Origin of the sequence: Dictyoglomus sp., from assembly GCA_025060475.1 — a bacterium.
In the GTDB taxonomy this organism is placed as follows: domain Bacteria; phylum Dictyoglomota; class Dictyoglomia; order Dictyoglomales; family Dictyoglomaceae; genus NZ13-RE01.
Window position 1 is genome coordinate 57,672 of sequence record JANXBZ010000007.1, and the last position, 57,671, is coordinate 115,342.

Sequence of the window (57,671 nt, forward strand, 5' to 3'; positions counted from 1 at the left end):
AAGAGAAATTGCTACTATATGTAGAAAAGTAGCCAAGGGATACGCAGAAGGAAGTATAAACGAGAAAGTGATCGTTAATGAGGAAAATATTCATAAGTATTTAGGACCCTCAAAATATATCTATGGATTAAAAGGTGAAAAAGATGAAATTGGTGTTGCAACAGGACTTGCATGGACAGAAGCAGGAGGAGATGTACTGTTTGTAGAGGTATTAGTCGTTGAAGGAAAGGGTAATTTGATATTAACAGGTAAATTAGGAGAAGTAATGCAAGAGTCTGCAAAAACAGCACTATCTTATGTTAGATCAAAGTCTAAGGATTTAAACATAAGTTACGATATGTTCGAAAAATCCGATGTTCACATTCATTTACCATCAGGAGCTATTCCCAAAGATGGTCCATCCGCAGGAATAACCATAGCTACTGCTCTTGCATCTGCCTTTACTGGTAGACCCGTTAAAAAGGATATAGGAATGACAGGAGAAATAACTTTAAGAGGAAAAGTGCTTCCTGTAGGAGGAATAAGAGAAAAAGTTTTAGCTGCCCATAGAGCAGGATTAACATCAGTTATTATGCCAAAAGAAAATGAGAAAGACTTAGAAGAGATTCCAGAGCAGGTTAAAAAGGAACTTAAATTCTATTTCGTAGAACATGCTGATGAAGTCCTCCAATTAGCTTTATTGGAGGTGAAAAAAGATGATACTAAAAGAAAACTTGAAGAGGTTAGGGAGTCTTAATTTTTCTCCTTTTCTTATAACTTCCCTATATTTGAATATTTCACCCTTAGAATATCCTAAGGGTGAATATAGATTGATTTGGAAAAACTTCCAAAAAGAAATATTAAATTTTTCTGCAGAAGACAGAGAAATAAAAAAATCTCTTTTGGATGATGCAGAAAAAATCTCCAATTTTCTTGATCAAGAAATTAATACTTCTGTAAATACTCTGGTTATTTTCAGCTGTAGTGCAAAAAACTGGTTCGAAGTTTATCCTCTTTATCCCTCATTAAAATCCAAGTTAGTAATAGATAAAGATCCTTATACAAAACCTATTATTAGATTATTAGCATCCCAAAATCCATATTTGATAATATTATTAGCTAAAGATAAAGCAAGAATTTTCACTTATCATTTGGGAATGTTAAAAGAAGAGGGAGAAGTTGAGAGTGAGGTTCCAAAGAAACATAAACAGGGAGGATGGGAAACATCGGACTGGCAAAGATGGCATGAAATTCATGTTATTTGGCATTTAAGGGATGTAATTGATTTTATAAAAAAAATTAATAATGATAAAAGAATCATAATAGGAGGAAGTTCTCATACTGTATCGGAATTTAAAGAGTTATTACCCAAAAACTTCAAGGAAAGAATAGTTGGAGAACTCAATCTTGAGATTACTTCTCCTATAAAGGAATTATTAGATAAAGTTGAAAAATTCATTAGTGAATATGAAGAAAGGGAAACAAGAGAGTTAGTAGAAAGAATTTTTGTGAATACCAAAAAAGGGAAAGATTCTACTTATGGATTAGAAGAGGTTGCTTTTGTGGTACATGAAGACAGAATCCAAACATTATTAGTTACAGAAAATTTTGAAAAAGAAGGATTTCAATGTCCAAAATGTTCCTATATAAGTCCATATTTAACAGAATGTCCTTTTTGCAATATAAAAATGGCGAAAAGAAATGATATTGTAGATGAAATTATAGAAGAAGCTATTAATAAAAAAGCAAAACTTATATTTATTAAAGATAAAAATTTAGGAGAAAAAATCGAAAATATTGGTGCAATTTTAAGATTTTAAAAATGGGGGGAGATAAATCCCCCCTTAATTTATAGCTTCTCCGCAACTAATCTTGTTATATCTGCTAACCTGCAAGAATATCCCCACTCATTGTCATACCAAGCAAATACTTTTACAAGATTATTTCCAATTACAATAGTTGATGGAAGATCAACAACAGTAGAATAAGTTGTTCCTTTAAAATCTCCTGAAACAAGCTCTTCCTCAGTAACACCAAGAATTCCCTTCATTTTTCCTTCTGCTGCCTTCTTAAAAGCAGAATTTACCTCCTCTACTGTTACATCCTTTTGAACTATACATACGAGATCTGTCACCGATACTGTAGGAACAGGAACTCTTAAAGCAACCCCATGCATTTTACCATCAAGTTCGGGAATAACCCTTCCAATAGCTTTTGCTGCTCCTGTTGATGTGGGGATTATATTCAATGCAGCTGCCCTTGCTCTTCTTAAATCTTTATGGGGAAGATCTAATATTCTCTGATCATTGGTATACGCATGTACAGTAGTCATTAAACCTTTCTCTATTCCAAAATTATCTAAAAGAACCTTTGCCACTGGTGCCAAACTATTTGTGGTACAAGATGCATTAGATATAATGTGATGTTTTTCTGGATCATATTTATCTTCGTTCACTCCAAGAACAATGGTAATATCTTCCCCTTTTGCAGGAGCAGAAATAATCACTTTTTTTGCCCCTCCAGAAGTTATGTGTACCTTTGCCTTATCTGCATCAGTAAAAAGTCCTGTGGACTCTATTACTATTTCAACTCCAAGTTCTTTCCAAGGAAGCTTTGCAGGATCTTTTTCAGAAAATACTCTTATTTCATGTCCATCAATAATAATTGATGTATCAGTATATTTTACTTCCCCCTTATAAATTCCATAATTGGAATCATATTTAAATAAATGGGCAAGAGTTTTTGTGTCTGTAATATCGTTTACCGCAACCACTTCAACTTTATCTTTATGAAATTCAAGTAAAGCTTTTAAGGCTTGTCTCCCCACTCTACCAAACCCGTTAATTCCTACTTTTACTGCCATAACACACCTCCATAATTAAATATTTTTCTAAAGTTAATTATATCATAGTAAAATTCGAATAGCTGTTAAAAATTCTTTAAAGTTAAATACTTAAACTAAGAAGTTTCCCTGGGACAAAAACTACTTTTTTTGGATTTTTATTGCCTAAATATTTTTTGACATTTTCTCTTTGAAGGGCAATCTTTAAGGCCTCTTCTTCGGTAATATCCGCGTTAACATCTACTCTATCTCTTACTTTTCCATTTATTTGAATGACTAAGGTTATAATTTCTTCTTTTATTAATTCAGGATTATAAGATGGCCATTGTTGTAGGTGAATACTATATTCATAACCTAATTCTTTCCAAAGTTCCTCAGTAATATGAGGAACAAAGGGAGCTAAAAGCAAAAGTAAATTTTTAATACATTCTTTAAACAGTTCAGTAGAACCATATTTATTTTTATAATCTGTTAATTCATTTAAAAATTCCATCATTGCAGCAACAGCAGTATTAAATTTGAAAGAAATTATATCCTCTGTCACTTTTTTTATGGTTTTATGAAGAATTCTTTCTAACCTTTTATCATCATTAGGATTCCTCTCTTTAACTTCACTTTCCTCTAAGACTAATCTCCAGAGTCTATTTAAGAATCTATGAGCACCTTCAACTCCTTCATCACTCCACTCCATATCAACTTCTGGAGGAGCAACAAACAATATGAAAAGTCTTGCAGTATCAGCACCATAATTTTCAACCATATAATCTACAGAAACTATATTTCCTAAAGATTTAGACATTATCTGACCGTCTTTATATACCATTCCTTGAGTAAATAATCTTTTAAAAGGCTCTTTCACAGGACTGTATCCTGCATCATATAAGACTTTTGTAATAAATCTCGAATAGAGAAGATGCAAAACTGCATGTTCTATTCCTCCTGTATATTGATCCACAGGAAGCCAATACTCTGCCTTTTCTCTTGAGAATGGCTCTTTTTCATTATGAGGATCAGTATATCGAAAATAATACCAAGAAGAATCTACAAAAGTAGCAAGAGTATCTGTTTCTCTTTTTGCATTACCACCACATTTTGGACATTTTACATTCACGAATTCTGGAACCTTTGCAAGAGGACTCTCTCCTGTTCCTGTTGGTTCAAAATCAGAAATGTCAGGAAGAAGCACTGGAAGATCTTCATAGGGTACAGGAACTATACCACAATTGGAGCAATAAATAATAGGAATAGGAGCTCCCCAATACCTTTGTCTTGATACTAGCCAATCTCTTAATTTATATTGAACCTTTCTTTTCCCAATTCCTAAGCTTTCAAATTTGTTAATAATTTCGTGCCAAAAATCAATACTTTTCATCCCACTATATTCAAAAGAATTTATCATAATCCCTTCTTCTTCATAAGGGAGTTTTGGATCTTCTTCATCATAGGGAGTAATTACAACCTTTATAGGAAGATTATATTTCAAAGCAAATTCATAATCCCTTGAGTCATGAGCAGGTACTGCCATTATTGCTCCTGTTCCATAAGTATAAAGAACATAATCTGCTACATAAATTGGAACTAACTCTTTAGTTAGTGGATGAATAGCATAACTTCCTGTAAACACTCCAGTCTTTTCCTTTTCAAAAGCTATTCTTTCAAGTTCACTCTTATTCTTTGCTTTTGCTATATATTCTCTAACTTCATTTAAATATTCAGGCTTAGTGATTTTTTCTACTAATGGATGTTCTGGGGCAAGAACTACAAAGGTAACTCCAAATATAGTATCAGGTCTTGTAGTGAACACATAAATTCTTTCCTGAGAATCTTTTACCTCAAAATAAAACTCTAAGCCTTCTGACTTTCCTATCCAGTTTTTTTGCATTAATTTAACTTTTTCAGGCCAGTGTTCCAAAGTATCCAAATCTTTAAGAAGATCTTCTGCATATTCTGTTATTTTAAAAAACCATTGTTCAAATTCCTTTTTTTCCACTTCTGTTTTGCATCTCCAACATCCTCCATCAACTACTTCTTCATTTGCAAGAACTGTTTTACAATTTGGACACCAATTTACAGGAGCCTTTTTTCTATAAGCAAGTCCTCTTTCATAAAGTTTTAAAAAGATCCATTGAGTCCATTTATAATAATCTGGAGAGCAGGCAGTAACTTCTCTATCCCAGTCATAAACCACTCCCATTTTAAATAACTGTTCCTTCATTCTTGCAATATTTTTATATGTCCATTCCTTTGGATGAACCTTATGCTTTATTGCAGCATTTTCTGCAGGTTGTCCAAAAGCATCCCAACCCATAGGATTTAAAACATTATATCCTCGCATGGTATAAAATCGAGCAATAAGATCTCCAATGGTATAATTTCTCATATGTCCCATATGAAGATCTCCAGATGGATAAGGAAACATTACTAAGGAATAGAATTTAGGTTTATCATTCCTTTCTTTTACATAATAAATCCTATCTTCTTCCCATTTTTTCTGCCATTTTGGCTCTATCTCTTGAGGATTATATTTTTTCATCTCTCTCCCTCGCTTTTTAGGATTTTTACAATTTATTGTGTATTATATATAAAGGAAGAAAGAAGGTAAAGAGATAAGTCAATCCATTATGATCCTTTCAATAATTTCTTTCCTCCAAATCTCAGCTTCATAGTTAAAACTCTATCTGTAGAGAAAATCTTTGCAGAAATGAAAATTAAAACAACAAATACTGCGAACATATAAATTATCCCATAGGCTACTATGGAATAATTCCCTAAAAGAATATTCTGAGAAGCAAGAAAGGGATGAGTGAATGGTATTGCCAATATAAAGATTTTTAAAGGTAAAGATAAAGAGTTTATATCAGAGAAAAGGGATAAAAAGTAAGGAATCATGATAAGAAATATTAAGGGTAAAGCCATACCTTGAGCACTCTTTAAATCTTCCGCCAAAACACCCAAAATTGTAGCTAATGCTAAGGCACATAGAATAGCAAGAAAGAGAGAGACTCCTAAAAGAAAATATCCAGAAGGAGTAAGTTGCAGTCCTAATTTTTGTATAACTTGAGAAGTAATATCAGAAGTTTTCACATCTCCCATAACTCCTGTCATAAAAGATCTATATCCCAACATGTATATCCCTGCTGAAATTACTCCTACAATTCCTGCTCCCATCATTTTTGCAATAACAATTTGTTTTCTGCTTATAGGTACTGTAAGTAAAGTTTCTAAGGTTTTATCCTGTTTTTCCATAGCAATAGCGGAAAGAACCATTTGAGATGAAAACATTATCACCATCATTAATATAATAGGAATAAAAATGGATTGAGAATAAACCATGTTAATCACTTGAGAAGTTGATCCCTCCGCCATTTTATCTTTCACAATAATAAACTCTTTACTTTTAATAGGATTTTTTAGATCATCGGGATCTATCTCGGGAAATTTAGATTTTAAAAAATTATTTGAAATATATCTATTAACTGAAACAATAACTTGATTTATAAGGTTAGATCCTATAGTGCTTCCTAGAGAGAAGCTTTTTATAAAGGAATATATCTCAATTTCTTTTGACTTAAATTGAGATACTGTCCTTTCAAAATCCCTTGGAATTATCATCAAGAAATTTATATTATTCTCCTTTGCATATTTGATTGCATTCTCTCTATTTTCTTCCTTTATTAATTTATTTATAAGTTTTATCCTAAAATTTCCAAAAGAAAGATTATTTAAAACCTCCATGGAAAGAGCAGATTTATCTAAATCTAAAACATAAAGATCTTTTTTTTCGATACTCTTTTTTATTTCGCTTTTTGTTAAATTACCCATAAAGCTAAAGAGGATAATCACAGCAACTAAAGAAATTATTAGCTGTGCTGTAACAAGCTCTTTAATCTCCTTTTTAAGAAGATTATTAAATTTTTTCATTGTATGACCCTCCTAAAAACTTCTTCTAAGTTTCTTGAAGAGTATTTTTCTTTTAATTCCTCAGAAGTTCCCATTTCAAGAATCTTTCCATTATCTATAAGAGCAACTCTATCGGATAGGAATTCTATTTCCAACATATTATGAGAGGAAAGAAGAACAGAAGTGCCTTCTTTTACATATTCTCTTATAATTTCCCTTACTTCTAAAGCATTTATCACATCAAGTCCTGAAGTTGGTTCATCAAGAATAGCAAGAATAGGCTTTGTCATAAGAGCCCTTGCAATAAGAAGTTTTCTAACCATTCCCTTACTGTAACTTCCTACTTTATCCTTTAATCTTTCTCCTAAGCCTGAAATCTCTATTGCTCTTTTAATAAAAATATCTTTTTCTCTTGCATCCTTAGCATAAAAATTTGCCATAAATTCCAAATAATCAATTCCTTTCATATTCTTATAGACTCCTGCTTCTTCGGGCAAATAACTAATATTCTCCCTTACAAAATCAGGGTTTTCTTTTATATTTTTCCCATTAAAGAATACTTCTCCATCGGAAGGAGAAAGAAGAGTTGCTATAATTCTTAAAGTAGTAGTCTTTCCCGCACCATTGGGACCTATAAGAGCAAAAATTTCTCCTTTTCTTACTTCAAAACTTATTCCCTTTAATGCAGAAATATTTCCATAATTCTTTTTAAGATTCTTAACCTGAAGAATTATTTCCATCAAAATTCCTCCTTCCTATTTAATCGTTTTTTTAAGTATAACATACATAAATAAAAAAAATTAAATTTGGGTTAGACAACTCGAAATAATTGCAAAAATTTTTCACTAAGTATATAATATAAATGAAAAAATTTTTCATTAAGGAGAAACGAGAATGGAGTTAAGAAAAACTTTTAAGGATCTTGGATTAAGAATGAGTAAACAAAGAGTAGCAATTCTAGAATTTTTTGAGGAAAATAAAGAAGGACATTTCTCACTAAATGAAATTCATGAAAAACTATCTCAAAAAAATAAAAATATTTCTTTCACCTCTGTTTACAGAACATGTAAATTACTTGAAAAATTAGGATTAATAAGACAGATTTCCTTTGAAGAAAGACATATACACTACGAAAGTAATCTAACCCCACATCTTCATTATCAATGTCTTATATGTGGAAAAATTGTAGAAGAAAATCCAGAGTGGTTGAAGGAATGGAAAAAAGAATTAGATAGTAGTAATTTCTTAATAACCTCTTACAGGGTTCAAATTTATGGGGTTTGTAAAGATTGCCAGAGTAAATATCCAGAAGATGTAAAAAGAAAGTTAAATATGGGGGTATAACCATGGTAAAAGCCCTTTTGGAAATGAATAAAGGAGAAAAAGGAAAGATCCTATCGATAAAAGGAGGAAAAGGAAGAATATTAAGACTAGCAGAATTAGGAATAATTCCAGGAGAAGAGATAATCCTCATGCAGAAAAGTTTTGGCCCTATAATTGTTAAAGTAAAAGATACAAACTTAGCTTTAGGAAGAGTTATTGCTCAAAATATAATAGTAGAGGTGGAGAATGGAAAAAAAGAAGATTAGAGTCGCTCTTTGTGGAAATCCTAATGTAGGAAAAAGTACCATTTTTAATCTTCTTACTGGGTTAAGACAGCATACTGGCAATTGGCCAGGCAAAACTGTAGAAAAGAAAGAGGGAATACATATAAAGGACAATTACGTTTTAGAAATTATTGATCTTCCTGGTACATATAGCCTTACATCCCGCTCTGTAGAAGAAATTATTGCAAGGGATTTTATAATTAAGGAAAAACCAGATATTATTGTAGTTATTGCAGATGCCTCATCTTTAGAAAGAAACCTTTATCTTCTCTCTCAAATTTTAGAATTATACTCTCAGGTTATTTTAGCTTTGAATATGATCGATCTTCTCTCTGAAAAAAAATATAGAGTAGATTTTAAAAAATTAGAAGAAAAACTAGGAATTCCAGTAATTCCCATGATAGCAAATAAAGGAATAGGGATTGAAGAGTTAGTAGATAAAATTATAAAGATTTTTGAAGGACAACAAAAATATTTACCCCAGAAGGTAGATTATGGTGATCTAGAAGAAATTATTGGAAGAATAGAAGAAAAATTACCAAAAGATCTGCATGGATATAATTCACGATTTATAGCTATAAAATTGTTAGAAGGTGATGAGATTGCAAAAAACTTAGTCAGAGAAAATATAAGTTATGATGAAATTGAAAAATTAATAGGAAAAAGAGAAGACACTGGGATAATTTTAGCCAACGCTCGATATGATTGGATCAAAAGAATTCTATCATATACTCTAGAAAAACCAAAAACTCCAGTTATAACAATAAGTGACCAATTAGATTATTGGTTTACCCATCCCATTTTTGGTCTCCCTATAAGTCTTATAGCTTTAGGACTAGTTTTTTGGTTGACATATACTTTAAATGATTTATTTATTGGGCCATGGGAAAATTTTATAAATCTTATTTACAATCTTCTTGAAAAAATCTTCTTCTTTTTACCATCCTTCTGGAAAGAACTTCTTCTCAATGGAGTTTGGGAAGGAATCTCCATCTTATTAAACTTCATTCCTCTTATAATAATATTCTTTTTCTTCTTCGCAGTATTAGAAGATACAGGATATTTAGCAAGAGTCGCTTTTGTAACTGATAGAATTATGCATATCCTGGGACTTCATGGAAAAGCCTTTTTACCTCTTATAATGAGTTATGGATGTAATGTTCCGGGAATTATGGGGGGAAGAACGATAGAGGAGGAAAAAGATAGAATATTATTAACTCTTTTAAATCCTTTTATTCCATGCGTTCCAAGAATTATTGTTTCTGCTTTTTTTGCCAGTATTTTCTTCCCTAAATATGCAGGTTTTATTCTGCTTTCTTTATATGTTATTAGCCTTATAGCTGTATTTATTAGCGGAAAAATCATAAGAAAATTCCTTTTAAAAACATCCTTTTCCCCACTAATTATGGAGCTTCCTTTATATAAATTTCCTAATCCAAGAACTATAGGTATATATATATGGGAAAAATTAAAAGCATTCTTACAAAGAGCAGGAACCATTATGGTTTTTCTATCTGCAATAGTTTGGATTTTAGGAAATTTTCCATCTAATAATATGGAAAATTCCTTATTAGCATACATAGGGAGAATTTTTCTTCCTTTTCTCAGCCCACTGGGATTTAACTGGCAATTAGTAGTAGGACTCATTGCAGGGTTTGTAGCAAAAGAGGCAAGTTTAACTACTTTATCCACTATTTATCATGCTACAGAAGAAAATTTAAGAACTATTCTTCTTTCTGAAGTTACTCCTTTAACTGCATATTGCTTTATGATTCTTCAACTTCTTTATATTCCCTGTGCTGCTACTATTGCGACAATTTATAAGGAAACAAACTCTAAAAAGTGGACGCTATTTAGTATTATTTATTCTTTAGTCTTTTCCTATATCTTTACCTTTCTAATATATAACCTAGGAAAGATTCTTTTCTTATGATTGAAAAAATTATTCAATATCTTGAAAAAAATAAAGTTATAAGTGAAAAAGAAATAAAGAAAAAATTTAATCTTACTGATGAAGACTGGAAACTCATTTTAGTTCAACTAAGAGATTTAGGTTATATAGAAGAAAAGCTATCCACCTCCCCTTGTACCTCTTGCTCTTTCTCTAAATTCTGCTCTCAAGTATGTCTGATATCTGAGCCCTTATCTCCTGAACTACAGAAGAAGGAGTAGGATGAGCAGTGATTGGTCTTCCAATTACCAAATAATCTGATCCTTTCTCTAGGGCTTCTCTTGGGGTCATTATTCTTTGCTGGTCGTCTTTTATATCTTTTGTTAGTCTTATTCCTGGAGTTACTATGAGTAACCTTTTTTTGAGATTTTTCCTAAGCAATTCTATTTCCTGAGGTGATGCAATAACCCCATCTAGACCTGTTTCTTGAGCCAATTGAGCTAGAAAAAGAACCTGTTCTGGAAGAGAACGGGATACTCCCCAACTTCTTCTAAATCCTTCCTCTGAAAAACTTGTTAAGACCGTAACTCCTAATAAATATGGGGTTTCCTTTTTATTATTAATTTTGTAGTTTTTTGTAATTTCCACTGCCTTTCTTAACATATCTTCCCCACCTAAAACATGTAATGTGATCATCATAGGATCTAATTCTATAAGTTTCTCAAGTGTTCTTCCAACGGTATTAGGTATGTCGAATAGTTTTAAATCAATAAAGACTTCTCCTCCCATATTTTTTATTTTTGATACAATTTGGGGTCCAGCAGAAACAAATAATTCCAAACCTACCTTAAAATTTTTCACTAAAGGTAAAAGACTTTCCACCATTTTCAGGGCCTGATATTCTGTAGGAAAATCTAATGCAACAATTAATGGATCTCTCATGAAAAATCCTCCTTTCTTTTATGAGCTAATCCTATCAAGTCTTGAATTTTTTCTTCTCTAAAGTAATTTTCAAGCTCTAAGACAATTTCTTTTCCAATATTAGGGTTAATAAAATTAGCGGTTCCAATTTCTACTAAAGACGCCCCTGCCAAAATATATTCCATAACATCCCCAAATTCCATTATTCCTCCGCAACCCACAATTGGAAGAAAGCCTTTCTCATAAATTTCCCAAATATATCTTAAAACCAAAGGTTTAATAGACGGTCCTGACAAACCAGCAAATATCCTTTTAAATATAGGTTTTCTAATCCTCCAATCAATAGCTAAGCCTAAAAAGGTGTTAAAAACAACTACCGCTTCTGCTCCTGCATTTTTTAGAAGATTTATTAGAATTAATATTCTTTCTGTCTCAGGAGACAATTTTACCCAAACAGGTTTTTGAGATATTTTTACAACACTTTTTGTTAGTTCGTAAGTAATATCTGTATCTAAGCCAAAATATATTCCTCCTTTATCTACATTAGGACAAGAAATATTAAGCTCTATTCCTGAAATCTTTAAATCCTTCAAATTTTTTGCTAATTCTATATATTCCTTAACACTCTCACCTGCAATAGAGACAAAAATATTTGTATTAATTTTTTCTAAAAAGGGCATTTCCTCCTCAAGAAACTTTTCAAGTCCAGGATTTTCTAGACCTATAGAATTTAACAGACCACAGGGGGTTTCCCAAATTCTTGGGGGTGGATTTCCTCTCTTTGGTTTTAAGGTTATACTTTTAGTTACAAATCCTCCTAAGATTTCTAAGGGATAAAATTTAGATATTTCTTTACCAAAACCTGATGTTCCTGAAGCTAATAGAACAGGATTCTTAAATATAAGACTTCCTACTTTAATTTGTAAATTAGAATTCACTCAAAATTTACCTCCCCTCCTGAAACTACGGGTCCATCTTTACATATATGTAAATTCTTCTCTTTTCCATAAAATACACATCCTAAGCATATTCCAATTCCACAGCCCATTCTTTCTTCTAAAGAAAGATAAAGTTTGCTCTTGTTTTCCACTTTTTTCCATAATTCCTTAAGCATAGAAATAGGCCCACAAGAATAAATTCTATCGAATTTATTTAAATCTTTTACAAACTCTAAAATTTTGCCCTTTTCTCCTAATGTTCCATTTTCTGTTGAAATTATAAAATAACTACTTTTTCTTTCAAATTCCTTCCAAATCTTTTTAGAAATTTTTGTGGAAAAACCAATAAAGGAGTAGATTTTAATATTCTTTTCAGAAATAAAATTCAAAAGAAATGATAAGGGAACAATTCCCATACCTCCACCAACGATCGCTATTTTTTCATTTTCTGAGGGAAGAGGAAAACTTGTCCCTAAAGGAGCTATAATCTTTAATTTATTTCCTTTTATCTTCCTGCTTAATATATACGTTCCTTTACCTTTAATTTGATATAAGAATTCTATTTCTTCTCGCGATACATTGTAGAAACTAAAAGGTCTTAAAAGAAGAGGATCATAAGAATCATTTATCTTTATCATGGCAAATTGTCCAGGTAATGCCCTAAAAGAACCATTATTTTTAAGTTTTAATAGAAATATATCTTTATCTAATCTTTCATTTTCAATTATTTCAAAGTCTTCCATCATTTTAATATTTTCCCTTCTCTAAAAACTATTTTTCCATTGACTATAGTGAGAATAGGCCAACCTTTAAGATTCCATCCTTTAAAGGGTGTATTTTTACCCTTTGAGAAGAATTCTAATGGATTTACTATCTTTTCCTTCTTTAAATCAATGATTGTTAAATTTGCTATATTTCCTTTCTCCAAAGGAATGTATGGAATATTAAGAATTTTTGATGGATTATAACTTATTTTCTTTAGAAGTTTTGGCAGAGATAATTTTCTATGGAAATAGCCGTAAGTTATTACTAAGGGAACTAAAGTTTCTAATCCTGATATTCCAAATTCTGCTAAATCATACTCCTTTAGTTTATCATCTTGATGATGGGGAGCATGATCAGAAACAATAACATCGATAATATCTTCCTCTAAAGCTTTCCATAGAGATTCTTGATCTTCTTTTGTTCTTAAGGGAGGATTAACTTTAGTATTTGCATCATAGTTAGTTTCCTTTACATAATCTTCTGTTAAAATTAAATGATGAGGAGTAACCTCACAGCTTACTTTTATTCCATATTTTTTAGCCCACCTAATCATTTCAATACTCTGCCAACATGAAACATGAGCTATATGTAGTTTACCTTGAGTTAATTGGGCTAAAAATATATCCCTTGCCACAATACTCGCTTCAGCAGTCCATGGCATTCCCTTTAAACCTAAGAGAGTAGCTGTCTTTCCCCAATTTATAGATCCTTCAAGAGTTAGGTTAATATCCTCACAATGTTCTATTATTGGAACATTGAAAATTTTTGAATATTCCAAGGCACATCTTAAAATCTCACTATTCATGACACAGCTTCCATCATCAGAGAAACCCTTTGCTCCTGCCAAATACATATCTCCCATTTCAGATAATTCTTTTCCTTCTCTTCCCTTTGTGATTGTTCCAATAGGATAGATATTAACAAGATTTATTTCTTTTGTTCGCTTATAAATATATTCTATAAAAGATCTTTGATCTAAAGGAGGTGAAGTATTAGGCATACATGCTATAGAAGTAAAACCTCCTGCAACAGCGGACATACTTCCTGATAATAAATCTTCTTTCCATTCAAAACCAGGTTCTCTCAAATGAGTATGCATATCTGTCATACTTGGAACTATTATTTTACCTTCTCCATCAATAACTTCATCAATATTATTAATATGTAAATTATCACCTATTTCCTTTATTATTCCATTCTCAATATATATATCTCTTTTTTCTTGAAACTCTCTTTCAGGATAAATTAAAAGAGCATTACGAATGAGAAGTTTCATCTATTTTACCTCCTCCTAATAATAGATAAAGTAGTGCCATTCTCACAGCAACACCATTAGTTACTTGCTCATTTATAACTGAATGAATACTATCTGCAACCTCTGATGAAATCTCAACCCCTCTGTTCATAGGACCTGGATGCATTACTAAAACATCTGACTTTGCCTTTTTTAATCTTTCAGGAGTAATTCCAAATAATAAATGGTATTCTCTTAAAGAAGGGAAAAGTCCTTTCTTTTGCCTTTCCAATTGAAGTCTTAAAATATAAATAATATCTGCATCTTCGATGGCATCATCTAAATTATAACTTATTTTCACACCTAAATCTTCTATCCCTGGGGGAATTAGAGTACTCGGTCCACATACGTTTATACTATTTCCTAGAATTCTCCATGCATAAATATTAGATCGAGCAACCCTACTGTGCATTATATCCCCTATTATTGCGATCTTCAAATTATCTATTCTTTTCTTTTTTTCAAAAACAGTATATACATCTAAAAGAGCTTGTGTTGGATGTTCATGCATTCCATCTCCTGCATTGATTACAGAACATTTTAAATTATTTGCAAGAAGATAAGGAACTCCTGAAGAACTATGTCTCACAATAAGAGCATCTATTCCCATTGCTTCTAAAGTCTTTACCGTGTCCAACAAACTTTCTCCTTTCTGAACACTACTTACTGATACAGAAATACTCATAGTATCTGCGCTTAAATATTTAGCCGCCAATTCAAAGGAAGATCTAGTTCTTGTGCTAGGTTCATAAAAAAGAGTGCATATGGTTTTCCCTCGAAGAGTAGGAACTTTCTTAATAGTTCTCTTTAGAATTTCTTTCATGGAAATAGCAGTTTCGATAACTAATTCTATTTCTTCTTTTTTTAAACCTTCTATTCCTAATAGATCTTTATGTTTCCATAACATTACTCATCACCTCACTCTTCTTTCCATTCTGCAATAACTACCTCATCTATTCCATCAGTTTCCTCAAGCCTTACTTCAATTAACTCCTTTCTAGAAGTTGGAACATTTTTTCCTACATAATCTGCTCTTATGGGAAGTTCTCTATGGCCTCTGTCAATTAAAACAGCAAGTTGAACTGTTTTTGGTCTTCCTAAATCTACAATAGCATCTAATGCACATCTCACTGTTCTTCCAGTATATAAAACATCATCCACTAATATCACATCCTTTCCTTCTATTGAAAAATTAATTTCTGTTTTTCCAACCTCTGGCTGATCTAATCTAAGATTCAAGTCGTCCCTATAAAGAGTTATATCTAAACTTCCTACAGGAATTTCTTTATCTTCTATCTCTTTTAAGTATTTCTGAAGTCTATGAGCAAGAGGAACTCCTCTTTTTCTAATTCCTATTAGAACAATATTATCTATACCTTTATTTTTCTCCACTATCTCATGGGCAATTCTTTTTAAAGATCTTCTTATCCCTTCCTTATCGAGGATTTTTGCCTTTTCTTGATAAATCACCTAAAATTTCCTCCTTTCTATAAAAATAAAGGCAGGCTCTACCTTTTTAGGGTATGCCTGCCTTTTATCTTCTTTTTTATAAAAATATTTTTTCAAATTTCCTCCCTTTTTAGCCTCACAGGGCTAAATTAAAGGTCCTAAGTATTATAGAAAGAAAGAAAAAAAAAGTCAAACAATTTGTATGAAGATAAGTAGGGTAAAAAATATTTTTTAGGAATATACCCAGAAATTTAGAAAGATTGAGCTATAGATCATAAACTTTATATTTTAAAACAAAAAGAATTATAATAAATATGTCTAATTTATTTATAGGAGGTGTAGAAATGTTAGAAAGGAGAGAGCCTGTAGTCTTAGAAAATATGGGACAGAAAATTTTTGGAGTAATTCATATTCCAGAAAAAACACCAGCACCCTTTGTATTATTATGTCATGGATTTACGGGAACAAAAGTTGAACCCCACAGAATATTTGTAAACACTGCTTCCGCTTTAACAAAAGAAGGAATAGGAGCTTTGAGAATTGATTTTAGAGGTTCTGGGGATAGTGAAGGATCCTTTAAGGATATGACTGTGGAAGGAGAAGTCTCGGATGCTCTAATCGCATTAGAATATTTATCAAAAAATGACTTTGTGGATAAAGAGAAAATTGGAATTCTTGGATTATCTATGGGAGGAGCTGTAGCAAGTTTAACTTCTGGAAGAAGTCCTTTAGTAAAATCTTGTGTTCTTTGGGCTGCAGTATGTCATTTTGATATTTTCTTCAATAGACCTCCAGAAGAAGTTCAAAAGATAAAAGATTACGGAGATTTTATTGACTTAGGAGGAAATCCTGTAGGAAAAAGATTTTTAGCAGAAATTACGAATATAAAACCTTTGGAGGAAATTAAAAAAAGATCTATTCCAGTTCTTATAATTCATGGTAGTGAAGATTTATTAGTACCCCTCCAACATGCTTATGATTATTACAATGGTCTTAAAGAAACTCATAAAGTGGAATTAGTGGTAATTGAAGGAGCAGATCATACTTTCAATTCTATAGAATGGGAAGAAAAAGTAATTGAAAAAACAGTAGATTGGTTTAAAAGAACTTTATAAAAATAAGGGGAGCTTGTGCTCCCCTTAAAATTAAAAATTTTATTCCTTCAAATATTTCTCAGGATTCTCTTCAAACTTAATCTTACAAGCCTTATTACAAAAATAAAACTTTTTTCCTTTATATTCTGAAAATGCAGGTGGATCTTTTTCATCAACTTCCATTCCACAAACAGGATCTTTTGCCATTAAATCACCTCCTTACCAATCAAGAAGTCTTTTTTCTCCCTCAATCTTTTTAATATCTGTAATATCTTGAGTAACCTCTAAAGTTCCCAAATAATTACCATCTTTATCTCTCACAGCAAAATATCTTATTAATACTAATCTTCCATTAAAATTGATCCAAAAATCAGCATGATCTTTCGTTCCATTTTTGAACTCATTAAGAATTTTCTCTACAATATGAATACTCTTTTGAGGATGACATTGCTGTACCTTTCTCCCAATAACAGCTCTTGTTCTTACAAAAATTCTCTCTTTTGTTTCGTTGAAAAATCTAACCTTATCATTTATGTCCACAAAGGTTATATCAACAGGTAGAGTATTTAAAACAGCCACTAATTCTTTCAAGGAGAAGCTTCCAGAGGGAAGATGTATTACATTTTCTTTTTGAAAAAGCTCTTCTTTAACTTCTTTCTCAATGGGAATAATAACTTCTGAGGGAGTAAAGCAACAATATCCTATCTCATCAAATTGAAATCTAATATCTTTCCACTCATCCTCATTAATTACATGAAGTCCCATAGGAAAAAGAATATTATTTTCTTTGTAGAAGTGAGAAGAAAGAATATTCCCAAGCTCAATAGCTGTTAATTCAATTTTCTCTATAAATTCATTAAAGTTCATACTATCGTAATTATCAATTATCTTATATAACTCCTTTTTAATGGCTCTTATTTTATCATGATCCATCCACATAATAGCAGGAGGTTCCTTAATACCATGTTTCTCTAAATAGGGAAATAATACATTTTCTTCTCTTAAATAGTGTTTTTCCGATTCTTTAAAATGTTTTACAATATCCTTAATTTCTGAGAAGATTTCCTTTCCTAATTCGAAATTTCCAATATTTTTAATCTCATCTATTTTTTTCTTTAAAAGATCAGAAAACTCAATAAGTTTTTTATGTTCCTCCATGAGTATAGATATGGGATGTCCCGCCTGAACCAATGGTTTTTCCTTTTCAAGAGCCTCATGAAACACTGCAAGATGTACTTCACATAATCTCATAACTTCTTCTCGAGGCATTCCTTCTTGAATTAACTCCTGCTCAACCTGGGCAATTTCAGTAGAGGTTACACTCCCAAAAAGTTCCTTAAATTCTCTTTTTAATTTTTCTGGATCCTCCCCTTTATGAATTTTTCTAATTAGTTCCTTTATCATTTCTTTTTTATCTATTCTCTTTTCAAAGAGTTCACTCATAAAATATTCCCTCCAATACTTTATAATTCTAATAATTTTTTAATTCTCTCATATTTTTCCTGAGTTATCTCACCCATTTAAGGAATATCCCAAAAACCTCTATTACCAAAGTAAGGAAATCTCCAACCCCAGAAACACATATCTTTCACCTCCCTTCTAGATGGATGGATTAAACCTTCTAAGTCTCAAGGAATTACTCACTACAAATACAGAGCTAAGTGCCATACTAATTCCAGCTATCATTGGATTTAATAGAATTCTAAAAAAAGGATACAATATTCCAGCAGAAATAGGAATTCCGATTATATTGTAAATAAATGCCCAAAATAAATTCCATTTAATAGTGTTAAAAGTTCTCTTTGATAATTCTAAAGCTCTAATGACACCTCTTAAGTCATTTCTTGTAAGAACTATATCTCCCGCTTCTATCGCAATATCAGTACCTGATCCTACTGCTATACCAATATCCGCTTGAGAAAGAGCTGGAGCATCATTTATTCCATCTCCCACCATAGCAACTTTTTTACCTTTTTTCTGTAACTCTTTGATTTTTTCCAGTTTATCTTCTGGTAGAACTTCTGAAAAATAAAAATCAACAGATAATTCTTCTGCTATAATTTTCGCTGTAGATTTATTATCTCCAGTAATCATGCCTACTTTATATCCCATATCTTTTAGCTTTTTTATTACGGTTTTTGATTCCTCTTTTAATTTATCCTGAAAAGAAAGGATACCTATAGTCTTTTCATCTTCTAAAAGGAAAATTAAGGTTTTTGATTCTTTTAATAGACTATTAGTAATATTTCTTAGATTAGGAGGTATACTTTCTAATTTACCTATAAAAAACTTTTTTTCATTAAAAATTCCTTCTACTCCAAAACCAGGAATTTCTCTAACATTTTCCAGAGATATAGATTCTAAATTTAGTCTTTCTCCTTCCTCCACTATTCTCTTTGCTATAGGATGTTCTGAAAATTTTTCTAATGAATATGCGATTTCTAAAATTTCTTTCTTTTTATAATTATTTAAAGGTATAATATCAGAAAGTTTAAGACTTCCTTCAGTAAGAGTTCCCGTTTTATCAAAAATTACGGTATCTACTTTATCAATTTTTTCCAAAATCTCTGCTCCTTTAATTAAAACTCCAAGCTGAGCGGATCTTCCTATACCCACAACAAGAGCAGTAGGAGTTGCAAGACCAAGGGCACAAGGACAAGCAATTACTAATACAGATACAAAGGTTATAAGAGCATATTTATAAGAAGGCTGAGGGCCAAAAAAATACCATAAAAGAAAAGTTATTAAGGATAAACTCAATACCGTGGGAACAAAAATATTTGCAATTTTATCTACCAATCTTTGAATTGGCGCTTTTGTACTTTGAGCTTTTTCAACTAAATTTATTATTCTTGATAAAACAGTATCACTACCAACTTTTTCAGCTTTTATTTTTAAAACCCCATTTAAATTTATTGTTCCTGCAAAGACTCTATCTCCCCTACCCTTCTCCTTTGGAACACTTTCTCCAGTTAGCATGGATTCATCAATTGAGGAAAAGCCCTCTATAATCTCTCCATCAACAGGAATTCTCATAGATGGTTTTACTAAAATTAGATCCCCCTTAATCACTTCTTCTGTGAGAATCTCCTCGAAATTTTCTCCTCTTTTTACAATAGCTGTTTCAGGTTTAAGAGAAATAAGTTTTTTAATAGCTTGAAATGTCTTATTTTTAGCTTTATTTTCTAAATATCTTCCTAACAAAACAAAAGTAATAATCACAGTAGATGTATCATAATATAATTCTGGAGAAATATTTGTTCCAGTAAAAAAAGAAGGATAAAAAGTAGCAAGAACACTATAAAGATATGCAGAAGTTGTACCTAAAGATACAAGAGTATCCATGTTTGCTAACTTATATTTTAAAGCAGAAATTGCACTTTTATAAAATCTATATCCTCCATAAAATTGTACAGGTGTTGCTAAAAAAAAGAGAATTAATGGAGAAAATTTTAGAAATATGCTTCCTAAGAAAACAGGTATTGTAAAAATTAAACTTATAAACAGTCTTCTTTTTATATCTATTAAATCTCTTCGCTTCTGGAGTTCTATCTCATTCTCAAAGTTTTCTTTTTTAGGATCTAAAACTTCGTATCCAAGATCTTTTATTACTTTCTGAATTGTTTTTACACTAATAATAGAAGGAATATATTCCAAATAAATTTCTTCTTTTATAAAGTTTACTTCTCCCTTCAAAATTCCATCTAAATTCTTTATAGCGTCCTCAATTCTTCTTGCACAACTAACACAGCTCATTCCTATTATGGGCAAATTAATTCTTATTGTAGGAACAGAATATCCTAGAGACTCAATTTTTTCTTTTATTTTTGGAATATCTATATTATCCCCCTCAAATTCTACTTTCTCTAAAGGAAAATTAACTTTTACCTCTTTAATACCCTCTATATCCCTTAGAGCCTTTTCTATATTTAAAGCACAGCTTATACAATTCATTCCTGATATAGGTATTTCCAATCTTCTTACCATATAATCTCCTTTCCTTTTATTAAGATTTCCTCTTATATTTTATACTATTTTAGTAGGAAATCAAGATTAAAGTTTTTTAAAATTTCCCTTTCAACTTCTTTTAGAACAAGATCTCTATTTTCATAAGTCAATTGATAAATCTTTCCATATTTTTTAAAGATATTCACGAAATCTCTATGTAAAGAAGCAATAATATTTTTATCCCTTTCTAGATATTCCAATATTCTTTTCTTAAATTTCTCAGAATAAAATTCCATTCTTCCTATTTCGTCAAGAATAAATATATCTCCTTCTTGATAAAAAATTTGTTCAATTATTTCCTCAAATTTATCTATATTTAGATAATACTTACCAAATTTATAGGGCGTAATTTTGTAAATAGATGCGAAATTATATCTTTCATTGGTTTTAAGATTAATAAAATCAAATCCAATTCTATTCTTTCCTTCTCTTACCTCTTCAGTAATAAACCCAAAAGTTGTCAATCCTATATCTCTGCAGAATCTATCAATTTTCTTAAGTAAAGTAGTCTTTCCTACACCAGGTTGTCCTGTTATAAAAATTTTCATATTTCTCTAAATTTCTTATAAATTAGTACTCTTTACTTAATATTAAATTTATGATAACTTATTAAGCTAAATGGGAACAATAATAAATAGTATAGCAGTATTTATTGGTAGTATTATTGGTTTAATATTAAAAGAACGTTTCTCAGAAAGTATGAGAAAACTACTCATGGATGCCCTCGGATTAGTCTGTATTCCTCTAGGACTGCAGATGACCTTAAAGGGAGAAAAGTTCTTACATCTTGTATTTAGCCTTGTTCTTGGTGGAATATTGGGAGAATTAATTAGGCTGGATGATATTTTTAAAAAAATATCAAATAAAGTAGAAGAAAAATTCAGCAGAGAAAAGGGAGACTTTGCAAAAGGATTTTTAACAGCAAGCCTTCTTTATTGTATTGGTCCCATGACAATTATGGGATCTATTCAGGATGGACTAGGACAAACTCCTACAATTTTGCTAACAAAATCCCTTTTGGATGGAACCGCATCCATTGCTCTCGCATCTGCTTTGGGTATCGGTGTTGCTTTTTCTTCTCTTTCTGTTCTTTTTGTACAAGGCTTTATTACTCTTTTGGCACATTATATTAGTCCAATCCTTACCAATTTAGTAGTTCAAGAAATGTCTGCTGTTGGAGGAATTTTAGTTCTCGGTATAGCTTTAAATTTATTAGAAATAAAAAATATTAAAGTTGCAAACCTTCTCCCCTCTTTAATCTTTATAATTTTACTTTTAAAAATTTTTCCTTAGAAACCTAAATTTTCATTTACTAAGATAACAAAAAAAGGAGTTCTTGAGGGTGGAGCATTTAAAATTGTAATAACCCTACACATTTTATTAGGTGACTTACATTCTTCTTCACAATAGCCCAAATCTGCACAGGGAACATTTAAATTTAATCTTTTTGCATTTAAAGGAGCAGTAATATTTTTTATACGCCATAAAGCAGTTTCTAAATTAATGACAACTTTATTTCTTCCTACTACAACAATAACCTGTTTTGGTCCAAAAATTTGTGCAGAAACTCTATTTCCTATACCATCTATATTCACTAATTCTCCGGAAAGTGTAACAGCATTGACACTTGATAAAAATACATCGGACAATAATTCTTTTTTCCTTATTTCTAGATCTTCTTCAAGGCTTAACCCCTCTTTCCAGTGATGGTATATAGTATATCCTCTTTTTTCCAGTTCTTCTATTATTCCAATTTGCCTTATGGTTACACTTCCACCAATACCAATAACTGCTTCTTTAGGAATAATTTCTAATATTTTATTTTTTGCAGAATCTTTATCAGGAACCAAAAAAGTATTAAATCCTCTTTCTTTCAAGAACTTCTCAACTCTCATTAACCTTTTCTCTTCTAACCAATTTTCTAATTCCTTCATCTTCTCACCTCTACTCCCATTCTATAGTCGCTGGAGGCTTATTAGAAATATCATAAACAACTCTATTAACACCAGAAACTTCATTAGTAATTCTTGTGGAAACTTTTTCTAAGATTTCATAAGGAACTTTTACCCATTGAGCAGTCATTCCATCTTCACTTTCTACAATTCTAATAGCAATAGTATATTCATAAGATCTTTGATCTCCTTTTATTCCTACCGTTTTAATAGGAATAAGTACTGCAAAAGATTGCCAAATATTTTCGTAATCTTTCCATTTCTTAAGTTCTTCTTGTAAAATAAAATCTGCAGATCTTAATATCTCTAATCTTTCCCTTGTAACATCTCCAATTATTCTTACCGCTAATCCAGGTCCTGGAAAGGGTTGTCTCTTAATAAAAAACTCAGGAAGACCTAACTTTTTCGCAATTACTCTTACCTCATCTTTAAATAAATATCTAAAAGGCTCTAATATTTCAAAATTTAGTTTCTCTGGAAGTCCTCCCACATTATGATGAGATTTTATTTTTGAAGGTTTTCCTGTAGAAGAGTGGGCACTTTCAATAACATCAGGATAAAGAGTACCTTGAGCTAGATAATGAAAAGGTCCTAACTCTTTTGCTTTTTCTTCAAAGATATTTATAAATTCATGTCCAATAATTTTTCTTTTTTCCTCTGGATCTTTTATTCCCTTCAATTTATCTAAAAATCTATCTTCACAATTCAATACAACAAGATTAACTCCTAAGTTTTTAAGAGCTTTTTCTACCTCCTCTTTTTCTCCCTTTCTTAATAGGCCATGATCTACGAAGATTGCTGTTAGCTTATCTCCTATAGCTTTTTGAAGAAATACTGCTAATGTAGATGAATCTATACCTCCACTTACAGCTAAAAGAACTTTTTTATCCCCTACCCTTTCTTTTATTTCTTCTATTTTTTCCTCTATAAACCTATCTAGATTCCAATTTTCTTTTGCTTTACAGATCTTAAATACAAAATTCTTCAAAATTTCTTTACCCTTCTTTGTATGACTTACTTCTGGGTGAAATTGTAAAGCATAAAAGGGGAAATCTTGAGATTCAGCAGATGCAATAAAATTATTTTCAGTATAAGCTAAGGGAATAAATCCTTCAGGAAGAACTTCGACCACATCTTGATGGCTCATCCAAACAATTTCTTCTTCCTCTAAACCTTCCAGAAGAAGTGACCTTTTTACAATTCTTATTTTTGTTAATCCAAATTCTCCCTTTTCTCCCTTCCTCACCTTTCCCCCAAAAATTTTTGTTAATAATTGAAAACCAAAACAAATTCCTAAAATTGGAACTCCCATTTTAAAAATTTCCAAATCTATATCAAGATCTATGTCATATACACTTTGAGGTCCCCCTGATAGAATTATTCCCTCAACTTTATTCTTTTCTAAATCCTCTCTTTTAACATTTGGGGGAAAAATAAGGGAATATACATTAATCTCCCTTAACCTTCTTGCAATCAATTGTGTATATTGAGATCCAAAGTCAATAACACAAAACATTTTTAAAGACTCCTTTAAATTGTGATAGAATATTATACAAGATCCTAAGAAAAGGGGGAATGGATAAATGGAAGAAAGAAAATGTAGAAATTGTAAATTCTTTCAACCAAACCCCTCGGATCCAAATAAAGGAATGTGCTTTGGCATTCCAGTAAAAGCAGAAGGATCTTGTCCTCAATTTGTTCCTAAGTCTTAAATTCAATTTTTTCAAGATTAAATTTAACATTATCTACTAAGTATTTAAAAAAATCTTCTCCTCCTATCAAATAAATGGAGAGAGTATAGGGTCTATAGTTTAAATATTTTAAAGATTCTTTTACAAGTAATAAACTTCTAATTATAACCCCAAAAATAAAGAGAATTTTATATTCAATAAAATCTCTTTTTTTATGCAATTCATCTTCTGCTTTTTCCTTCTTTAAATTAAGTTCTGAAAGAATTCTTGATCTTTCCTCAATCAGATTTTTTAAAACCTCCAAAAGTATTTTTGGAAAATCAATTTTTAATAAAAAACTTATACTATTCTTTATTTTTCCAAAATATTTTTGAATTTTTTCTTTTTCATAAAGAGTTTTTGGCATATAACCCTTTTCAATCAGCAATATTGTCGCTAAATGGAAATACTCTCCTTGCTCTGTATGTGGAAAAATCCTTAAAATGTTTTCTAATATTGAAACCTTTTCCCTCCAAGAATTAGCAAGCTCTCTACCATTTATTTCCTCGCCAAGGTAAATAGAAAGAAATTTTGGAAGTCTAAAAATATAATCCTTCAAGGAATTTAAGTTATCTAGAGTATTTAACCTAATTCTTAACAAAAAACTTTGAGGAACATTAATATTCCTCTTCTTCAGCTCTCCTAGAAAATAATCTACCATTGGAGAATATTTTGACCCTGATTCTGGGACGGCTAAAATTTTTGGGGGTTTTCTCATCTCTGCCATAAAAGGACCAGCTTTTCCAATTAAGGCAAAACCATAAGGAAAATTATTAGAAGCAATTAGTACTTTTATAAATTTTTGAGCATTATCTAAGGTCTGGTTTAAAATAAAAGTATTAGATGCACAATGAGGAGAAAAAAGTCTTATATAAGTTTCTTTCTCTCCATTTTTTATTTCGATACTACATCGAGTTAGAATATTTCTTTTCAATTCATCTTTAGAAAATACTTCAATAAAGAATGGAGGATAGAACAAGTCGTTTTTTATACTTAATCTTTTCAAATGTAATTTTGATTTATTTAATGCCATATTATAAGAATCTACAAAGATTTTAGGATATTTTAAACAAAGATCAAAAAAATAATAGTTTTCTTCATCTATATTGTTTGACAAAATTTTCAACATTTGAGAAGTAGTTGTAAATTCTAAATTCAAAAAATTAGAATATACATCTTCTATGATTTTTTTAGCTATATACTTTTGAATATCAACCAAGGAGATAGTTTTTTGTTTTTTTAATAATTCTTCAAACCAAATTTTTATTTTTCTTGCTCTTTTTAATATTTCTTTTCTTTTATCTTTATTTTTTACTTGTCTCAAACATCCCCGCACAGAAAGATAGAAAAGTTTTTTAATTAAATCTAACATATTAGAATCATCTATGTATATACTGGATAAACTTATTTCTTCTGAATATCGGGGAACTATTCCATACCATCCAAGAGATTTCGAGAAAAGATAATATATTTCTGAAGATGGATATTTTTTAAAATATTCTTTTAAAATATCTTTATTAGCACAAGGTCCTTGATGGGTTATTTCTGATATTCTCTCATAATTCCATGAAAAACCCAAAGACTCTAAGGCTCTTTTAAAGTTTTCATCCTTATCAAGAATTTCTCTATATTCTTTCCATCTATCTGCTAGCCAAGATAAACAAAAATTTAAATCTTTATATTCTTTAGGCTCTATAGGAACAGCATAAAATAATCCATAAGAAACGTCTTGATTAATGTAAACCGCTCCAGTTATTTTTTGAGCATAATCTTCCGTTATTGTGAATCTTTGATTGTCCTTATAAAGGGAGATCAACCTTTGATCTCCAGTGCCTAATTTTTCATCATGAATAAAGGGATAAAAAAGAATTTCATCTTTGAGAAAAATCTTTAAAGCAATATCTGTAATAAGACCATCCCATAAAATATTTTGATCTCCTTTATAAACTTTACTTATACCATTTTCCTTTAAAATTCTAGGTAAGTCATAAGAAGAAAAATAAATCTTATAGGTTATAAAATTTTCATCTTCTCTTATTTTTTCTCTACAAGTTTCTATCATAAGCTCTCCTAAATATCTAAATTCCTGACAAATTTTGCCCTTTCTTCAATGAAGGCTCTTCTTTCTTCTACATTATTTCCCATCAATACAGAAAATATTCTTTCCGCCTCTAAAGCATCCTCAATGGTTACTTGTAATAGAACTCTTTTTTGAGGATCCATCGTTGTCTCTCTTAACTGTTCAGGATCCATTTCTCCTAAACCCTTATATCTTTGAATATATACATTGTCAGGATAATTCCATTCCTTTAAAATTTGTTCTTTTTCTTCTTCACTATATGCATATCTCTCTTCTTTCCCTTTCTTTAAAAGATAAAGCGGAGGTTGAGCAATATATACATATCCACCCTCAATAAGAGGTCTTAGATGTCTATAAAAAAAGGTTAAAAGAAGAGTTCTTATATGGGCACCATCTACATCAGCATCAGTCATAATTATAATTTTGTGATATCTTAATTTTGATAGATCAAAATCTTGACCAATACCTGTTCCAAGAGATGAAATTATTGCTTTTATTTCTTCACTAGAAAGAATCCTCGAAAGATGTTGAGCTTTTTCTACATTTAAAATTTTTCCCTTTAATGGAAGAATAGCCTGATATCTTCTATCTCTTCCTTGCTTTGCGGAGCCACCCGCAGATTCCCCCTCTACTATAAAAAGCTCACAAAGCCTTGGATCTTTTTCCGAACAATCCGCCAATTTTCCAGGAAGAAGGGTTGATTCTAAAAGTCCTTTTCTTCTTACTAATTCTCTTGCTTTTCTTGCCGCTTGTCTTGCTCTATATGCTTCGATAACTTTATTAAGAATTAATTTTCCTTTCTCTGGATTTTCAGAGAAAAATCTAGTTAACTCCTCTTCTGTCACAGTTTCGACAAACTTTCTTACTTCTGAATTTCCAAGTTTTGTTTTTGTTTGTCCTTCAAATTGAGGTTCTGGTATTTTTGTATTTATTATTACTACTAATCCTTCTCTAACATCTTCCCCAGATAAAGATTCTTCTTCCTTCCACAAATTCCAATTTCTCGCAAAATTATTAGCAACTTTTGTCAAAGCAGTTCTAAATCCTGAAACATGAGTTCCTCCCTCAATAGTATGAATACCATTAACATAAGATAATAAAAGTTCATCATATCCCGTATTATATTGGAATACAACTTCTAAAACTAAATTATTTTCTTCTCTTTTAAAATAAAATGGTTCATGCAAAACTTCCTTACCTTTAGAAAGGTATTCAATAAATTCTAATAATCCTCCTTCGAAATGGAAAATATTTTTTCTACTTGAAGATTCATCTATTAGCTCAATAGTTACCTCTTTATTGAGAAAAGCAAGTTCCCTTAGTCTATTAGCTATAATATCATAATCAAATTTTACAGTCTCAAATATAGAGGAGTCAGGATAAAAAAGAATTTTTGTTCCTGTTTCGGAAGTTTTTCCAATTATTTTTATATCGCTTTTAGGCTTACCTCTTTCATAAACTTGATAATAAATATTACCATCCCTTTTTACTTCAACTTCAAGTCGTGATGACAAGGCATTTACTACAGAAAGTCCAACTCCATGAAGTCCTCCACTTATTTTATATATGGAATTAGAGAATTTACCTCCCGCATGTAAAGTGGTCAATACAACTTCTAAGGCAGATTTCTTTGCTTGAGGATGAATTTCTACAGGAATTCCCCTTCCATTGTCTTGGACAATAACTCCTCCATCTTTTCTTAAAATGACTAATATATAATTACAAAACCCAGACAATACCTCATCAATACTATTATCAACTAATTCAAATACCAAATGATGGAGGCCCCGAATTCCAGTATCACCTATATACATACCTGGTCTTTTTCTAACTGCCTCTGTTCCTTCAAGAATCTGAATACTTTCAGCAGTATAACTATCTTTTTTTACCACCATACTTTCCTCCCTTTTGTAGAACTAACAAACTTTTAAGATAGTTTTTAAAAATATCTTTAAGTTCTTCGTCTTTAATAACAGCAACTATTTTAGCAACTCTTTCTTCTTCTCGCAAAGAGAGTTTTATTTTAGGTTTTTCATAATTTTTTTTAAACTTTTTGAAAGATGAGCCTTTATCTAAAAATATAATATCTTTTATAACGGGATATTTTAGAAAACTATTCAAATCCTCCAGAATTTTCGGTTTTAAAAGATTTAATTCTTGAGCCCATACACTACTATCTACATAAACGTATATAATTCCATTTTTAACAAATTTAGGATAGGTATGAGAAGCTAAGGTTTCTCCAACAATTTTTGCCCAATTCTCGAGGGCAAGATATTCACAGATGTTTTTTTCTAATTTTAATCTTGAAAAAACTTCCCAAAGTTTCTCAGAAATTAAGTTAGGCATGATAATAAACTTCTCCATCAATTATTTCAAAAAAAGGAAATTTTTTTAATATTTCCATATTATAAGAAGAAGTAATAAAAACTTGAAAATCTTTTATAGAATTCCATACTATCTTTTGTTTTTCATCATCCAGCTCTGAGAATAAATCATCAATCAATAAAATAGCTTTTTCTTTTCTTTTTTCCGAAAGGAGTCTTAACTCTGAGAGCTTCCAAATTAAAAAAGCCATTTTTCTTTCTCCTCCAGAACCGAAATTTTTTAAATCATATCTTTCTCCATTCTTTGTCCAATAAAAAACTATATCATCTCTATGAGGACCTATAGTAGTGTATTTTTTATTTAAGTCATTTTTTTGAGAATTTATAAGACTCTTTTCAAAAGATTCTTTAATTTTTTTCTCACTATAATCGTCTAAAGGAAAACTAATTTTATACTCAATTTCCAACACATTCTCTCCTAAAAGTTCATTACTTACATCCTTTATATATTTCTCCATTTCTTTTAAAGTAATTAACCTATGCCATAAAATATTACTTCCTTTTTCTATAAGTATTTTATTCCATGCCTCTAAATCTCTATTATCTTGGGAATTCCTAAGTAATAAATTTCTTTGATATAAAGCCTTTTGATACTCAATTAAAGTTTTGTTATAAGAATAAAATAATGTTGATATAAATCTGTCCAACAAAAACCTTCTTTTTGCAGGCTCTTCTTTTATTCTTAAAACCTCTTCTTGAGTAAAAAGAACCAAAGGAAAAAGGTATGTTAACTCTCTTTGCTTCTTAACAATTTTTTGATTAATTTTCATTTTTTTATCTCCATAAATACTTAAGGCAGATTCTAATAAAATACTCTGTCCTTGCCAAAAGACATTACCTTTTATATATAAAAATTCCTCTTTCCATCTAATTAATTCTTTTTCCAAAAAAGTTCTAAAAGATCTTCCAGTAAAAAGAAAATATATTGACTCTAATAAATTTGTCTTACCTTGAGCATTTTTCCCATGAATAATATTTACTTGTAAAAAATTCAGCTCTATATTCTTAAGATTTCTAAAGTTAATTACTTTAAGTTTTTCTAAAAACAATTATTTTCTATACACCACCTTATAAGAACTTCCATTAATCTCTATAATATCTCCATCCTTTAAAACTTTATGTCTACGAATTTCCCTTTCTCCATTTACCTTAACTTTTCCAGAAATAATAAGCATTTTAGCTTGTCCACCTGTTTCTACAATACGAGCCCACTTTAGAAATTTATTTAATGTAATAGTTGGAGTATATATTTCAATTTCTTTTATATTCATAATCTTACAGGCATTAAAACATATATATAACTTTCATCTTCAGGAATTTTAATAAGTGCAGGACCTAAATTTGAAGTAAATCTCAGTTCTATTTCCTCAGAATCTAAATTTTCTAGAGGTTCAATAAGATATTCCACATTAAATCCAATTTCTAAACTCTCCTCACCTTTCAAAATTTCTGCAGGAATAACTTCTCTTCCTGCACCCCTTTCTGAAGTCAATGAAGAAAGAACAACCTCCTGAGAAGAAATAGTAATTTTTACCGTATTTGTTTGATCTGCAGAAGCTAAAACCTCCATTCTTTCTAAAACATCTAATAAGTCTTCTCTGTTACATCTAAATCCCGTTAAGAAGTCTGTAGGAATAATTTTATCATAGGAAGGAAATTGACCTTGAAGAAGCCGAGATGTGAAATACACAGATTCACATTTAAGAAGAATCTGACTATCTAAAAAGGCTACACCAATTTCTTCTGTTTTAATTTTAGAAATTATCCTTTGAAATTCCTTAAGACTTTTTGCAGGAATTATTACACTAGGAATCTCTGAGGAGCTTGATATTTTTGTCAAAGCAAGTCTATGTCCATCTACGGCTACAATATATATAAATCTATCTTTACTCTCCATCAACACTCCTGTCAGAACTTGTTTTATTTCATCTTCCGCTGCAGCAAATATAGTTTGTTTTATACCCTTTAGAAACTCTTCTCTATTTAAATAAATTTGAGGTTGAATATTTCCTAAATCTAATTTAGGAAATTCTTCAGTATTTTCTCCTTGAATTTCAACATTAGAATAACCTGCGTGAATAATAGCCCTATTTCTCTCATTTACACTAAATTCTAAAGATACTGAGGGAAGTTTGTTTACAATATCTACAAAAAGACTTCCAGGAAGACAAACTTCTCCAGGTTCTTCAACTATTACAGGCATACTTAAAGACAATCCAATTTCAAGGTTATTAGACTGAAGATAAAGGTTATCATTTTCTGCTTTAAGATAGACATAAGTAAGAATAGGTAAAGTAGTCTTTGTAGCAATAGCAGTTTTTACTATTTGTAAAGCATCACTTAAATCTTCTTGTTGAGTAATAAACTTCATCTTCTATCCTCCTTCCAATCTTTTTCTCAATAAATTATAACTTTTATTTGACAAAAAAACAAAGTCTTATTATAATGTTTAATGTTGAGTAGTTTAGTCAATATTTGAGGAAAAAAATATGTTTAGAGTATCGGCAAGACTAGATTGTAGTATAAGAGCATTGGTACTTTTGGGAAAGACTTATGGTAAAGAAGTTCTTTCCTTGAATAAAATAGCTGAAAAAGAAGGAATTTCTAAAGATTTTTTAGCTCAGTTGATGTTAGATTTAAAGAAAGCAAATATTGTTGAAAGCTTTAAAGGAGTTAGTGGAGGATATATTTTAAAGAAACCTCCATCAGAAATAAATCTAAAAGAAATCTTTGAAGCTATAGAAGGTCCCTTAAGTATTATTGAATGTATTCATACTTCAGAAGAAACATGTAAAATACAAAGTATTTGCTCTCCCAAAAAAGCATGGGAATATATTGAAAAGAAAATATCGGAAGCCTTGGAAAGTTTGACATTAGAGGATCTTATTATGGGAATAGAAAGAAAGGAGGAATTATTATCAATATGAAAGAGATACTGTTAGAAGCAAAAAATCTTTCGGTAAGTATAGGAGAAAAAAATATTATTCAGAAATTAAATTTTAAATTAACTCAAGGTGTACATCTTCTCTTAGGACCAAATGGCTCAGGAAAATCTACCCTTTTGGGTTCAATAATGGGATTAGAAAAATTTAAGATTTCTGGAGAAATTCTTTGGAAAGGAGAAAATATTACAAATTTATCCCCTGATAAAAGATTTAAAAAGGGAATATTTTTAGCCTATCAGTTACCGCCAGTAGTAAGAGGAGTTCGATTGATGGATATTCTAAAGAAAATTTTAAATATTAACCCTAAAGCTGATCTACCAAAAGAAATTTATAAATATTTAGAAGATTTAGAACTTGATGAATCTTTCCTTGAGAGAGAAGTAAATCATGGTTTTTCTGGTGGTGAAAGAAAAAAAAGTGAGATTCTTCAAGTGTTATTAGCAAAACCTGAATTAGCTCTTTTAGATGAGCCTGATTCAGGAGTAGATATAGATTCTTTAAAATTGATAGGGAAAATAATTCAAAAGATTTCAGAGAAAAGTAATTTACTTATTGTATCTCACAATCTCAAGATTTTAGACTATGTAAATCCCGATTCTGTATTAGTCTTAATTGATGGTAAGTTTATTTATAGTGACGGAATAGAGATTATTCATATTATTGAAGAAAGAGGATATGATTTTGTAAGGAGGAAATTGTATGTTGAAAACTTATCTCTTGGAAATTAGAAATAAAGCTTTAAAAGCTAAAGATAAAATATCTCCTTTAGGACCCGACATTAACTTGGAGAGCTTTTTTAAAGAAATTAAAGAGAAGCCTATTGAAGATTTATCTCAGTTACCTTATGAGATTATCGAAAATATACAATACTCTGGTATATCTCCGAAAGAAGAAGAAAGAGCAGGCACCTTTTTTCAAATAGATCACAGTGTGATCTATGAGAAAATAAATAAAATTTATCAGGGAAAATTGGAAATAAGTTCTATCGAAGAAGCATTAAATAAATATGAATGGTTGGAGAATTATTATGGAAGATTGATTTCTCCGGATACTGATAAATATACTGCTTGGGCCGAATTAAGACCGACAGGAGGTTATTTTATCCATGTGTATCCAAATCAAAAAATAATAACTCCTATACAATCCTGTCTCTACATAAAAGAAGGAAATATAAGCCAAAATGTTCACAATTTAATTATTGTAGAAGAGGGAGCAGAAGTTTTTGTCACAACTGGATGTTTAACCCATTTAAAGAATGAACCTGGAGTCCATATTGGAATATCGGAGTTCTTTGTAAAAAAAGGAGGAAAGTTATTTTTTACAATGATTCATAATTGGTCTGAAGAATTTCACGTAAGGCCAAGAACAGCAGTTAAGATAGAGGATGGAGGTATTTTTATCAATAATTATATTTCCCTAAAACCTGTAAAATCAATTCAGAGTTTTCCCACTGCTTATGTGGGAAAAAACGGGATTGCAAGATTTTATAGTATTATATATGGAAAAAAGAATTCCTATATAGATTTAGGGGCAAAAATAATTTTAGAAGAGGAAGGAGCTCGTGGAGAAATAGTATCAAGAATTATTGCGGATGAATCTTCTGATATTTATAGTAGAGGTGAAATTATTGGCAAAAAGGAAAAAACAAAGGGACATTTAGATTGCAAGGGAATACTATTGAAATCTACCGCAAGAATTTCTGCTATTCCCATACTTATCGCTGAAAATCCTGAAAGCGAATTATCTCATGAAGCTGCAATAGGACCAATCGCAGAAGAAGAAATTGAATATTTAACTACACGTGGATTCGAAAGAGACGAGGCAATCTCGACTATAACTCGAGGCTTTTTAAACTTAGATATTCCTGGTCTTCCAAAGGTAGCGAAAGAACAAATAAGTTACGCCATAGCTCAACTTGAAAAGGGAGGATTATAAATTAATTTCCCCTACTCCGTTTGCTGTTTCTAAAATCAAAATTTCAGGAGAAAATCCAAATCTCAATCTATAAGCCTCTTCAATTTTTTGACACCATAAGTTAAGCATTTTCGAAAAAACGAGGTTTATGGTGGAACCACCAAATCCTCCTCCTGTCATTCTTGAAGTAAAAGCATAATATTCATGAGCTTTTTCAAAAAGAAAGTCTAATTCCTCACAAGTAACTTCATAAAGATATCTTAAACTGTTATGAGATTCTACCATGTATTTATCTAATTCTTCCCATTTGTTTTCTTTTAATGCCTTTACAAAATTAAGAACCCTTTGATTTTCTCTATAAACATGTTCCACTCTTCTTTTTAAAGGATCAGGCAAAACTTTTTGTGATAAGCTAAAACCTTCTTCATCTAAGTCTCTTAGAGAATTAATAGGAAGATAATTTCTTAAAATTTCTAAGGCTTTTTCCCCCTCTTCTCTTCTCTTTGTATATCCTTCTCCTGCAATTGAATGTTTCACCTTTGTATCCACTATTACTAATTCTAAATCTTTACTCTTTATATCAAAGGGAATATATTCATATTCTAAGTTTCTTGTGTCTAGTAGAAGAGCATGATCTTTTTTTCCAAAAGCTGATATAAATTGATCCATAATACCACATCTTGCTCCTACAAATTCATTTTCAGCTTTTTGAGATAATTTGACAATATCTATTAAATTTAAAGGAAGTTGAAAATATTCTTTTAATCCAAAAGCAACAGAAACTTCGTAAGCTGCAGAGCTTGACAATCCTGCACCCATTGGAATTTCACTATAAATATATCCATCAAACCCCGGTATCTCTCCTACCTTCTCTATTATTTCTTTTATGACTCCTAGTAAATAATTACTCCATGGATATTTGTAACTATATTCAATATTATTTAATTCAAATTGAAAAGCTTGAGAAAAATTTTCAGAATATATCTTGACTCTTTTTGTGTTATTTTCTCTTAAAAAGAAATAAAAATATCTATTTATTGCACAGGGGAGAACATATCCAAGATGGTAATCTGTATGCTCTCCAATAAGATTCACCCTTCCAGGAGCCCTAACTCCTCTAACTTTCTCAAGACTACCGAAAAATTCTTTTAAATTATTATTCATTCTCTAAACCTCCTTATGCTTTCCCTTATAAGTTCTGCAGAGTCCTCGGGAGCTAATGGGTTTATAAAGGTTCCTGATCCTGATTCCACGCTAGCAAGATATTTAATTTTATCCTTATCTCTATGAAGGGAATAAAATTCAATATGAAAATGATAAAAGGGATATTCACCTTTAGAAGGTTTTTGATGTAAAACCATCATATAGGAAAAATTGAATCCATATACATTATCATAAGCTTTAACAATTTTTTGTATAATCTCTGCTAAATACATTTTTTCTTCATAATTCATTTCAGGAAGAGAACCTAAATGTCTATTGGAATATATATGAAGTTCAAAAGGGTATTTACCATAAAAAGGAGAAAAGGCAGTGAAATATTTGTTCTCATAGACTAACCTTTTCTTTTCGTTTTTCTCCTTTTCTAATATGGAGCAAAAAAGACATTTTCCTTTTTTATTGTAATATTCCATTGAAGAATTGATTTCTTTCTCAATTATTGGTGGAATAAAAGGGAAAGCATAGATTTGACCATGAGGATGGTGAAGACTTACTCCTACTATTTCTCCTCTATTTTCAAAAATAAGCACATAATTTATAAAATCTAAAGCACTTAGATCTTTAAATCTATCTTCCCAAACCAATACTAACTTCTCCACTTGCTCTAAGGGCATGCGAGATACTGAAGAGTCATGCTCCATAGAATACAAAACTACTTCGCATACACCCTGTCCACCTTTTAGTTTATAAATCTCATCTTCAAAAGGAATAACATCAAAAACCTCTTTAGTTAAAGAAGGAAATCTATTTTCAAAAACCAATAGATCGTAAGGTTTTGGAACTTCAACTCCACCATAACATAATGGACATTTTTCCCTTGGAGGAAGCACTGGTCTTTCTTGAACTTTTCCTGCAACAATAACCCATTCTTTCAAAAAAGGATGCCATCTTAACTCACTACTCATCTTTCCTTTCTCCTTCCAATTCAAAATCATAATAGTACATTAATCTTCCATCTTCTTTTTTTTCTGTTCTCTTTATCATTTTCCATTTTCTCATAGAAAAAATCCCTCCTTATTTGCCATATTTTTTTATCAAATTAATAGCTTCCTTTTCTGTCCAAGCTATTAACTCTAATAAATCTTCTTCTCCTTCTATTTCATTCTTTCCCTTCCAATTCTCCATTACTTTAATTATTAATGGAACAATCTGAGAAAATTTTATATTTCCTTTTAAAAACTGAGAAACAAAAATCTCATCAGAAATAGCAAGAATAGCAGGAAAAATATCTCCCTTTTTAACTACTTCATATAAATATTTAATAATAGGGAACTGATCATCAACAGGATAAAAATCTAATCTCATATCTCTTAAATCAAGCTTTTGCCATTTATAATTTATCCTTTCTGGATAGAAGAGGGCATATTGAATGGCAAATTTCATATCTGTTGGAGAAAGATAGGCTATAAGCGAGCCATCAATAAGTTCAATAATTCCATGAACAATACTTTGGGGATGAATAAGAACATCAATCTTTTCATAGGGAAGGTTAAAAAGATAATGGGCTTCTACAATTTCTAAAGCTTTGTTTACAAGATTTGCAGAATCAATAGTAGTTTTCTTTCCCATTCTCCATCGGGGATGATTTAAAACTTCCTCTAGTTCTACATTTTCAATATATTTTTTTTCTTTTCCAAAAAAGGGACCACCTGAAGCAGTTAGTATAATTCTTTCAATCTCCCCTTTTCTGTCGGAAAGAAGCTGAAAAATAGCACTATGTTCGCTATCTATAGGAATTATTTCAGAATTAGAATTTTTAAGCCACTCTTTAAAGAATTTTCCACAAGTAACTATTACTTCCTTGGTCGCTAAAGCAATTTTTTTATTACTTAAGATAGCCTTTTTTGTAGGATAAATTGCTTCAAGTCCAGATATAGCTATTATAACTAAATCTATATCTTCTAAACTTGCTAAGAATTCTATCCCTTCCCTTCCAAACAGAATAGTAGGATTATAGGAAAAAGAGGGAATTTCTATGTTAGAATTATAAACTGCTAAATAGGGAGGTCTAAATTCTTCTGCCAATTCTTTTAACGTTAAAATATTTTCTTTAACTGCTATCCCAACTATAGCAAACTTATCTCTATGTTCTCTTATTACTTCAATAGTTTGTAAACCTATGGAACCTGAAGCTCCTAATATTACTACTCTCTTCATAATCTTAACAAGGATAGGAAGTAGTAAACTGTTGGTATAGCAAAAAGAAGACTATCAAATCTATCTAATACTCCTCCATGGCCAGGAAGAAGAGAGGATGTATCCTTTACTCCAATTTCCCTCTTTAACATTGATTCTACAAGATCTCCTAACTGTCCCATAATACCTACAGTAATTCCCAAAATTAGAGTAAATAAAGGTCTCCAAGAATATAGAAAAGAAAAAATTAAAGAAGATAAACCAGAGAAAAAGATTCCTGCTATTGTTCCCTCAATAGTTTTCTTAGGACTTATAGATGGAGCCAAAGGATGTTTTCCTATAGTTTTTCCCACAAAAAATGCAGAGGTATCAGAAACCCAAACTAAAATAAAAGTAAAGTAACAAAACTTCTCACCCTGAGGTAAACTTCTCAACATTAAAAGATATCCCAATAAAAAAGGGATGTAAAAAAAACCCAAAAAGGTTAGAGAAAGATCAGTAATTGTCCTCTTTTTACTAAAAAGTTCATATATAAGTAATACTAAGATTAATAAAGGCAAAAAGATTATTAAAGCTCTTCGAGAGCCAAAATAGATAAAAGTGATATAAAGAAGTCCTAAAATTATTCCCTCTAATTTTAAAGGTTCAAACTTATATTTCTCTAAAAGAGTATAAAATTCCCATAATCCAAATCCTACTAATACCATTACAAAAATAAATAATACCTGATCTCCTATATGAATAGTCCAGAGAATGAGAGGAATTCCCCAAAGTCCCGTGATTATCCTCTCTAACACCTAAAGTCCTCCAAAACGTCTTCTTCTCTGTGCATATTCTATACACGCTTCTTTTAAATCCTCTTCATTAAAATCTGGCCAATATTTATTGGTAAACCATAGTTCTGTGTAGGCTAACTGCCAAAGAAGAAAGTTACTTATTCTATATTCTCCACTGGTTCTAATTAGAAGATCTGGGTCAGGAAGATCATGAGTTGAAAGATAATTACTAAAATTTTCTATATTGATATCATCTAAAAAAATTTTCTCATTAATTACATCATGGATGATTTTTTTACACGCAGAAATAATATCCCATCTTCCTCCGTAATTTAAGGCAACTGTAAGTACTCCTCTATCCCCACTTTTTGTCTCGTCAATCACTCTTTCAATCCTTTTCTGAAGATAATCTGGAATAGCAGTTATGTCTCCTATAACTTTTAACTTAATATTATTTTTAATAAGCTTATATTTAAATCTATCAATACTTTCATCTAAAATCCTCATGAGACCCTCAACTTCATCCCTAGGTCTCTTCCAATTCTCTGTAGAAAAAGCAAAAAAGGTTAAGTAAGGAATACCCCATTTAAAACCTACCTCTGAAATTCTTTCTACAACTAAAGCTCCTTCTCTGTGTCCCATAATTCTAGGAAGTCCTTTCTTTTGAGCCCACCTTCCGTTTCCATCCATTATAAAAGCGATATGTTTTGGGAGTTTATCCTTGGGAATTTCTATATCCATTATTTTCTTTCTTGATAATTCTCATAGGATAGAACAAAGAACCATTTTCCATTTTCAAATTTTTCCATTATAACTCGCAAATCTCCAAAGGACTCTTGAGATAAGAAAGGATAATCCAAATCGAGAATCACATTATCTTCTGATAGAAATTTGAAAACATCCTTTATCTTCCATCCTAAAAAGCTTTTCATAACTAAACTTCCATAATTTCTTTTTCTTTAATATCTAATAACTTGTCTATTTCTCCAATATATTTATTTGTTAATTTTTGAAGTTCATCCTGAAGCCTATGAAATTCATCTTCCGAAATTTTACCTTCTTGTTTTTCTTTTTTAAAAACCTCCAAATAATCTCTTCTTATATTTCTTATAGCTACTCTCCCATTTTCTGCTTCTTTATGGGCAATTTTAACAAGTTCCCTTCTTCTCTCTTCTGATAAAGGTGGAAAATTAACTCGAATTACTTGCCCATCACTCTGAGGGGTTAATCCAAGATTTGATTTTAAGATCGCTTTCTCGATCTCAGAAAGAACACTTTTATCCCAAGGCTGAATTAATACAGTTCTTCCATCTCCTATTTTTAAAGAAGCAACTTGACTTAATGGCATCATGTTGCCATAGTAATTTACTTTAATCTCATCAAAAAGACCAATAGATGGTTTTCCCGTTCTAATACCTTGAAATTCTCTTTTTACCGCTTCTATAGTTTTTTTCATTTTCTCTTCTATTTCTTTAAAGCTTTCTTTACCCATATTTTCCCCCCCATTCTTTATAAGCTAAGGACCAATATATGTCCCTATTTTTTCTCCCATAATTATTCTCTTTAGATTTCCCTTTTCAGACATTGAAAAAACTATTATAGGAATTTTATTTTCCATGGATAGGGAAACAGCGGTAGCATCTAAAGCCTCTAATCTTAGTTTAAGAAAATCAAGAGCATTTATAGTATCAAATTTTTTAGCATTAGGATTTACAAATGGATCTTCGGTGTATACACCATCAACTTTTGTTTCTTTTAAAATTACTTCCGCCTTAATTTCTGAAGCTCTTAGAACTGCTGCAGTATCTGTAGTAAAAAAGGGATTTCCTGTTCCTGCTGCAAAAATTACTATTCTTCCCTTTTCTAAATGCCTTATTGCTCTTCTACGTATAAAGGGTTCTGCAATTTGTCTCATTTCTATTGCAGTTTGAACTCTTGTATTTACACCCAATCTTTCTAAAGCATCTTGAAGAGCCAAAGCATTTATTACTGTTGCTAACATTCCCATATAATCAGCAGTAGCTCTATCTATACCCAAATCCTTACTCTCTCTCCCTCTAAAAATATTTCCTCCACCCACTACTATCCCTATTTCTACTCCTAATTCATAAACTTCCTTTATATCTTGAGCTATTTGATTAACCTTTATAGGATCTAAACCAAAACCTGAAGGACCACTAAAAATTTCTCCTGAAAGTTTCAATAGAATTCTTTTAAATCTCGGTGAAACCATAACTTATTCTTCCTCTCCTACCACATATCTTACAAATCTTCTTATTACAATATTTTCACCTAACTTTGAAATAGCTTCTGTTAATAAATCCTTCACTTTAATTTCAGGATTTTTTACAAAAGGCTGTTCCAATAAACAAACTTCTTCAAAAAATTTTTCAAGTCTTCCATTAACTATCTTTTCAATAACATGAGAAGGTTTATTTCCTTCTTTTTCTAATTGAGTCATATAGATATTTTTTTCTCTTTCTAGAACCTCTTTAGGTACATCTTCTTTACTTATATATAAAGGATTCATTCCTGCAATTTGTAAACATAGGTCCTTCGCTAGATTTTTAAATTCATCAGTTCTCGCAACAAAATCTGTTTCACAGTTGAGTTCCAATAGAACTCCAAGTTTTGATCCCGTATGAATATATGCTTCAATAATTCCTTCCTTTGCAACTCTCGTAGACTTTTTCGCAGCCTTTACTATTCCCCTTTCTCTTAGGATTAAGATTGCCTTTTCCATATCACCATTAGCTTCCTCAAGGGCACGTTTTGCATCCATAACTCCCGCACCCGTTTTTTCTCTTAATTCTCTAATCATTTCCAAAGAAACTTCCATTTTTTAAACCTCCCTATCCAACTTCAGTTTCCTTCTCTTGTAATTCTAATTCCTTTTCTCGTAAATCTCTTCCTTCAATAATTGCATCCGCTATCTTTGAAACAATTAATTTTACAGCTCTTATAGCATCATCATTTCCTGGAATAGGATAATCAATTACTTCTGGATCACAGTTAGTATCTACAATAGCAACAATTGGTATGTTTAACCTTCTTGCCTCTTTAACTGCAATCTCTTCTCTTTTTGGATCCACAATAAATACCACATCAGGAAGAGTTTCTATTCCCCTTAAGCCATCAAAAAGCTTAACTAATTTTTCTAATTCCCTTTCATATCTTAAAGCTTCTTTCTTGGGGAGCTTTTCAAATTTTCCATTGTTTTTCATTTCTTCTAAACGAATCATATAATCAATCCGAGATTTTATAGTAGAAAAATTAGTTAACATACCACCAAGCCATCTTTGAGTTACATAAAAGGCTCCACATCTTTTTGCTTCTTCCTCTATACTTTGCTGGGCTTGTTTTTTTGTTCCTATAAACAAGAAGGTTTTACCATCTTTTGCTTGTTCCTTTACAAACTCATATGCTTCTTCCAGTTTTACTAAGGTTTTTTGAAGGTCGATAATATGTATACCATTTCTTTCGGAAAAAATATACTCCTTCATTTTAGGACACCATCGTTTCGTCTGGTGCCCGAAATGTACTCCTGCCTCTAATAATTGTTTCATTAGTATATGAGCCATTTGCACCTCCATTAAAATTTGGTTTTTTTCCACCCCTCTCTTCTTCTTCTCTTAGAACTTTCTCTAAAAAGAAAGCACCCCTAAGAGAATCAGAGAGGGTGTGTTATAATTCGAAAAGAAGTATATCACGAAGAATATTTAATTACAAGTACTTTTATGATATACTTAACTAAAATTCTCAAAAAACTTAAAAAATTGAAAACAGAAAAGAGTTCTTTTTTTATAGTATTAATTTGGTTAAAAGATAAAGAAAGTAACATAAAAGAGAATATCCCTATCCTAGCTGTTGGGAATGCCAGAGAAATCTTACTTCTCTGTCAAAAGCTTCTATCTCCCAAAACAACCCTTTTAGAATTTTTTCAAAATTACAAAAAAACCGCAGAGTCTTTTGGATATGAAACTAAGTCCTTAGAAATTTTAGATTTTTTAAAATTACTCGAAAAGATGAAGATAATAGAAATTTATGAGCTCCCAAAGGAAATTTTTCTAGAATAAAATTTGCTATTTTAAAAATTTTTAGGTATACTATTATTCAATAAAAGTTAAATTAGAGAATATAATACAGTAAGCTTAAGAAAGCAAGTTTAAAAGTGGGTTTTCCCACTTTTTCTTTTTAATTATGAAGGAACAAATAAGGATGGAAATTATAAAAAAGGTCAAAGAAATTGCAGAACCTATTCTTGAAAAAGAAGGAATAGAGCTTGTAGATATTGAATATCAAAGAGAAAAAAAAGGATGGGTTCTAAGGTTTTATATACATAAGCCTGGAGGAGTTTCTGTAGAAGATTGTGCTTTAATTAGTGAAAAAATAGGAAGGGAATTGGATTTTTATGATCCAATTCCTCATTCTTATACTCTTGAGGTTTCTTCTCCAGGATTAGATAGACCTTTAACTAAAATAAGTGATTTTAAGAGAAATATTGGTGAAAAAGTAATAATATTTCTCAAAGAAAGTTATGAAGGAGAAAAGAATATACAAGGAAAAATTTTAGGAATAGAAAATAATGAAGTAATCTTAGAAAGAAAGAAAGAAGTTATAAATATTCCTATCGAAAAAATTCATTATGGCAAATTAATTGTAGAATTCTAGGGAGGGAAACTTATGAAATTAGGGGAAGACTTCTGGGTAGTTTTAGAACAAATAATAAAAGAAAAGAAAATAAATAAAGAGACAATAATTGAGGCTCTAAGAAGAGCTCTTCTTTCTGCTTTTAAAAAAGCATATGGAACAAGCAAAGGAGCAAGAGTGGAGATTGATCTTGCTAATCAAGAGATAAAAATTTATGTAACAAAAAAAGTTGTCGAAAAAGTTAAAGATCCAATAGCAGAGATGTCTTTAGAAGAAAGCAGAGTTATTAATGAAAATTCTCAACAAGGAGACGAGGTAGAGATAGAAGTAGAGCCTCAAGAATTTGGAAGAATTGCAGTTCAAGTAGCAAAGCAAGTAATAATTCAAAGTTTAAAAGAGGCAGAAAGAAAAGTTCTTTATGAAAAGTATAAAACAAAAGAAGGAGAGATTATAAGTGGCTCTATTTTAAGGGTAGAAAGAGGAAACGTGTACGTAAGACTTCCAGATATAGAAGCAATTTTACCATATAAAGAACAAATACCTACGGAAAATTATTGGATAGGAAGAAGAATTAGAGCTTATTTATTAGAAGTTCAGAAGACAACAAAAGAGCCTCTTATTATTCTATCTAGGAGTCATCCTGGATTTTTAAAAAGACTTCTAGAATTAGAAGTTCCTGAAATAAAGGAGGGAATAATAGAGATCATTAATGTTGTAAGAGATCCTGGGATTAGAGCAAAAGTAGCAGTACATTCTACTTATCCTGAAATTGATCCTATAGGTGCTTGTATTGGGTATAAAGGAGTTAGAATCCAAAATATAGTTAATGAGCTAAATGGAGAAAAGATTGACCTAATTCAGTGGAGTAAAGATCCAGCAGAGTTTATTGCAAGAAGCCTCAGCCCTGCTAAACCAATAAGAGTTGAACTAAAAGAGGATGAAAAAAAAGCATTAGTTATTGTTCCTCCTGAACAATTATCTCTTGCGATAGGTAAAGATGGACAGAATGTAAGACTTGCAGTAAGACTTACATCTTGGAAGATAGATGTGAGAACAGAATCTTCAGAAAGAGTAGAAAATAAGGCTATTATTAAAGAATGAGTAGTAGAAGACATATTCCTATTAGAACATGTATAGGATGTGAAGAAAAAAAGCCTAAAAGAGAAATGATTAGAATTGTAAGGCAAAATGAGGATATTTTTATTGATCCGACAGGAAAGGCTTCGGGAAGAGGAGCATATATATGCGTAAATTTAGACTGTCTAGAAAAAGCCATAAAGAAAAAAGCTTTGTCTTATGCATTAAGATGTTTTATATCTCCAGAAATATTGGAAATTTTAAAGAGAGATTTACAACAAGAAATATTAAAACGGGGGGAGAAAAATGAGAAAAAGAATTTATGAGTTAAGTAAAGAATTAGGAATAGAAAGTAAAGAATTATTAAAAATTCTTTCAGATTTAGGGGTAAATATTAAATCAGCTTTAAATATAATTGATGAAGAAACTGAGGAGATAATAAAAGATTTATTAAAAAAGGAAGAAACCCCTATTTCTCCCCCTAAAACAGAGATAAAGGAGAAGAAAGAGGAAGTAATAGAAAAAGTTGAAAAAAAAGAAAAAGTTTTAAGAATCTCTGGAGCTCTAACTGTAAGAGAAATCGCAGAGCTTTTAAATATTCCTTCAACTAAATTAATTTTAGAGCTTATGGAAATGAAAATTATGGCAAATATTAATCAACTTCTGGAACCCGATATTATTAAAAAAATAGGTGAAAAATTTGGATATAAAGTAGAAGAAACAAAAATCAAAGAAATTCAAAAGAAAAAAGAATTAACTCCTGAAGAACTGCAAAGATTGAAGCCTAGACCTCCTGTGGTAGTTGTTATGGGACATGTGGACCATGGAAAGACAACTCTATTAGATGCTATAAGACAGACAAATGTTGCAGATAAAGAGTTTGGCGGTATCACCCAACATATTGGAGCATCAGTAGTAGAACATCAAGGAAAAAAAATAGTTTTTTTAGACACACCAGGACATGAAGCCTTTACGGCATTGAGAGCACGAGGAGCTCAGGTTACAGATATTGCTGTTTTAGTTGTTGCTGCAGATGATGGCGTAATGCCACAAACTATCGAGGCTATTAACCATGCAAGAGCAGCTAATGTTCCCATAATCGTTGCTATAAATAAAATTGATAAACCTGAAGCAAACCCAGAAAGAGTTAAACAACAACTTTCAGAATTAGGCTTGATCCCAGAAGAATGGGGTGGAGATACTATAATGATTCCTGTATCCGCTAAAAGAAAACAAGGAATTGAAAATCTCTTAGAGATGATTTTATTAGTAGCAGATATACATGAGTTAAGAGCAGATCCAGAAGCAATTCCTAAAGGAGTTATTATTGAAACTAGAATAGATAAAGGGAGAGGTCCCGTAGGAACTGTAATTGTCCAAGAAGGAACATTAAAGATTGGACAATATTTTATTGCGGGTGAAGTAAAAGGTAAAATAAGAACAATGTTTGATGATAAGAATCGTCCTCTTAAAGAAGCTCCACCATCTCAACCAGTAGAAGTTTCAGGTTTTGAAGAACTTCCTCAAGCAGGAGATATATTGCAGGTAGTAAGAGATGAAAAAGAAGCGGAAGAAATTCTAGAAGAGAAAAAGAAAAGAAAAGAAAGTTCTACTTTCGAAATTGTGGGTTTAGGAGAAAAAATTCTTCCTATAATAATAAAAGCAGATACTCAAGGATCTTTAGAAGCTATTTTACAAACTATAGGTAAAATGGATACCGAAGAGATTACTATTAAAGTAATCCATTCAGGAATTGGAAGTATAACAGAAAGTGATGTTATGCTTGCTTCTGCCTCAAAAGCATTAATTATTGGTTTTAATGTAAGACCAGATAATAAAGGTAATGAAGCTTTATCTCGAGAGAGAGTTCAAGCAAAAACATATAGAATAATATATGAAATAATAGATGATCTAAATAATATTATAAGAGGATTTAAGAAACCTGAGATTAAGGAAGTTATTATTGGAAGAGCAGAAGTAAAAGCTACTTTTAACATTCCAAGAGTCGGGACTGTAGCAGGTGTTTACGTAAGAGAAGGAAAAATACAGAGAAATGCAAAAGTAAGGCTTTTAAGAGATGGAAAAATCGTCTACGATGGAAAAATAGCGTCTTTAAAAAGATTTAAAGAAGATGTCACTGAAGTTTTAACAAATTTTGAGTGTGGTGTTGGGTTAGAAAACTTTGGAGATATAAAGCCAGGGGATCAATTAGAGATTTACATATTACAAACTCAATAAGCTATGATTATTGGTGTGTGTCGCATAGTCTTGTCTATTCCTGAGAGTTTTTCATTAAAAGATAAAAGAAGAGTTAAGAGAAGCATAGTAGAGAAAGTAAGAAATAAATTTAATGTTTCCATTGCAGAGATTGAAGCTCAGGATAATATAAGAGAACTTATTCTGGGAATAAGTTGTATTTCTACAGATTCAAATCAAATATATAGAGTGCTTTCTGATGTGATAAAATTAGTGGAAAAAGAAAAAGATAGTTTCATAGTGGATTATGAAATAAATATCTTATAAAATTTAGAGGAGATGATAAATCTTGAAACAAAGACGAGAAAGATTAGGAGAACTATTAAGGATTGAAATTAGCGAAATTCTTTTAAAAAGGGTTAAAGATCCAAGAATTTCTTCTTTTGTTTCCATAACTGAAATAAAATTAAGTAAAGATTTAAGATATGCTCATGTCTTTGTGAGTATATTTGGGGACGAAAAAACAAAAAGAGAGACTTTAACCGGTTTGGAAAGTGCAAAGGGTTTTATAAGAAGTGAAATAGGAAAGGATTTGAGAATAAGATTTATACCTGAAATTATTTTTGAACTTGATGATTCTTTGGAAAGAGGAGATAGGATTTTAAAGATAATAAAAACCTTAGAATCAAATGAAGAAGACTAAAACTTTGAAGAGTATTTGGGAAATTATAAATAAAGAAAATAATTTTTTACTTGTAACCCATAAAAATCCTGATGGAGACGCTATAGGTTCTATTCTAGCCTTGTATTATTATTTAAAAGATAAGAAAAAAGAAGTATATTTGTATCTTCCTAATGGAATCCCTCATATTTATCAATTCCTAATTTTTGAGGAACTACAGATATTTGACGGATTTCAGAATTTAAATTTTAAGGTAGCTATCTTTCTTGATTGTGGAGATATTGAAAGAATAGGAGAAAACAATGCTTTTCTAAAAAGAATACCATTAATAATTAATATTGACCATCATCCAACAAATACTTTCTTTGGTAATTTAAATTTTGTAGATACAAAAGTATCATCAACTACAGAAATCCTATCAAATCTTTTTTTTAGGAATAAAGAAAACATAAACCAAAAAGTCGCTCAATGTCTTCTTACAGGTTTAATTACAGATACAGGAAGTTTTAGATTTAGTAATACAACCACAAATTCTTTTAGAACTGCAATTAAGCTTATGGAAAAGGGAGCAGAGGTTGCATACATTTCCCAACAAGTATTTGAAAGGAAAAATCTTTCTTCTTTATATTTGTTAGGAAAGGCACTTCTTCGATTAAAATTAAAAAATGATATTGCCTTTAGCTTTATAACAAAGGAAGATATGGAGGAGTACCATTCTAAAATTGAGGATACTGAAGGAATTATAGATACATTAAGAATGCTTAAAGAAGCTAAAGTAGTCATTTTTTTATATCCTCTATCTCCTTCTAAGACAAAGATAAGTTTAAGATCAAAATCTTCTCATATTGATGTGGGTTTATTTGCAAAAAAATTCGGAGGAGGAGGACATAAAGAAGCTGCAGGATTTGAAAAAGAAGGAAGACCTCAAGATATAGTTTTAAATGTAGTTAAAGACTTGTTAGAATTTATAATGGAATATGAACCACTTTTTATTGATAAATAAGCCACCAGGTATTACTTCTTTTACAGTAGTAAAAAAAATAAGAGAAATAACAGGAATTAAAAAAGTAGGCCATATGGGGACCTTAGATCCTCGTGCTTGTGGGCTAATGATTATAGGTTTAGATAAAGCAGTAAAATTAGAAGAATATCTGTTAACTTTTAAAAAAACATATATAGTAGAAATGGTCTTTGGAATAGGTAGTGAAACCTATGATAGAGAAGCAAAAAAGTTTACATATGAACCCCAAAATTTAAATGAAAAGGATTTAGAAATAATTATCAAATCTTTTGTGGGAGAAAGAGAACAAATTCCGCCAACCTTCTCTGCTTTGCATATAAAGGGAAAAAGAGCTTATGAATTAGCAAGAAAAGGAGAAGAATTTTCTCTTCCAAAAAGAAAAATAGTTATATATAATGCAGACTTAAAATACTTCGAGAAAAATATCTTTTCAAGAGCTATTGTCGAATTTTGTGTATCTTCAGGAACATACATAAGAAGTTTAATAAGAGATATAGGAAAAATTTTAAATATTCCTGTAATTACTTCTTTTCTTTTAAGAACTCAAATTGGTAAATTTCACATAAATAATGCTCTCCCTTATAAAAATCTAGAAAAAAATTGGAAAGAAAATCTTATTTCAGCAGTAGATATGTTAGATCTTCCGTCCTTTCTAGTGCTTAAGGATGCTATTCAGAAAGTAAGGAATGGAAATCCAATAAAAATTAAAGAGGTTAAGAATTTTTTTAATTGCTCTAACCCTATACTATTGGTTGATGAAAATAAAGAACTATTAGCAATTGCATATTATGATGGTAATTTAATTAAACCTAAGAAGGTTTTTAACTAAAATATGCTAGAAAATTATATTTCCAAGATTAAACTTAATAATTTAGAAGAAAAAAAAGAATTTGCAATTACAATTGGAGTGTTTGATGGTCTTCATAGAGGACATCAAGCGATTTTAAGAGAATTAAGAAAAATAGCTTTTGAAAATAATTTGAATTCTGCTGTTCTTTCTTTTGAAGATAGTTTTTCTAAAAATATTAAAGAGTTATCAGAATTTCTTCTCACAAATAAGGAAAAAGAAGAATTTTTAAGCCTCTTGGGTTTAGATTACTTTTTTTTAATAAAATTTTTTCCAGGATTAAAAAAATTAACTCCAGAAGATTTTATAAAAGAAATTTTAAAATTAGTCTCTGTTAAATATATATGCGTTGGAGAAAATTTCAGATTTGGATATGAAAGAAGAGGAGATTTAGAGATTCTCAGAAAACTTGGTTCTATATATAAATTTGAAGTTATTTCTTTTCCTTTACTTAGAGAAAAAGAAGAAGTCTTATCAAGCAGTTTAATTAGAAAATTTTTGAAAGAGGGAAACGTTGAAAAAGCTAAGAAAATGCTTGGATATTCTTTTTTTATCCGAGGAAAAATTGTAGAAGGAGAAAAGTTAGGAAGAAAAATCGGTTTTCCAACTGCTAATATTATGCCTCATGAGAAAAAACTATTTCTCTCTAACGGAATATATAGAGGAAAAATAATTATTGACGATAAATTCTATACTTCTGCCATATATCTAGGAACTAAGCCTACTTTTAATTATCACGATAGAATCTTAGAAGTTCATATATTAGATTATAACGAAAATATTGTTGGAAAAGAAGTTGAAATAACATTTGAAGAGTTTATAAGAGAAGAAAGAAAATTTTCTAGTGTAGAAGCCTTAAAAAAGCAAATTTTAAGAGATATAGAATATATAAAAGAAAAAAAGGAAGGAAAGATTTATATAATAACAATTGATGGACCTGCAGGTTCTGGAAAAACTACTATCGCAAGACTTTTAGCAAAATCCTTAAACTTTGACTATTTAGATAGTGGTGCCCTCTACAGAGCAGTGGGATGGCTTGCAAAGCAGGAAAATCTAATCTATGAAGAAGATATTCTTGAAATTATAAAAGAAAAACCCTTTAAATGGGAATGGGATGGGGAAAGTTTCAAAATTAGTTATAAAGGAAGAGAAATTTCAAAAATAATAAAAACTGATGAGATAGGAAATGAAGCTTCAAAAATTGGAGGTATGCCTAAAATTAGACAAATTCTAACTATGTGGCAAAGAGAATATTTTGAACAGATCAAAAAGGGATTAGTATTAGAAGGAAGAGATAGCGGAACAGTAGTTTTTCCTAATGCGGATTTGAAACTATATATCACTGCAAATTTAAAAACAAGAGCAGAAAGAAGAGCAAAGGAACTAGAAGAGAATTTCGAAAAAGTATTAAATTCTATAAAAGAAAGAGATAAAAGAGACACTGAAAGAATATATTCCCCCCTTAAAATTCCTCAAGATGCTTTTATAATTGACACTTCAAATTCATATCCCGAAGATATACTTAAAAAAATTATATCGTTGTTTGTTAAGATAGTATGAAAATTTTTTATTATAGAGAAGTCAATTCAACAATGGACATTGCTCAGAATCTGGCAGAGAGAGGAGTACCAGAAGGGAGCATAGTTTTAGCAGATATCCAGAAAGAAGGGAGGGGTAGAAAAGGAAGAAAATGGTATTCTCCTGAAGGTGGGCTTTGGTTTACTATAATTTTATATCCCAAATTAAAAAAAGAAGATTTAAATTTTTTACCTATTCTTATGGGTGTTAGTATTATTCAAGGATTAGAACCATTTTTATCTATTTCCTTAAACCTTAAATGGCCTAATGATATCGAATTTAAAGGAAAAAAAGTTGGAGGAATTCTTATAGAGAGTAAATGGGAAGGACATGTCTTAAAATACGTGAATGTAGGAATTGGAATTAATCTTATGATTCCTCCTGAAAATTTTGACAATAAAGATTTTAAAGCTACCTCTCTTTTAAAATATCTTAAGGAAAAGAATAAATTCCTTATCTTAGAGAAATTATACGAAAAAATTATGGAGAATTATAAAAATTTTCCACAAAACAAAAAGGATATCTATGAATATTTTCTTAAAAAATTTCCATATATAGGAAAGGAAGTACTTCTATATTCAGAATCCTCACAAAAAATTGTAAAAATTATAGATATTTCTAAAGATGGCTCTTTATTAGTAGAGGAAGACGGAGAGATTAAAAACTATAATTGGGGGGTTATAAGTGTTAGAACTTAGGAATATAAAAGGTTTTCTTATTGACCTTGATGGATGTATATACAGAGGTAATAATCTTTTACCTTCTGCAAAAGAGTTTATTGATTTTCTTCATAGAAAAACTATTAGAATTTTATTTGTCACGAATAATTCTACTCACTTACCTATAGATTATTGCCAAAAATTAAGAAACATGGGAATTGAAGTAAACGAAGAAGAGTTTTTAACTTCAGGTATAGCCACAGCAATTTACCTAAAGAAATGGAAGAAAAAAGGAAAAGCTTATGTTATAGGAGAAGATGCTTTAAAAGAAGCCATTATGAAAATTGATTGGGAAATTTCTGATGAGGATGTAGATGCAGTAGTTGTAGGCTTAGATAGAAATTTCACCTTTGATAAATTGAAAAGAGCAAATCACTTAATAAGAAATGGTGCAAGATTTATTGCGACAAATCCTGATAAAACTTTTCCTCAGGAGAACACTATTGAGCCAGGTGCTGGTTCCTTAGTTTCTGCAATAAGTTCCGCATCTCAAAAAAGACCAATTATAATAGGAAAGCCTTCTCCTTATATTGGAAAAATTGCTCTATCAAAATTGGGGCTTAGTTCTTCTGAAATAATAGTATTAGGAGATCGTATAGATACTGATGTTCTATTTGCTAAAAGATTAAAATCTATTTCTTTTTTAGTTTTGACAGGAGTATCTTCAAAAAATGATCTAAAGAAAACTAAAATAAAGCCTGATTTTGTTTTTAAAAATCTATCAGAAATTTTAGAATTTTTAGAGGATAAGTTTTAACATAGAGATTACGAAAATTATTAATGAGATATCAACTAGGGTATCAATAATAAATAATTTTGACGAAATTTTGATTAAGTATTTTTCTATCAAAAATTTTATTAAAATTGTTAAAGAAATGAAAGAATAATAGTTTCTAATTTCAAACCATAATATAAAGAATAATATACTTTTAAAAATTCCTCCTATATATTTTTCAAGAGAAGGTATTCCATTTGTTGTAAACTCTTCCTTTGAGTCAATATTTTTTCTTACATAAAAGGTTAAGATTGTGCCTGTAAAGACAACGATTATATAACCAATAGCCAATAGAACGTAATAATCACTGTTATAAAATCTTAACCATAAATTTCCTAAGTAAGGTCTTTCCCAGAATATGGGATATTTGCTATATGGAAATAAAAAGACAAATGTTAAAGATATAAAATGTATTAACTGATCTAATAGAAAATACCAAATATTATCTTGAGTCTTAGAGAGATTAGATGTTTTAACTTTTCTCCAATCAATATATATATGAAAAATCCATACACAAAGAATATAAAGAATTGAGGAAAAATATTTTAAATAAGGCATAGATAAAAAAAGAGCACATATTAGGAAAATAGATCCATGGAGAACTACACCCAAGAAGGATTTTTTCTTTAATTTAAAAATAAAATTAGTCTGAAAGGGAAAATCTGCTAATAAATGGGCTAACCATAACCTCAAGAACCAGAACATAATTTCCCCTTTTGCCACAGAGATAATAATGCAGAGACTACTAAAGGATCGAATTGTTTTCCTTTTTGATTTTCAATCTCCATAATTGCGACATCCATACTTAATCCCTTTCTATAAGGTCTGTCAGAAGTCATAGCATCTAACGTGTCTGCTACAGCAATTATTCTTCCTAATATTGATATCTGTTCTCCTTTTAGTTTTTTAGGATATCCACTCCCATCATATCTTTCATGATGTTCCTCAACTCCAGGAATTATATCTTCTAAAGAGGAAAGAGGCTCCAAAATCTTCCGTCCCACCAATGGATGCTTTTCTATCTCTTTTCTCTCTTCTTCTGTTAATTTTTCTTTTTTTCTTAATATGACTTCATCTATACCAATTTTTCCAATATCATGAAGAAGAGCAGACAACCTAATCTTTTCAATGAAGTTTTCATCAAATCCCATTTCTTCTGCAATTAATTCTGAATATTGAGTTACCCTTCTAGAATGCCCGTGGGTATAAGGATCCTTTGCTTCAATAGCAAAGGCTAAGGATTCTACTGTATCAAAAAATAATTCTTTTAAATTTTGGTATAATCTTGCATTTTCTATAGCAATAGCTGCTTGATTTGCAATAGCTTGTAATAAATTCAGATCATTTTCGTCGAAGTTATCATTTCCTTTTTTATTAAGAACCTCTATAACTCCAACAATTTTCTCTTTAGTTTTTAAAGGAACACACAAAATTGACTTTGTTCTAAAAGATGTAGCAGAATCATATTTTTTTGCAAATCTTGGATCCTCTTCTACATTGTTCGCAATAAGAGGTTCTCCTGTTTTTGCTACCCATCCTGCAATACCCTCTCCTAGAGGAATTCTAAATTTTTTTATGACATCCCCTTTCTCTCCCAACGCTATCTCAAAGGTCAAATCATTAGTTTTTTCGTCTAAAAGCATCAAAGAACTTGCCTCTGCTTCTAGAGTTTCTTTCGATAAAGTCATTATAAGGTTAAGTAAATCTTTCAATCTAAAGGTTGAATTTATCTGAAAACCTATTTCTTGAAGTATATTTAATTCTTTGATTCTTTCTTCAAGATTAATAATTCTGTTAACAAGAGAAATATATTTATCAATTAGAAATTTAATAATTTCCTTATCTTTATAATAATCTAGAATTAATTCCAATATATTATCACCTAATTTGTATTTAAATTTTTCTCCCCTTTTGTTTCCTTCCTCAAAAATGATTTTACCTTTATAGTCTGTTAAAGATAAACTATAAGAAAATATATATTTTTGCTCAATAAAAATATCAAGTATCTCTTTTAATACTTGAATTTCCTTCATTTTTCTCTCCAATAATCTTATAGATATGCACTGGTTCTTCTTTACCCTTTACCTTTACAAAACCTAGATCCTCAAACTCAAAAATTTCTTTTGTAAAATTAAAAGTATTTTCACAAACTAAAATTTCACCACCTTTTGCAAGACTTTCCAGTCTTTGGGCTAAATTTACAGTAGCACCAATCGCTGTAAATTCCATTCTTTGTGTAGAACCAATAGTTCCAGCTACTGCTTCACCTGTAGTTATCCCAATACCTACATTAAGAGGAGGATAGCCTCTTTTTTCCCAGTTTTCTCTTAGACTTTTCAGTATATTTTGAATCTCGATCGCTGTCTTTACAGCTCTTTTTGGAGCATCCTCATAGTATATGGGCGTTCCAAAAAGAGCCATAATGGCATCTCCTACGAATTTATCTACTGTTCCTCCATATTTGAATATTATTTCTGTTGCAGAAGTAAAATATTCGTTCAAAATCTTTGTTATCTCTTCAGGTGATAAAATATCTGAATAATAGGTGAAATTTCTAATATCTGCAAACATAACACTTATCCATTGCCTCTTTGTCTGAAGAAGTTGATATTCTCTGTCTGAGAGGATAATATCCACTACCGAAGGTGGAACAAATCTTTGAAATACTGTTTTGATTTCTCTTTTTTCTTTCTCTTCTCTTATAAAATTATAAAGAAGAATAAATAGATAACAAATAACAAGAGAAAAGACAGGAGTAGTTATAGGTAATAAAAATTTAAATCTTACGAAAAGAAATATACTAAGAATTACATAGCTTATTAATAAAAGACCTATGATTAAAAAGTTATTAAAGCCTGATATTTTCTTTAAAGGAATCACGGGTATTAAAGTAAATAAAAAACTAAAAATAAATAATGGAAACCCCTCAAAAAGGGGATATATATAGTCTTTAGATAAAAGAGTAGCTATACTGTTAGCATGAACTTCAACCCCAGGCATTTTTCCAAGTTTTAAAGAAGAACCTGATCTCAGATAATGATAAAAAGGGGTAAAATGAGTATCATGAAGAGCTTCTGTTGTTGCACCTATAAGTACTATCTTATTTTTAAAAATTTGGGGGTCTACTTTTCCTTTAATAATTTCACTGTAGGAATAGGTTGGAAATTTAAAAGCTCCCCCTCTATAATTAATATAAATAAAATTGTTTCTATCTGTAGGAATTTTATTTTCTTTCAAATAAGATTCAGGATCTTTAGAAAGATAAGCACATATTATCAAAAAAGGAAAAGAATACCAATCTCTTTCAAAAATTTTTGACTTTATGCTGAATCTCCTTATAAATCCGTCCTCATCATATATAGGATTAACTAAACCTACTATTGTATTTGATGAAAAAATCTCGATAGGTTCTATAATTTTTCTTATAGTTCCATATCTAGGATCATTAAAAGAAACAAAAAAGCTTGCCAAAATGACATCCTTATCTAATGTTTTTGAAAAATTAAAATCTTCTCTTTTCTCCCCATAGGTATCAAAATATATATCAAAAGCTATTATTTTGGCACCAAATTTTCTTAGATTCTCTATAAGTTTTACATGTAGTTTACGTGACCATGGCCAATTTCCAAACTCCTCAATGGAATTATCGTCTATAGCAATAATTACTATGGGTTCCTTAACAGAAATCTCTCCACGAATTCCAAATCTCCAGTCAAGAGTTTTTAACTCTAAAATTCGAAACCAAGAAATTTGATTTAAGAGAAAGATGAGGACAAGAGTTGTGAGGATTATTAAAACTCTTGTCCTCACCCCTGTATATTCTTTTGTTAAAAACCTACCAAACCTTTTCTCCAATTTAGAAGTAAATCTTCGTATCTACAGTATAGTAATCTATAGGATTACCTTGAGAATCAAAGGTTCTTAATATCTTTATTATTATATCTATATTTTGAGCTAAAGGATATTGAACTTGACCATAAATCTTAGTATTTTCAGTTATGAAGCTAAAGGGTCCAAGAGGAATATTTTTTTGTTCATAGATTAATTGTCCATTTATTCTTGGTCCAATTCTTACAGCTAATTCTCCATGAAGAGAAGGAAATAGATTTTCATATGCCTCATAAAGTACTAATAATTCTGCAATATTCATTATCTTTGCATTTAATCCTGCAAGAATACCATTGATTCTCTTTGTAGGAGGGGTTATTGCAGGTAAATTATCTTTAGCTTTATTCTTTTCATAGAAGGCATCAAAATATCCAAAGGTAAAATTGTCAGAAATACTTCTTAATTGAATCTGTGCCTCAATAAAACCTAGGAAATTTGCTTTAATTCCTGCTATTAAACCATTTTCTGAAGCTACATTAGGATCAATAGTGAAGTTAATCCCATTATGAATAATTCTTTGAGCAAAAGAAGCATAAGCTACTATATCCTTTGTTATGAAGTACCCAGCATCAACCCCAGCTATAAGCTGTTGTTTTGTATAAGTAGCGTCTAAATCAGCCATAGCGTTAATTCCTAATTCTAGTTTTGCTAGTGGTCGATAAAAGACTCTTATTCCATAAGTAGTTAATGGATTTTCTGAAAGTTCGTATTGAATTCCTTTACTTGGATTCCAAACTAATCTTAGTTTAAAAGGAGAAGGTATTAAAAGATTTACGCCAAATTGATTTGGTTTTTCTAATCTTATACGGAAGCTATCCAATTGATTTGTGGAATATCTATTTGCAATTAATCCATATCCTAAATTATAGCCATCTATTGTTCCATATCTTACTCCAAAAGAAGGAAGATTAATTTCTCCATATCTAAAACCTATTTCGAAAAATGTATTACCTTCACCATTGGTAAGAAGAGATAGTTCTAATCCTAGTTTTACTATATTAAAATTCAACTCTGGAGTGAAAGCAAGCTTCATAAACATTTCTCCATCTCTAATTTCCATTCCATAGCCTGCTTCGCTCTTTAAAAGTTGAGTCTTAGTTTCAGGTTTCATTTTTTCCATTTCTTCTGGGGTAACTTCCTTTGCTTCCTTAAGTTCTTCTTTAATAACCTCTTTTACTTGTTCTATTTCTTTTTCTAATTCTTTAATATATTCTTGTACATTAAAGGGATCTTCCTTTCCAAAAGTTCCATCGGGATTTATTACAGTTTTAAACCCCTCTTTTAAATTCTTTTCTATTCCTCCAGCGATAAGAGAAACTATTCCGCTTAGGCTATTTACAAAGGTTGTCCCATCCTCAAGAACATCCATCACCCAAGATGTCCCTCTTACACCAGCAACTGCTGTAGGAGTTTGAATTTCCACTCTTTCTCCTGGTTTTAATATTCTTTCAACAGTTGCCCATATTTTTCCAATCCAAAGTTTAAATATTGATTTCTCTTTGTCCTCTTCTTTAGAAAGTTCTACAATATCGAGTTGGGTATTTGAAGAAAGCCTCAATGTTGACTTATCTGAAAAAGCTAAAACTGCATAAGAATTTGCTTGAACCCAAATTCTATCTCCTGGAGATAATGCCATATTAAGCTTTGCAGGAGTAAATATTTCACTTCCTGCTCTTTTTACATATACACTACCCTTCAATGAAGTTATAACAGCAGTTCTTCTTTCTAAAGTTTGAGCCCACGAGATGTTAAAAATAAATAGAAAAAGAAAGATGAAAATAAGATATTTTTTCATTATTTCTTCACCTCTTTAGTTTCAATTTTTATATAAATTATACCAGTTTCTTATTGAATGAAAGTGATTTTAATCACATTTCCTGATTTTTTTTAAAAAGATAATAAAGCCCTTTAAGAGTAAGATATGGATCGATTTTTTTTATATATTTTGTATGAGGAACTATTCTTTTTGCCCAGCCTCCTGTTGCTACAACCACAGGTTTTATTTTTAATTCTTTTATTTGTCTTTCGATTATTCTGTCAACTAAACCTGAAAACCCATAAACAATACCTGCTTGCATTGCAGTTATAGTATTCTTTCCTATAGAGCTTAAAGGAGCAGTAATATCTACTTGGGGAAGTTTTGCAGTCTTTTCAAAAAGAGCATATGAAGATGTTCCTACCCCTGGAGCAATAGCAACTCCTAAAAATTTTTTATTATTTATTACTGAAAAAGTAGTTGCAGTTCCGAAATCTACTGCTATTCCACAATTTCCATATTCCTCATCTATTGCTATCACATTACATATAAGATCTGCTCCTACTTCCTTTGGATTTTCGGTATCTATACTTATTCCTGTCTTAATTCCAGGCTCCACAATAAACGGCTTTAAACCAAAAAGAAAATTTATT

General features: G+C 30.5%; 60 protein-coding genes (2 of these 60 cut by a window edge). 23 read left to right on the forward strand and 37 right to left on the reverse strand.

The window, feature by feature from the left end; genetic code table 11:
• Positions 1–736, forward strand: the 3' end of a protein-coding gene (lon, locus tag NZ841_04965) for an endopeptidase La (GenBank protein MCS7202107.1). 1,649 nt of this gene lie to the left of the window's left edge; only the last 736 of its 2,385 coding nucleotides appear in the window; the start codon falls outside the window, past its left edge; the stop codon is at positions 734–736.
• Entirely contained in the window at positions 696–1,799 is a 1,104-nt protein-coding gene (locus NZ841_04970) for a hypothetical protein (protein MCS7202108.1), read from the forward strand. Before lon ends, NZ841_04970 begins: the two co-directional genes overlap by 41 nt.
• Before the next feature lie 29 nt (positions 1,800–1,828).
• Here the strand turns inward: NZ841_04970 and gap are convergent, their stop codons facing one another.
• The 4 genes from gap to NZ841_04990 form a co-directional block, all read right to left on the reverse strand.
• Entirely contained in the window at positions 1,829–2,842 is a 1,014-nt protein-coding gene (gene gap / locus NZ841_04975) for a type I glyceraldehyde-3-phosphate dehydrogenase (protein ID MCS7202109.1), read from the reverse strand.
• 82 nt (positions 2,843–2,924) lie between these two features.
• A complete protein-coding gene (gene leuS, locus NZ841_04980; protein ID MCS7202110.1) occupies positions 2,925–5,354 on the reverse strand; it encodes a leucine--tRNA ligase in 2,430 nt (809 codons plus the stop codon).
• Between the two features lie 86 nt (positions 5,355–5,440).
• On the reverse strand, positions 5,441–6,742 hold the full coding sequence (locus NZ841_04985) for an ABC transporter permease (protein MCS7202111.1): 1,302 nt from the start codon (positions 6,740–6,742) through the stop codon (positions 5,441–5,443).
• Complete coding sequence (locus NZ841_04990; protein ID MCS7202112.1) at positions 6,739–7,461, reverse strand: ABC transporter ATP-binding protein; 723 nt, start codon at positions 7,459–7,461, stop codon at positions 6,739–6,741. The genes NZ841_04985 and NZ841_04990 overlap by 4 nt, the downstream gene beginning before the upstream one ends.
• Before the next feature lie 154 nt (positions 7,462–7,615).
• Here NZ841_04990 and NZ841_04995 point away from each other — a divergent pair, with 154 nt between their 5' ends.
• The 3 genes from NZ841_04995 to feoB are packed head-to-tail and all read left to right on the forward strand — an operon-like array spanning position 7,616 to position 10,261.
• Complete coding sequence (locus NZ841_04995; protein ID MCS7202113.1) at positions 7,616–8,065, forward strand: transcriptional repressor; 450 nt, start codon at positions 7,616–7,618, stop codon at positions 8,063–8,065.
• A gap of 2 nt (positions 8,066–8,067) precedes the next feature.
• Positions 8,068–8,310 (forward strand): ferrous iron transport protein A, encoded by a 243-nt coding sequence (locus NZ841_05000; GenBank protein MCS7202114.1) that lies wholly within the window; start codon positions 8,068–8,070, stop codon positions 8,308–8,310.
• Positions 8,291–10,261 carry a ferrous iron transport protein B gene (gene feoB / locus NZ841_05005; GenBank protein ID MCS7202115.1) on the forward strand — a complete coding sequence of 657 codons (1,971 nt, stop codon included), beginning with the start codon at positions 8,291–8,293 and terminating at the stop codon, positions 10,259–10,261. The genes NZ841_05000 and feoB overlap by 20 nt, the downstream gene beginning before the upstream one ends.
• Before the next feature lie 171 nt (positions 10,262–10,432).
• On the opposite strand, the gene pyrF is transcribed toward feoB, so the two are convergent.
• From pyrF to pyrR, 6 genes are read right to left on the reverse strand one after another with little or no spacing between them, the layout of a single operon-like run.
• Positions 10,433–11,161, reverse strand: a complete 729-nt coding sequence (gene pyrF / locus NZ841_05010; protein MCS7202116.1) for an orotidine-5'-phosphate decarboxylase — start codon at positions 11,159–11,161, stop codon at positions 10,433–10,435.
• A complete protein-coding gene (locus NZ841_05015) occupies positions 11,158–12,078 on the reverse strand; it encodes a dihydroorotate dehydrogenase (protein MCS7202117.1) in 921 nt (306 codons plus the stop codon). The genes pyrF and NZ841_05015 overlap by 4 nt, the downstream gene beginning before the upstream one ends.
• The gene (locus tag NZ841_05020; protein MCS7202118.1) at positions 12,075–12,824 is read right to left on the reverse strand and encodes a dihydroorotate dehydrogenase electron transfer subunit; all 750 of its coding nucleotides are present in this window, start codon (positions 12,822–12,824) and stop codon (positions 12,075–12,077) included. The genes NZ841_05015 and NZ841_05020 overlap by 4 nt, the downstream gene beginning before the upstream one ends.
• On the reverse strand, positions 12,821–14,119 hold the full coding sequence (locus NZ841_05025) for a dihydroorotase (protein MCS7202119.1): 1,299 nt from the start codon (positions 14,117–14,119) through the stop codon (positions 12,821–12,823). The genes NZ841_05020 and NZ841_05025 overlap by 4 nt, the downstream gene beginning before the upstream one ends.
• Positions 14,100–15,044: an aspartate carbamoyltransferase catalytic subunit gene (locus tag NZ841_05030; protein MCS7202120.1), complete on the reverse strand. Its 945-nt coding sequence runs from the start codon at positions 15,042–15,044 to the stop codon at positions 14,100–14,102. The genes NZ841_05025 and NZ841_05030 overlap by 20 nt, the downstream gene beginning before the upstream one ends.
• Before the next feature lie 11 nt (positions 15,045–15,055).
• The gene (pyrR, locus tag NZ841_05035) at positions 15,056–15,607 is read right to left on the reverse strand and encodes a bifunctional pyr operon transcriptional regulator/uracil phosphoribosyltransferase PyrR (protein ID MCS7202121.1); all 552 of its coding nucleotides are present in this window, start codon (positions 15,605–15,607) and stop codon (positions 15,056–15,058) included.
• A 323-nt stretch (positions 15,608–15,930) separates the two neighbouring features.
• Between pyrR and NZ841_05040 the strand changes: the two genes are divergently transcribed.
• A complete protein-coding gene (locus tag NZ841_05040; protein MCS7202122.1) occupies positions 15,931–16,701 on the forward strand; it encodes an alpha/beta fold hydrolase in 771 nt (256 codons plus the stop codon).
• 39 nt (positions 16,702–16,740) lie between these two features.
• Here the strand turns inward: NZ841_05040 and NZ841_05045 are convergent, their stop codons facing one another.
• From NZ841_05045 to NZ841_05060, 4 genes are all read right to left on the reverse strand, one after another.
• The gene (locus NZ841_05045) at positions 16,741–16,887 is read right to left on the reverse strand and encodes a YHS domain-containing protein (protein ID MCS7202123.1); all 147 of its coding nucleotides are present in this window, start codon (positions 16,885–16,887) and stop codon (positions 16,741–16,743) included.
• Positions 16,888–16,899: 12 nt separating this feature from the next.
• Positions 16,900–18,123 (reverse strand): DUF438 domain-containing protein, encoded by a 1,224-nt coding sequence (locus NZ841_05050; protein ID MCS7202124.1) that lies wholly within the window; start codon positions 18,121–18,123, stop codon positions 16,900–16,902.
• A 156-nt stretch (positions 18,124–18,279) separates the two neighbouring features.
• Positions 18,280–20,667: a heavy metal translocating P-type ATPase gene (locus tag NZ841_05055; GenBank protein MCS7202125.1), complete on the reverse strand. Its 2,388-nt coding sequence runs from the start codon at positions 20,665–20,667 to the stop codon at positions 18,280–18,282.
• A 44-nt stretch (positions 20,668–20,711) separates the two neighbouring features.
• Positions 20,712–21,236: an NTPase gene (locus NZ841_05060; GenBank protein ID MCS7202126.1), complete on the reverse strand. Its 525-nt coding sequence runs from the start codon at positions 21,234–21,236 to the stop codon at positions 20,712–20,714.
• Between the two features lie 70 nt (positions 21,237–21,306).
• Between NZ841_05060 and NZ841_05065 the strand changes: the two genes are divergently transcribed.
• Positions 21,307–21,981, forward strand: coding sequence for a DUF554 domain-containing protein (locus tag NZ841_05065; GenBank protein MCS7202127.1), 675 nt, complete (start codon positions 21,307–21,309; stop codon positions 21,979–21,981).
• Here NZ841_05065 and NZ841_05070 read toward each other — a convergent pair.
• Together NZ841_05070 and guaA are read right to left on the reverse strand one after the other, a co-directional pair.
• Positions 21,978–22,622, reverse strand: coding sequence for a lactate utilization protein (locus NZ841_05070; protein ID MCS7202128.1), 645 nt, complete (start codon positions 22,620–22,622; stop codon positions 21,978–21,980). The genes NZ841_05065 and NZ841_05070 overlap by 4 nt on opposite strands.
• Positions 22,623–22,632: 10 nt before the next feature.
• On the reverse strand, positions 22,633–24,156 hold the full coding sequence (gene guaA / locus NZ841_05075; protein MCS7202129.1) for a glutamine-hydrolyzing GMP synthase: 1,524 nt from the start codon (positions 24,154–24,156) through the stop codon (positions 22,633–22,635).
• A 67-nt stretch (positions 24,157–24,223) separates the two neighbouring features.
• Between guaA and NZ841_05080 the strand changes: the two genes are divergently transcribed.
• Positions 24,224–24,352 carry a hypothetical protein gene (locus tag NZ841_05080; protein MCS7202130.1) on the forward strand — a complete coding sequence of 43 codons (129 nt, stop codon included), beginning with the start codon at positions 24,224–24,226 and terminating at the stop codon, positions 24,350–24,352.
• On the opposite strand, the gene NZ841_05085 is transcribed toward NZ841_05080, so the two are convergent.
• Genes NZ841_05085 through dnaN form a run of 6 tightly spaced genes read right to left on the reverse strand, consistent with a single transcriptional unit; the run spans position 24,342 to position 31,208 of the window.
• Positions 24,342–26,432: a hypothetical protein gene (locus tag NZ841_05085; protein MCS7202131.1), complete on the reverse strand. Its 2,091-nt coding sequence runs from the start codon at positions 26,430–26,432 to the stop codon at positions 24,342–24,344. The genes NZ841_05080 and NZ841_05085 overlap by 11 nt on opposite strands.
• Before the next feature lie 8 nt (positions 26,433–26,440).
• Positions 26,441–28,345 (reverse strand): DNA topoisomerase (ATP-hydrolyzing) subunit B, encoded by a 1,905-nt coding sequence (gene gyrB, locus NZ841_05090; GenBank protein ID MCS7202132.1) that lies wholly within the window; start codon positions 28,343–28,345, stop codon positions 26,441–26,443.
• Positions 28,326–28,799, reverse strand: coding sequence for a DUF721 domain-containing protein (locus tag NZ841_05095; protein MCS7202133.1), 474 nt, complete (start codon positions 28,797–28,799; stop codon positions 28,326–28,328). The genes gyrB and NZ841_05095 overlap by 20 nt, the downstream gene beginning before the upstream one ends.
• A complete protein-coding gene (gene recF, locus NZ841_05100) occupies positions 28,792–29,886 on the reverse strand; it encodes a DNA replication and repair protein RecF (GenBank protein MCS7202134.1) in 1,095 nt (364 codons plus the stop codon). The genes NZ841_05095 and recF overlap by 8 nt, the downstream gene beginning before the upstream one ends.
• The gene (locus NZ841_05105) at positions 29,887–30,108 is read right to left on the reverse strand and encodes an RNA-binding S4 domain-containing protein (protein ID MCS7202135.1); all 222 of its coding nucleotides are present in this window, start codon (positions 30,106–30,108) and stop codon (positions 29,887–29,889) included.
• Positions 30,105–31,208 carry a DNA polymerase III subunit beta gene (gene dnaN / locus NZ841_05110; GenBank protein ID MCS7202136.1) on the reverse strand — a complete coding sequence of 368 codons (1,104 nt, stop codon included), beginning with the start codon at positions 31,206–31,208 and terminating at the stop codon, positions 30,105–30,107. The genes NZ841_05105 and dnaN overlap by 4 nt, the downstream gene beginning before the upstream one ends.
• A 118-nt stretch (positions 31,209–31,326) precedes the next feature.
• Between dnaN and NZ841_05115 the strand changes: the two genes are divergently transcribed.
• From NZ841_05115 to NZ841_05125, 3 genes are read left to right on the forward strand one after another with little or no spacing between them, the layout of a single operon-like run.
• Positions 31,327–31,764 (forward strand): Rrf2 family transcriptional regulator, encoded by a 438-nt coding sequence (locus NZ841_05115; protein ID MCS7202137.1) that lies wholly within the window; start codon positions 31,327–31,329, stop codon positions 31,762–31,764.
• Positions 31,761–32,510, forward strand: coding sequence for a Fe-S cluster assembly ATPase SufC (sufC, locus tag NZ841_05120; protein ID MCS7202138.1), 750 nt, complete (start codon positions 31,761–31,763; stop codon positions 32,508–32,510). Before NZ841_05115 ends, sufC begins: the two co-directional genes overlap by 4 nt.
• Positions 32,482–33,717, forward strand: a complete 1,236-nt coding sequence (locus tag NZ841_05125) for a SufD family Fe-S cluster assembly protein (GenBank protein MCS7202139.1) — start codon at positions 32,482–32,484, stop codon at positions 33,715–33,717. Before sufC ends, NZ841_05125 begins: the two co-directional genes overlap by 29 nt.
• Here the strand turns inward: NZ841_05125 and galK are convergent.
• The 10 genes from galK to rpsB form a co-directional block, all read right to left on the reverse strand.
• The gene (gene galK / locus NZ841_05130) at positions 33,712–34,860 is read right to left on the reverse strand and encodes a galactokinase (protein MCS7202140.1); all 1,149 of its coding nucleotides are present in this window, start codon (positions 34,858–34,860) and stop codon (positions 33,712–33,714) included. The two genes, NZ841_05125 and galK, sit on opposite strands and share 6 nt — an antisense overlap.
• Positions 34,857–35,822 (reverse strand): galactose-1-phosphate uridylyltransferase, encoded by a 966-nt coding sequence (gene galT / locus NZ841_05135; GenBank protein ID MCS7202141.1) that lies wholly within the window; start codon positions 35,820–35,822, stop codon positions 34,857–34,859. The genes galK and galT overlap by 4 nt, the downstream gene beginning before the upstream one ends.
• A gap of 109 nt (positions 35,823–35,931) precedes the next feature.
• Complete coding sequence (gene dxr, locus NZ841_05140; protein ID MCS7202142.1) at positions 35,932–37,074, reverse strand: 1-deoxy-D-xylulose-5-phosphate reductoisomerase; 1,143 nt, start codon at positions 37,072–37,074, stop codon at positions 35,932–35,934.
• Positions 37,071–37,850, reverse strand: coding sequence for a phosphatidate cytidylyltransferase (locus NZ841_05145; GenBank protein ID MCS7202143.1), 780 nt, complete (start codon positions 37,848–37,850; stop codon positions 37,071–37,073). The genes dxr and NZ841_05145 overlap by 4 nt, the downstream gene beginning before the upstream one ends.
• Positions 37,851–38,570, reverse strand: a complete 720-nt coding sequence (locus tag NZ841_05150; protein ID MCS7202144.1) for an isoprenyl transferase — start codon at positions 38,568–38,570, stop codon at positions 37,851–37,853.
• Positions 38,570–38,761: a hypothetical protein gene (locus tag NZ841_05155; protein MCS7202145.1), complete on the reverse strand. Its 192-nt coding sequence runs from the start codon at positions 38,759–38,761 to the stop codon at positions 38,570–38,572. Before NZ841_05155 ends, NZ841_05150 begins: the two co-directional genes overlap by 1 nt.
• A 2-nt stretch (positions 38,762–38,763) precedes the next feature.
• Positions 38,764–39,321: a ribosome recycling factor gene (gene frr / locus NZ841_05160; GenBank protein ID MCS7202146.1), complete on the reverse strand. Its 558-nt coding sequence runs from the start codon at positions 39,319–39,321 to the stop codon at positions 38,764–38,766.
• A gap of 24 nt (positions 39,322–39,345) precedes the next feature.
• Positions 39,346–40,062: a UMP kinase gene (gene pyrH / locus NZ841_05165; protein ID MCS7202147.1), complete on the reverse strand. Its 717-nt coding sequence runs from the start codon at positions 40,060–40,062 to the stop codon at positions 39,346–39,348.
• A gap of 3 nt (positions 40,063–40,065) precedes the next feature.
• The gene (gene tsf / locus NZ841_05170) at positions 40,066–40,668 is read right to left on the reverse strand and encodes a translation elongation factor Ts (GenBank protein ID MCS7202148.1); all 603 of its coding nucleotides are present in this window, start codon (positions 40,666–40,668) and stop codon (positions 40,066–40,068) included.
• 13 nt (positions 40,669–40,681) lie between these two features.
• Complete coding sequence (rpsB, locus tag NZ841_05175; protein MCS7202149.1) at positions 40,682–41,410, reverse strand: 30S ribosomal protein S2; 729 nt, start codon at positions 41,408–41,410, stop codon at positions 40,682–40,684.
• Between the two features lie 156 nt (positions 41,411–41,566).
• Between rpsB and NZ841_05180 the strand changes: the two genes are divergently transcribed.
• The 12 genes from NZ841_05180 to NZ841_05235 all read left to right on the forward strand — a co-directional run bounded on the left by NZ841_05180 (position 41,567) and on the right by NZ841_05235 (position 51,356).
• Entirely contained in the window at positions 41,567–41,905 is a 339-nt protein-coding gene (locus NZ841_05180) for a hypothetical protein (protein MCS7202150.1), read from the forward strand.
• 142 nt (positions 41,906–42,047) lie between these two features.
• Positions 42,048–42,500: a ribosome maturation factor RimP gene (locus NZ841_05185; protein ID MCS7202151.1), complete on the forward strand. Its 453-nt coding sequence runs from the start codon at positions 42,048–42,050 to the stop codon at positions 42,498–42,500.
• 12 nt (positions 42,501–42,512) lie between these two features.
• Positions 42,513–43,580: a transcription termination factor NusA gene (gene nusA / locus NZ841_05190; protein MCS7202152.1), complete on the forward strand. Its 1,068-nt coding sequence runs from the start codon at positions 42,513–42,515 to the stop codon at positions 43,578–43,580.
• A complete protein-coding gene (locus NZ841_05195) occupies positions 43,577–43,882 on the forward strand; it encodes a YlxR family protein (protein ID MCS7202153.1) in 306 nt (101 codons plus the stop codon). Before nusA ends, NZ841_05195 begins: the two co-directional genes overlap by 4 nt.
• Positions 43,863–45,794 carry a translation initiation factor IF-2 gene (gene infB / locus NZ841_05200; GenBank protein MCS7202154.1) on the forward strand — a complete coding sequence of 644 codons (1,932 nt, stop codon included), beginning with the start codon at positions 43,863–43,865 and terminating at the stop codon, positions 45,792–45,794. Before NZ841_05195 ends, infB begins: the two co-directional genes overlap by 20 nt.
• 3 nt (positions 45,795–45,797) lie before the next feature.
• Positions 45,798–46,079, forward strand: coding sequence for a DUF503 domain-containing protein (locus tag NZ841_05205; GenBank protein MCS7202155.1), 282 nt, complete (start codon positions 45,798–45,800; stop codon positions 46,077–46,079).
• Positions 46,080–46,101: 22 nt separating this feature from the next.
• Entirely contained in the window at positions 46,102–46,455 is a 354-nt protein-coding gene (gene rbfA / locus NZ841_05210; GenBank protein MCS7202156.1) for a 30S ribosome-binding factor RbfA, read from the forward strand.
• Positions 46,456–46,459: 4 nt separating this feature from the next.
• The gene (locus NZ841_05215; protein ID MCS7202157.1) at positions 46,460–47,437 is read left to right on the forward strand and encodes a bifunctional oligoribonuclease/PAP phosphatase NrnA; all 978 of its coding nucleotides are present in this window, start codon (positions 46,460–46,462) and stop codon (positions 47,435–47,437) included.
• Positions 47,412–48,284, forward strand: coding sequence for a tRNA pseudouridine(55) synthase TruB (gene truB / locus NZ841_05220; protein ID MCS7202158.1), 873 nt, complete (start codon positions 47,412–47,414; stop codon positions 48,282–48,284). The genes NZ841_05215 and truB overlap by 26 nt, the downstream gene beginning before the upstream one ends.
• Positions 48,285–48,287: 3 nt before the next feature.
• The gene (locus NZ841_05225; protein MCS7202159.1) at positions 48,288–49,862 is read left to right on the forward strand and encodes a bifunctional riboflavin kinase/FAD synthetase; all 1,575 of its coding nucleotides are present in this window, start codon (positions 48,288–48,290) and stop codon (positions 49,860–49,862) included.
• Positions 49,859–50,578 carry a biotin--[acetyl-CoA-carboxylase] ligase gene (locus NZ841_05230; protein MCS7202160.1) on the forward strand — a complete coding sequence of 240 codons (720 nt, stop codon included), beginning with the start codon at positions 49,859–49,861 and terminating at the stop codon, positions 50,576–50,578. The genes NZ841_05225 and NZ841_05230 overlap by 4 nt, the downstream gene beginning before the upstream one ends.
• Positions 50,565–51,356, forward strand: a complete 792-nt coding sequence (locus NZ841_05235; protein MCS7202161.1) for an HAD-IIA family hydrolase — start codon at positions 50,565–50,567, stop codon at positions 51,354–51,356. Before NZ841_05230 ends, NZ841_05235 begins: the two co-directional genes overlap by 14 nt.
• On the opposite strand, the gene NZ841_05240 is transcribed toward NZ841_05235, so the two are convergent.
• The 5 genes from NZ841_05240 to NZ841_05260 all read right to left on the reverse strand — a co-directional run.
• Positions 51,339–52,079, reverse strand: coding sequence for a DUF3307 domain-containing protein (locus tag NZ841_05240; protein MCS7202162.1), 741 nt, complete (start codon positions 52,077–52,079; stop codon positions 51,339–51,341). The genes NZ841_05235 and NZ841_05240 overlap by 18 nt on opposite strands.
• The gene (locus tag NZ841_05245) at positions 52,064–53,407 is read right to left on the reverse strand and encodes an HD domain-containing protein (protein MCS7202163.1); all 1,344 of its coding nucleotides are present in this window, start codon (positions 53,405–53,407) and stop codon (positions 52,064–52,066) included. Before NZ841_05245 ends, NZ841_05240 begins: the two co-directional genes overlap by 16 nt.
• Positions 53,373–55,184 carry an adenylate/guanylate cyclase domain-containing protein gene (locus NZ841_05250; GenBank protein MCS7202164.1) on the reverse strand — a complete coding sequence of 604 codons (1,812 nt, stop codon included), beginning with the start codon at positions 55,182–55,184 and terminating at the stop codon, positions 53,373–53,375. The genes NZ841_05245 and NZ841_05250 overlap by 35 nt, the downstream gene beginning before the upstream one ends.
• Positions 55,185–55,230: 46 nt before the next feature.
• Positions 55,231–57,057 (reverse strand): FecR family protein, encoded by a 1,827-nt coding sequence (locus NZ841_05255; protein ID MCS7202165.1) that lies wholly within the window; start codon positions 57,055–57,057, stop codon positions 55,231–55,233.
• A 73-nt stretch (positions 57,058–57,130) separates the two neighbouring features.
• Positions 57,131–57,671: the 3' portion of a type III pantothenate kinase gene (locus NZ841_05260; protein MCS7202166.1), read on the reverse strand. Its footprint extends 227 nt past the window's final position; only the last 541 of its 768 coding nucleotides appear in the window; the start codon falls outside the window, past its right edge; its stop codon occupies positions 57,131–57,133.

What these genes read in the sequence shown, in the direction of transcription:
- NZ841_04970 (MCS7202108.1), top strand. Translation starts at nt 696, where the DNA reads ATGATACTAAAAGAAAACTTGAAGAGGTTAGGGAGTCTTAATTTTTCT.
- gap (MCS7202109.1), bottom strand. Translation starts at nt 2,842, where the DNA reads ATGGCAGTAAAAGTAGGAATTAACGGGTTTGGTAGAGTGGGGAGACAA.
- leuS (MCS7202110.1), bottom strand. Translation starts at nt 5,354, where the DNA reads ATGAAAAAATATAATCCTCAAGAGATAGAGCCAAAATGGCAGAAAAAA.
- NZ841_04985 (MCS7202111.1), bottom strand. Translation starts at nt 6,742, where the DNA reads ATGAAAAAATTTAATAATCTTCTTAAAAAGGAGATTAAAGAGCTTGTT.
- NZ841_04990 (MCS7202112.1), bottom strand. Translation starts at nt 7,461, where the DNA reads ATGGAAATAATTCTTCAGGTTAAGAATCTTAAAAAGAATTATGGAAAT.
- NZ841_04995 (MCS7202113.1), top strand. Translation starts at nt 7,616, where the DNA reads ATGGAGTTAAGAAAAACTTTTAAGGATCTTGGATTAAGAATGAGTAAA.
- NZ841_05000 (MCS7202114.1), top strand. Translation starts at nt 8,068, where the DNA reads ATGGTAAAAGCCCTTTTGGAAATGAATAAAGGAGAAAAAGGAAAGATC.
- feoB (MCS7202115.1), top strand. Translation starts at nt 8,291, where the DNA reads ATGGAAAAAAAGAAGATTAGAGTCGCTCTTTGTGGAAATCCTAATGTA.
- pyrF (MCS7202116.1), bottom strand. Translation starts at nt 11,161, where the DNA reads ATGAGAGATCCATTAATTGTTGCATTAGATTTTCCTACAGAATATCAG.
- NZ841_05020 (MCS7202118.1), bottom strand. Translation starts at nt 12,824, where the DNA reads ATGATGGAAGACTTTGAAATAATTGAAAATGAAAGATTAGATAAAGAT.
- NZ841_05025 (MCS7202119.1), bottom strand. Translation starts at nt 14,119, where the DNA reads ATGAAACTTCTCATTCGTAATGCTCTTTTAATTTATCCTGAAAGAGAG.
- NZ841_05030 (MCS7202120.1), bottom strand. Translation starts at nt 15,044, where the DNA reads ATGTTATGGAAACATAAAGATCTATTAGGAATAGAAGGTTTAAAAAAA.
- NZ841_05040 (MCS7202122.1), top strand. Translation starts at nt 15,931, where the DNA reads ATGTTAGAAAGGAGAGAGCCTGTAGTCTTAGAAAATATGGGACAGAAA.
- NZ841_05045 (MCS7202123.1), bottom strand. Translation starts at nt 16,887, where the DNA reads ATGGCAAAAGATCCTGTTTGTGGAATGGAAGTTGATGAAAAAGATCCA.
- NZ841_05050 (MCS7202124.1), bottom strand. Translation starts at nt 18,123, where the DNA reads ATGAGTGAACTCTTTGAAAAGAGAATAGATAAAAAAGAAATGATAAAG.
- NZ841_05055 (MCS7202125.1), bottom strand. Translation starts at nt 20,667, where the DNA reads ATGGTAAGAAGATTGGAAATACCTATATCAGGAATGAATTGTATAAGC.
- NZ841_05060 (MCS7202126.1), bottom strand. Translation starts at nt 21,236, where the DNA reads ATGAAAATTTTTATAACAGGACAACCTGGTGTAGGAAAGACTACTTTA.
- NZ841_05065 (MCS7202127.1), top strand. Translation starts at nt 21,307, where the DNA reads ATGGGAACAATAATAAATAGTATAGCAGTATTTATTGGTAGTATTATT.
- NZ841_05070 (MCS7202128.1), bottom strand. Translation starts at nt 22,622, where the DNA reads ATGAAGGAATTAGAAAATTGGTTAGAAGAGAAAAGGTTAATGAGAGTT.
- guaA (MCS7202129.1), bottom strand. Translation starts at nt 24,156, where the DNA reads ATGTTTTGTGTTATTGACTTTGGATCTCAATATACACAATTGATTGCA.
- NZ841_05080 (MCS7202130.1), top strand. Translation starts at nt 24,224, where the DNA reads ATGGAAGAAAGAAAATGTAGAAATTGTAAATTCTTTCAACCAAACCCC.
- NZ841_05085 (MCS7202131.1), bottom strand. Translation starts at nt 26,432, where the DNA reads ATGATAGAAACTTGTAGAGAAAAAATAAGAGAAGATGAAAATTTTATA.
- gyrB (MCS7202132.1), bottom strand. Translation starts at nt 28,345, where the DNA reads ATGGTGGTAAAAAAAGATAGTTATACTGCTGAAAGTATTCAGATTCTT.
- NZ841_05095 (MCS7202133.1), bottom strand. Translation starts at nt 28,799, where the DNA reads ATGCCTAACTTAATTTCTGAGAAACTTTGGGAAGTTTTTTCAAGATTA.
- NZ841_05105 (MCS7202135.1), bottom strand. Translation starts at nt 30,108, where the DNA reads ATGAATATAAAAGAAATTGAAATATATACTCCAACTATTACATTAAAT.
- dnaN (MCS7202136.1), bottom strand. Translation starts at nt 31,208, where the DNA reads ATGAAGTTTATTACTCAACAAGAAGATTTAAGTGATGCTTTACAAATA.
- NZ841_05115 (MCS7202137.1), top strand. Translation starts at nt 31,327, where the DNA reads ATGTTTAGAGTATCGGCAAGACTAGATTGTAGTATAAGAGCATTGGTA.
- sufC (MCS7202138.1), top strand. Translation starts at nt 31,761, where the DNA reads ATGAAAGAGATACTGTTAGAAGCAAAAAATCTTTCGGTAAGTATAGGA.
- NZ841_05125 (MCS7202139.1), top strand. Translation starts at nt 32,482, where the DNA reads ATGTTGAAAACTTATCTCTTGGAAATTAGAAATAAAGCTTTAAAAGCT.
- galK (MCS7202140.1), bottom strand. Translation starts at nt 34,860, where the DNA reads ATGAATAATAATTTAAAAGAATTTTTCGGTAGTCTTGAGAAAGTTAGA.
- galT (MCS7202141.1), bottom strand. Translation starts at nt 35,822, where the DNA reads ATGAGTAGTGAGTTAAGATGGCATCCTTTTTTGAAAGAATGGGTTATT.
- dxr (MCS7202142.1), bottom strand. Translation starts at nt 37,074, where the DNA reads ATGAAGAGAGTAGTAATATTAGGAGCTTCAGGTTCCATAGGTTTACAA.
- NZ841_05150 (MCS7202144.1), bottom strand. Translation starts at nt 38,570, where the DNA reads ATGGATATAGAAATTCCCAAGGATAAACTCCCAAAACATATCGCTTTT.
- NZ841_05155 (MCS7202145.1), bottom strand. Translation starts at nt 38,761, where the DNA reads ATGAAAAGCTTTTTAGGATGGAAGATAAAGGATGTTTTCAAATTTCTA.
- frr (MCS7202146.1), bottom strand. Translation starts at nt 39,321, where the DNA reads ATGGGTAAAGAAAGCTTTAAAGAAATAGAAGAGAAAATGAAAAAAACT.
- pyrH (MCS7202147.1), bottom strand. Translation starts at nt 40,062, where the DNA reads ATGGTTTCACCGAGATTTAAAAGAATTCTATTGAAACTTTCAGGAGAA.
- tsf (MCS7202148.1), bottom strand. Translation starts at nt 40,668, where the DNA reads ATGGAAGTTTCTTTGGAAATGATTAGAGAATTAAGAGAAAAAACGGGT.
- rpsB (MCS7202149.1), bottom strand. Translation starts at nt 41,410, where the DNA reads ATGGCTCATATACTAATGAAACAATTATTAGAGGCAGGAGTACATTTC.
- NZ841_05180 (MCS7202150.1), top strand. Translation starts at nt 41,567, where the DNA reads ATGATATACTTAACTAAAATTCTCAAAAAACTTAAAAAATTGAAAACA.
- NZ841_05185 (MCS7202151.1), top strand. Translation starts at nt 42,048, where the DNA reads ATGGAAATTATAAAAAAGGTCAAAGAAATTGCAGAACCTATTCTTGAA.
- nusA (MCS7202152.1), top strand. Translation starts at nt 42,513, where the DNA reads ATGAAATTAGGGGAAGACTTCTGGGTAGTTTTAGAACAAATAATAAAA.
- NZ841_05195 (MCS7202153.1), top strand. Translation starts at nt 43,577, where the DNA reads ATGAGTAGTAGAAGACATATTCCTATTAGAACATGTATAGGATGTGAA.
- infB (MCS7202154.1), top strand. Translation starts at nt 43,863, where the DNA reads ATGAGAAAAAGAATTTATGAGTTAAGTAAAGAATTAGGAATAGAAAGT.
- NZ841_05205 (MCS7202155.1), top strand. Translation starts at nt 45,798, where the DNA reads ATGATTATTGGTGTGTGTCGCATAGTCTTGTCTATTCCTGAGAGTTTT.
- truB (MCS7202158.1), top strand. Translation starts at nt 47,412, where the DNA reads ATGAACCACTTTTTATTGATAAATAAGCCACCAGGTATTACTTCTTTT.
- NZ841_05225 (MCS7202159.1), top strand. Translation starts at nt 48,288, where the DNA reads ATGCTAGAAAATTATATTTCCAAGATTAAACTTAATAATTTAGAAGAA.
- NZ841_05230 (MCS7202160.1), top strand. Translation starts at nt 49,859, where the DNA reads ATGAAAATTTTTTATTATAGAGAAGTCAATTCAACAATGGACATTGCT.
- NZ841_05240 (MCS7202162.1), bottom strand. Translation starts at nt 52,079, where the DNA reads ATGTTCTGGTTCTTGAGGTTATGGTTAGCCCATTTATTAGCAGATTTT.
- NZ841_05245 (MCS7202163.1), bottom strand. Translation starts at nt 53,407, where the DNA reads ATGAAGGAAATTCAAGTATTAAAAGAGATACTTGATATTTTTATTGAG.
- NZ841_05255 (MCS7202165.1), bottom strand. Translation starts at nt 57,057, where the DNA reads ATGAAAAAATATCTTATTTTCATCTTTCTTTTTCTATTTATTTTTAAC.